Annotated in this window: 51 protein-coding genes and 1 pseudogene (2 of these 52 running past the window's edge); 24 read left to right on the top strand and 28 right to left on the bottom strand. The window is 70.9% G+C overall.

The genetic code is table 11. The features are described from left to right. Both ACIRA5_RS36360 and ACIRA5_RS36365 read right to left on the bottom strand, forming a co-directional pair. Positions 1-479, bottom strand: the 5' portion of a protein-coding gene (locus tag ACIRA5_RS36360; RefSeq protein WP_403698292.1) for a DUF4232 domain-containing protein. Its footprint begins 241 nt before the window's first position; only the first 479 of its 720 coding nucleotides appear in the window; its start codon is at positions 477-479; its stop codon lies off the left edge, out of view. 225 nt (positions 480-704) lie between these two features. Further along, positions 705-2,096, bottom strand: coding sequence for a serine/threonine-protein kinase (locus ACIRA5_RS36365; protein ID WP_403698294.1), 1,392 nt, complete (start codon positions 2,094-2,096; stop codon positions 705-707). Positions 2,097-2,676: 580 nt separating this feature from the next. Between ACIRA5_RS36365 and ACIRA5_RS36370 the strand changes: the two genes are divergently transcribed. Both ACIRA5_RS36370 and ACIRA5_RS36375 read left to right on the top strand, forming a co-directional pair. Continuing rightward, positions 2,677-3,228, top strand: coding sequence for an RNA polymerase sigma factor (locus tag ACIRA5_RS36370; RefSeq protein ID WP_054231249.1), 552 nt, complete (start codon positions 2,677-2,679; stop codon positions 3,226-3,228). Between the two features lie 264 nt (positions 3,229-3,492). Beyond that, the gene (locus ACIRA5_RS36375) at positions 3,493-4,431 is read left to right on the top strand and encodes a hydrolase (RefSeq protein WP_403698296.1); all 939 of its coding nucleotides are present in this window, start codon (positions 3,493-3,495) and stop codon (positions 4,429-4,431) included. 91 nt (positions 4,432-4,522) lie between these two features. Here ACIRA5_RS36375 and ACIRA5_RS36380 read toward each other — a convergent pair whose 3' ends face one another. The 4 genes from ACIRA5_RS36380 to ACIRA5_RS36395 form a co-directional block, all read right to left on the bottom strand. Beyond that, positions 4,523-5,872, bottom strand: coding sequence for a jacalin-like lectin (locus tag ACIRA5_RS36380; protein ID WP_403698298.1), 1,350 nt, complete (start codon positions 5,870-5,872; stop codon positions 4,523-4,525). A gap of 43 nt (positions 5,873-5,915) precedes the next feature. Beyond that, positions 5,916-7,289, bottom strand: coding sequence for a glycoside hydrolase family 43 protein (locus ACIRA5_RS36385; protein ID WP_403698300.1), 1,374 nt, complete (start codon positions 7,287-7,289; stop codon positions 5,916-5,918). A gap of 77 nt (positions 7,290-7,366) precedes the next feature. Further along, complete coding sequence (locus ACIRA5_RS36390; RefSeq protein ID WP_403698501.1) at positions 7,367-8,707, bottom strand: glycoside hydrolase family 43 protein; 1,341 nt, start codon at positions 8,705-8,707, stop codon at positions 7,367-7,369. Between the two features lie 161 nt (positions 8,708-8,868). Then, positions 8,869-11,418 carry a beta-L-arabinofuranosidase domain-containing protein gene (locus ACIRA5_RS36395; protein WP_403698302.1) on the bottom strand — a complete coding sequence of 850 codons (2,550 nt, stop codon included), beginning with the start codon at positions 11,416-11,418 and terminating at the stop codon, positions 8,869-8,871. Positions 11,419-11,655: 237 nt separating this feature from the next. On the opposite strand from ACIRA5_RS36395, the gene ACIRA5_RS36400 reads away from it, so the two are divergent. Beyond that, complete coding sequence (locus ACIRA5_RS36400; RefSeq protein WP_403698304.1) at positions 11,656-12,168, top strand: hypothetical protein; 513 nt, start codon at positions 11,656-11,658, stop codon at positions 12,166-12,168. 168 nt (positions 12,169-12,336) lie between these two features. Here ACIRA5_RS36400 and ACIRA5_RS36405 read toward each other — a convergent pair whose 3' ends face one another. From ACIRA5_RS36405 to egtA, 7 genes are all read right to left on the bottom strand, one after another. Next, complete coding sequence (locus ACIRA5_RS36405) at positions 12,337-12,552, bottom strand: dodecin (protein ID WP_352047419.1); 216 nt, start codon at positions 12,550-12,552, stop codon at positions 12,337-12,339. A gap of 214 nt (positions 12,553-12,766) precedes the next feature. After that, the gene (locus ACIRA5_RS36410; RefSeq protein WP_403698306.1) at positions 12,767-13,090 is read right to left on the bottom strand and encodes a hypothetical protein; all 324 of its coding nucleotides are present in this window, start codon (positions 13,088-13,090) and stop codon (positions 12,767-12,769) included. Next, positions 13,087-13,245, bottom strand: coding sequence for a hypothetical protein (locus ACIRA5_RS36415; RefSeq protein WP_403698308.1), 159 nt, complete (start codon positions 13,243-13,245; stop codon positions 13,087-13,089). The genes ACIRA5_RS36410 and ACIRA5_RS36415 overlap by 4 nt, the downstream gene beginning before the upstream one ends. A gap of 143 nt (positions 13,246-13,388) precedes the next feature. Further along, complete coding sequence (gene egtD, locus ACIRA5_RS36420; RefSeq protein WP_403698310.1) at positions 13,389-14,351, bottom strand: L-histidine N(alpha)-methyltransferase; 963 nt, start codon at positions 14,349-14,351, stop codon at positions 13,389-13,391. Further along, complete coding sequence (egtC, locus tag ACIRA5_RS36425; protein WP_095851160.1) at positions 14,348-15,157, bottom strand: ergothioneine biosynthesis protein EgtC; 810 nt, start codon at positions 15,155-15,157, stop codon at positions 14,348-14,350. The genes egtD and egtC overlap by 4 nt, the downstream gene beginning before the upstream one ends. Then, positions 15,157-16,479, bottom strand: coding sequence for an ergothioneine biosynthesis protein EgtB (gene egtB / locus ACIRA5_RS36430; RefSeq protein WP_403698312.1), 1,323 nt, complete (start codon positions 16,477-16,479; stop codon positions 15,157-15,159). Before egtB ends, egtC begins: the two co-directional genes overlap by 1 nt. Next, on the bottom strand, positions 16,476-17,819 hold the full coding sequence (gene egtA, locus ACIRA5_RS36435; RefSeq protein WP_403698314.1) for an ergothioneine biosynthesis glutamate--cysteine ligase EgtA: 1,344 nt from the start codon (positions 17,817-17,819) through the stop codon (positions 16,476-16,478). Before egtA ends, egtB begins: the two co-directional genes overlap by 4 nt. Positions 17,820-18,145: 326 nt before the next feature. On the opposite strand from egtA, the gene ACIRA5_RS36440 reads away from it, so the two are divergent. Further along, positions 18,146-19,045 carry a TIGR02452 family protein gene (locus tag ACIRA5_RS36440; protein ID WP_403698316.1) on the top strand — a complete coding sequence of 300 codons (900 nt, stop codon included), beginning with the start codon at positions 18,146-18,148 and terminating at the stop codon, positions 19,043-19,045. On the opposite strand, the gene ACIRA5_RS36445 is transcribed toward ACIRA5_RS36440, so the two are convergent. The 5 genes from ACIRA5_RS36445 to ACIRA5_RS36465 all read right to left on the bottom strand — a co-directional run bounded on the left by ACIRA5_RS36445 (position 18,999) and on the right by ACIRA5_RS36465 (position 23,513). Next, positions 18,999-19,454: a type II toxin-antitoxin system PemK/MazF family toxin gene (locus ACIRA5_RS36445; protein WP_403698318.1), complete on the bottom strand. Its 456-nt coding sequence runs from the start codon at positions 19,452-19,454 to the stop codon at positions 18,999-19,001. The genes ACIRA5_RS36440 and ACIRA5_RS36445 overlap by 47 nt on opposite strands. Positions 19,455-19,480: 26 nt before the next feature. Then, positions 19,481-20,083 carry a LysR substrate-binding domain-containing protein gene (locus tag ACIRA5_RS36450; RefSeq protein WP_403698320.1) on the bottom strand — a complete coding sequence of 201 codons (603 nt, stop codon included), beginning with the start codon at positions 20,081-20,083 and terminating at the stop codon, positions 19,481-19,483. 45 nt (positions 20,084-20,128) lie between these two features. Continuing rightward, the gene (locus ACIRA5_RS36455) at positions 20,129-21,616 is read right to left on the bottom strand and encodes a flotillin family protein (protein ID WP_403698322.1); all 1,488 of its coding nucleotides are present in this window, start codon (positions 21,614-21,616) and stop codon (positions 20,129-20,131) included. Positions 21,617-21,761: 145 nt separating this feature from the next. After that, entirely contained in the window at positions 21,762-21,980 is a 219-nt protein-coding gene (locus ACIRA5_RS36460) for a hypothetical protein (protein ID WP_095857581.1), read from the bottom strand. Between the two features lie 108 nt (positions 21,981-22,088). Further along, a complete protein-coding gene (locus ACIRA5_RS36465; protein ID WP_403698323.1) occupies positions 22,089-23,513 on the bottom strand; it encodes an amidase in 1,425 nt (474 codons plus the stop codon). Between the two features lie 170 nt (positions 23,514-23,683). Here ACIRA5_RS36465 and ACIRA5_RS36470 point away from each other — a divergent pair, with 170 nt between their 5' ends. From ACIRA5_RS36470 to ACIRA5_RS36480, 3 genes are all read left to right on the top strand, one after another. Further along, positions 23,684-24,718, top strand: a complete 1,035-nt coding sequence (locus ACIRA5_RS36470) for a LacI family DNA-binding transcriptional regulator (protein WP_403698324.1) — start codon at positions 23,684-23,686, stop codon at positions 24,716-24,718. Positions 24,719-24,816: 98 nt separating this feature from the next. After that, positions 24,817-25,995, top strand: a complete 1,179-nt coding sequence (locus tag ACIRA5_RS36475) for a 4-hydroxybenzoate 3-monooxygenase (protein WP_403698325.1) — start codon at positions 24,817-24,819, stop codon at positions 25,993-25,995. Between the two features lie 37 nt (positions 25,996-26,032). Continuing rightward, on the top strand, positions 26,033-27,469 hold the full coding sequence (locus tag ACIRA5_RS36480) for a benzaldehyde dehydrogenase (RefSeq protein ID WP_403698327.1): 1,437 nt from the start codon (positions 26,033-26,035) through the stop codon (positions 27,467-27,469). A gap of 43 nt (positions 27,470-27,512) precedes the next feature. Here ACIRA5_RS36480 and trxA read toward each other — a convergent pair whose 3' ends face one another. Beyond that, on the bottom strand, positions 27,513-27,899 hold the full coding sequence (gene trxA, locus ACIRA5_RS36485) for a thioredoxin (protein WP_054231635.1): 387 nt from the start codon (positions 27,897-27,899) through the stop codon (positions 27,513-27,515). Positions 27,900-28,034: 135 nt separating this feature from the next. On the opposite strand from trxA, the gene ACIRA5_RS36490 reads away from it, so the two are divergent. Then, positions 28,035-29,468: a dihydrolipoyl dehydrogenase family protein gene (locus ACIRA5_RS36490; RefSeq protein ID WP_403698329.1), complete on the top strand. Its 1,434-nt coding sequence runs from the start codon at positions 28,035-28,037 to the stop codon at positions 29,466-29,468. 730 nt (positions 29,469-30,198) lie between these two features. Here the strand turns inward: ACIRA5_RS36490 and ACIRA5_RS36495 are convergent. Further along, on the bottom strand, positions 30,199-30,855 hold the full coding sequence (locus ACIRA5_RS36495) for a peptide deformylase (protein ID WP_403698331.1): 657 nt from the start codon (positions 30,853-30,855) through the stop codon (positions 30,199-30,201). Positions 30,856-31,133: 278 nt separating this feature from the next. Here ACIRA5_RS36495 and ACIRA5_RS36500 point away from each other — a divergent pair, with 278 nt between their 5' ends. The 5 genes from ACIRA5_RS36500 to ACIRA5_RS36520 all read left to right on the top strand — a co-directional run bounded on the left by ACIRA5_RS36500 (position 31,134) and on the right by ACIRA5_RS36520 (position 36,664). Beyond that, positions 31,134-32,540 carry a PepSY-associated TM helix domain-containing protein gene (locus ACIRA5_RS36500; RefSeq protein WP_403698332.1) on the top strand — a complete coding sequence of 469 codons (1,407 nt, stop codon included), beginning with the start codon at positions 31,134-31,136 and terminating at the stop codon, positions 32,538-32,540. A 31-nt stretch (positions 32,541-32,571) separates the two neighbouring features. Then, complete coding sequence (locus ACIRA5_RS36505; protein WP_403698334.1) at positions 32,572-33,039, top strand: BlaI/MecI/CopY family transcriptional regulator; 468 nt, start codon at positions 32,572-32,574, stop codon at positions 33,037-33,039. A gap of 6 nt (positions 33,040-33,045) precedes the next feature. After that, entirely contained in the window at positions 33,046-33,996 is a 951-nt protein-coding gene (locus ACIRA5_RS36510) for a M56 family metallopeptidase (RefSeq protein ID WP_403698336.1), read from the top strand. A 236-nt stretch (positions 33,997-34,232) separates the two neighbouring features. Next, positions 34,233-35,648, top strand: coding sequence for a hemolysin family protein (locus ACIRA5_RS36515; protein WP_403698338.1), 1,416 nt, complete (start codon positions 34,233-34,235; stop codon positions 35,646-35,648). Next, on the top strand, positions 35,645-36,664 hold the full coding sequence (locus ACIRA5_RS36520) for a hemolysin family protein (protein ID WP_403698339.1): 1,020 nt from the start codon (positions 35,645-35,647) through the stop codon (positions 36,662-36,664). The genes ACIRA5_RS36515 and ACIRA5_RS36520 overlap by 4 nt, the downstream gene beginning before the upstream one ends. Before the next feature lie 172 nt (positions 36,665-36,836). Here ACIRA5_RS36520 and ACIRA5_RS36525 read toward each other — a convergent pair whose 3' ends face one another. The 3 genes from ACIRA5_RS36525 to ACIRA5_RS36535 all read right to left on the bottom strand — a co-directional run bounded on the left by ACIRA5_RS36525 (position 36,837) and on the right by ACIRA5_RS36535 (position 38,204). Further along, positions 36,837-37,184 carry a tetratricopeptide repeat protein gene (locus ACIRA5_RS36525; RefSeq protein WP_403698341.1) on the bottom strand — a complete coding sequence of 116 codons (348 nt, stop codon included), beginning with the start codon at positions 37,182-37,184 and terminating at the stop codon, positions 36,837-36,839. Positions 37,185-37,254: 70 nt separating this feature from the next. Continuing rightward, positions 37,255-37,695 (bottom strand): MarR family winged helix-turn-helix transcriptional regulator, encoded by a 441-nt coding sequence (locus ACIRA5_RS36530; protein ID WP_403698343.1) that lies wholly within the window; start codon positions 37,693-37,695, stop codon positions 37,255-37,257. 2 nt (positions 37,696-37,697) lie between these two features. Beyond that, positions 37,698-38,204 (bottom strand): MarR family winged helix-turn-helix transcriptional regulator, encoded by a 507-nt coding sequence (locus tag ACIRA5_RS36535; protein ID WP_403698344.1) that lies wholly within the window; start codon positions 38,202-38,204, stop codon positions 37,698-37,700. Positions 38,205-38,402: 198 nt separating this feature from the next. Here ACIRA5_RS36535 and ACIRA5_RS36540 point away from each other — a divergent pair, with 198 nt between their 5' ends. Next, positions 38,403-39,368 (top strand): pirin family protein, encoded by a 966-nt coding sequence (locus tag ACIRA5_RS36540; RefSeq protein ID WP_403698346.1) that lies wholly within the window; start codon positions 38,403-38,405, stop codon positions 39,366-39,368. A gap of 392 nt (positions 39,369-39,760) precedes the next feature. On the opposite strand, the gene ACIRA5_RS36545 is transcribed toward ACIRA5_RS36540, so the two are convergent. Beyond that, complete coding sequence (locus tag ACIRA5_RS36545; RefSeq protein ID WP_403698348.1) at positions 39,761-39,985, bottom strand: hypothetical protein; 225 nt, start codon at positions 39,983-39,985, stop codon at positions 39,761-39,763. 490 nt (positions 39,986-40,475) lie between these two features. Then, positions 40,476-40,694 carry a hypothetical protein gene (locus ACIRA5_RS36550; RefSeq protein WP_403698350.1) on the bottom strand — a complete coding sequence of 73 codons (219 nt, stop codon included), beginning with the start codon at positions 40,692-40,694 and terminating at the stop codon, positions 40,476-40,478. A gap of 24 nt (positions 40,695-40,718) precedes the next feature. On the opposite strand from ACIRA5_RS36550, the gene ACIRA5_RS36555 reads away from it, so the two are divergent. The 3 genes from ACIRA5_RS36555 (at position 40,719) to ACIRA5_RS36565 (ending at position 44,155) form a co-directional block, all read left to right on the top strand. Next, positions 40,719-40,985, top strand: a complete 267-nt coding sequence (locus ACIRA5_RS36555; RefSeq protein ID WP_403698352.1) for a hypothetical protein — start codon at positions 40,719-40,721, stop codon at positions 40,983-40,985. Positions 40,986-41,726: 741 nt separating this feature from the next. Next, positions 41,727-42,899, top strand: coding sequence for a cupin domain-containing protein (locus ACIRA5_RS36560; RefSeq protein WP_403698354.1), 1,173 nt, complete (start codon positions 41,727-41,729; stop codon positions 42,897-42,899). After that, positions 42,896-44,155, top strand: a complete 1,260-nt coding sequence (locus ACIRA5_RS36565) for a flavin-dependent oxidoreductase (RefSeq protein WP_403698356.1) — start codon at positions 42,896-42,898, stop codon at positions 44,153-44,155. Before ACIRA5_RS36560 ends, ACIRA5_RS36565 begins: the two co-directional genes overlap by 4 nt. A 211-nt stretch (positions 44,156-44,366) precedes the next feature. On the opposite strand, the gene ACIRA5_RS36570 is transcribed toward ACIRA5_RS36565, so the two are convergent. Continuing rightward, the gene (locus ACIRA5_RS36570; RefSeq protein WP_403698358.1) at positions 44,367-45,257 is read right to left on the bottom strand and encodes a fumarylacetoacetate hydrolase family protein; all 891 of its coding nucleotides are present in this window, start codon (positions 45,255-45,257) and stop codon (positions 44,367-44,369) included. 81 nt (positions 45,258-45,338) lie between these two features. On the opposite strand from ACIRA5_RS36570, the gene ACIRA5_RS36575 reads away from it, so the two are divergent. From ACIRA5_RS36575 to ACIRA5_RS36605, 7 genes and pseudogenes are all read left to right on the top strand, one after another. After that, complete coding sequence (locus ACIRA5_RS36575) at positions 45,339-46,115, top strand: GntR family transcriptional regulator (RefSeq protein ID WP_403698360.1); 777 nt, start codon at positions 45,339-45,341, stop codon at positions 46,113-46,115. Between the two features lie 120 nt (positions 46,116-46,235). After that, positions 46,236-48,557, top strand: a complete 2,322-nt coding sequence (locus ACIRA5_RS36580) for an ATP-binding protein (protein WP_403698362.1) — start codon at positions 46,236-46,238, stop codon at positions 48,555-48,557. A gap of 94 nt (positions 48,558-48,651) precedes the next feature. Next, a complete protein-coding gene (locus ACIRA5_RS36585) occupies positions 48,652-50,115 on the top strand; it encodes an aldehyde dehydrogenase family protein (RefSeq protein WP_403698364.1) in 1,464 nt (487 codons plus the stop codon). Between the two features lie 28 nt (positions 50,116-50,143). Continuing rightward, positions 50,144-51,250, top strand: a complete 1,107-nt coding sequence (locus ACIRA5_RS36590) for an NAD(P)-dependent alcohol dehydrogenase (RefSeq protein ID WP_403698366.1) — start codon at positions 50,144-50,146, stop codon at positions 51,248-51,250. A gap of 176 nt (positions 51,251-51,426) precedes the next feature. Continuing rightward, positions 51,427-51,825: pseudogene (locus tag ACIRA5_RS36595) on the top strand (nuclear transport factor 2 family protein); the annotation flags it as partial. Positions 51,826-51,871: 46 nt separating this feature from the next. Beyond that, positions 51,872-52,819 (top strand): hypothetical protein, encoded by a 948-nt coding sequence (locus tag ACIRA5_RS36600; protein ID WP_403698368.1) that lies wholly within the window; start codon positions 51,872-51,874, stop codon positions 52,817-52,819. Between the two features lie 103 nt (positions 52,820-52,922). Then, complete coding sequence (locus tag ACIRA5_RS36605; RefSeq protein WP_403698370.1) at positions 52,923-53,771, top strand: alpha/beta fold hydrolase; 849 nt, start codon at positions 52,923-52,925, stop codon at positions 53,769-53,771. Positions 53,772-53,901: 130 nt separating this feature from the next. Here ACIRA5_RS36605 and ACIRA5_RS36610 read toward each other — a convergent pair whose 3' ends face one another. Further along, entirely contained in the window at positions 53,902-56,070 is a 2,169-nt protein-coding gene (locus tag ACIRA5_RS36610) for a SpoIIE family protein phosphatase (protein ID WP_403698372.1), read from the bottom strand. Positions 56,071-56,207: 137 nt separating this feature from the next. Next, a protein-coding gene (locus ACIRA5_RS36615; RefSeq protein WP_403698374.1) for an FAD-dependent oxidoreductase crosses the window boundary here: on the bottom strand, positions 56,208-56,262 show its final stretch. Its footprint extends 1,211 nt past the window's final position; 55 of the gene's 1,266 nt are visible here — the last part of the coding sequence; its start codon lies off the right edge, out of view; its stop codon occupies positions 56,208-56,210.

Below are 56,262 nucleotides of genomic sequence, written 5' to 3' on the forward strand. Positions count from 1 at the left end.
TTCGGGTCGGGCCCGAGCTGCTTGCCCGACGCGTCGACGAACGCCGCCCCGGGGAAGCCGCGCACGGTGCAGGTGCGATGGGAGGTGTTGGTGAGGACGACGGGGAAGTTCTCCTGACCGGCGCCCGGATTGTTGGCGCCGACCGTCGCGCGCAGCTCCGAGGTGTGGCATCGGGTACCGCCCGACGAGCCGCTCCCGGTCGAGGACGAGTTCGAGCTCGACGACGAGTTCGACGCCGCTGCCGAGGGTGTGCGGGAATTGGTCGGGTCGGCGCCCGTACCGGTGGTGTCCGTGGTCTTGTCGCCGGAGGCCGGCTCGGCCGTGCCGGAGAGCTTCTGCGGAGGACTGGCGGCGCCGTGGTCGGTGCCGCAGGCCGTGAGCAGGCCGAGCAGCGCGACACCCGCGACCAGCGCTGCCCTGTGGGTGGGGGAGGACGGACGGCGGACGGGAACCGCGTCGCCGGGCCGGAAGGTCGCCATGTCAACACTCCTTGGAATTCACCGCACGCGTCCTGACTCGGCGTGCGAACGGCGCTCTGTGCTCCGTCACCAGTGTCCGATGCTCGGGCACGCGAAAAAGTTCGCGGACCGGCCACGCGATGTCCGCGGATCCCGGAACGGGGACCGTGATCCGGGCCTCGCGGGCCTCGGTGCCGCTCGTCGGCCTCCCGCTCGTCAGCCTCCGGCTCGTCGGCTTCCCGCTCGTCAGTCTCCGGCCCGTAGGGAGCCGAGTACGCGGTCGGTCGTCGCGGTGCTGCCGGCGGCCTGGCGGATCTGGACGTACAGCTGTGGCTGCTGGTTCCCGCCCGCCGAGGTGAGCCCCGCCTCCGTGAGTGAGCCATGGCTGCCCGGACAGGCGTTCCAGGTGCGGATCAGCCCGTGCCAGCGCGTGCCCGAATAGGTGCGGCTGCCCTCGTAGTGGCAGTCGGTGTGGGCGATCGCCCCGACCCTGCCGCGCACGTCGCCGTGTTCGCTCAGGCCGACGAACACCCCGTCCACGCCCGAGCGCAGGTTCTGCCACTTCGCCAGGTCGTCCGCGACGGCGAGACCCGGTTCGTGCGTGTCCGACAGGCCCACGGTCCGCGGATTCCACCCGGAGTCGCGCAGTTGGCGGCCCCACCCGCCCGGAACCTCGACCGAGACCTGTCCGGAGGCGTCCTCGACCGTCATGGACGGGGCGTCGGACCGGCGGGTCACGTACGCGGTGGTCGCACCGGCCGCGCCGATCACGACCGCGGCGGCCACGGCCACCAGCACGGTCCGCCGACGGCGCCGGGGCAGACGGACCGCCCCCATCGACACCTGTTCGGCCAGCCGTTCCAACTCCACGGCCAGGCTCAGCGCCGTGGGCCAGCGCCGCTCGCGGTCGGGTTCCATGGCGCGCAGCAGCGCCCGCTGCACGTCCGGGGCCAGATCCGTACGCAGCCGCTCGGGTCGTACGACCTTGCCGGGCGGCCCGGGGACCGACCCTGTGACCAGGTGGTAGCCCAGGGCTCCGAGGCTGTACACATCGGCCCGCGCGTCGATACCCGAACCGGGCTGGGCCTGCTCGGGCGGGGTGTAGCCCGCGGAACCGGCCGCCATCGTCAGTCCGGAGGCCTGCGCCAGGCTCTTGGCGAGCCCGAGGTCGGCGAGCAGGACACGGTCGGCGCCGCCGGAGGAGGTGCGCAGCAGTACGTTGGACGGCTTGATGTCGCGGTGCACGATCCCGGCCTCGTGCAGCGCGGCCGCGGCCCGTGCCGCGAGGGCTGTCAGGCGCAGTGCCTCGGCGATGGGCAGCGGAGCGGCCTCGAGCCGGTCGTCGAGGGTGCCTCCGTCGGCGTACTCCATGACGAAGTAGGGTCTGCCGTCGGGTAGTTCACCGATGTCGTAGACCTGGACGACCCGGTTCGAGTCGGCCTTGCGCAGCAGCCGGGCCTCGGCGAGGAAACGTTCGCGGACGTCGAGATGGTCGGCCCAGTTGTCGGACAGTACCTTCAGGGCGACGACGGCCTCGAGCACCTCGTCGTGGGCCAGCCACACCACACCGAAGCCACCCGCGCCAAGACGCCGGTCCAGACGGTAGCGACCGATCCGATCGAGGGGATCCCTCAGCATGGACAACCCGCCGCAAAGCCCGTGAGCCGGTGGGTTCGACCACGGTCGAGAGGGCCTGGCATCTGTTCACCAGCGGGCATTTGCTCTCCAGGGCGGGGCGGATGCCACGAGCGCGGCGCTGTGGCCGCTGTCCCTAGAGGGGTTGCTGCTCCTGGCAACGGTCGGGCTCTTGAAGCCTACCGGTCACGTCAGCGGCCGAGCACGCGGGACGGGGGGAGGACCGGAGAGGCATGGTAAGGCCAATTTCTTCTTGGTGGGTGTTCTGTTGGGGGTCGCGTTCTCGCGGTCCTGTCGAGACTGTGTGTCGTCGCGGAGGACGCACCGGCGGGCGGGCGAGGCCGGCCGGCGGTGAGCGCGTCCTCGATCTGGAGGGGCGGGTACCCACGGGCCGTACTGAGACAGGCTCGCACCCCCCTCCCCGGCGGAACCGGGGAGGGGCGTGGCCTCCGGGCTGGCCGATGGAGCGGGACTCCGATGGAGCAGGACGGAGAGAGCCCCAGCCCACTGGGGCGCGCCGAACGACGTCGAGTGCGTGCAACTATGGTGCCTGGCCTCTGATCGACACCGAGGGGAGCACCCAGTGCAGGACGCGGCGGCGACCGAGGAGCTCGCGCTGCGCGCGGCCTCGGGTGATCCGGCAGCCCTTGACCTGCTGCTCCAGGGGATTCGGCCGGAGGTCGTGCGGCGCTGCGGGCGCTTCCTGCCCTGCCGCGAGGACGCCGAGGAGGCCGCGCAGGACGTCCTCCTCCAGGTGGCGCGGAAGATCACCTCATTCGAGGGGCGCAGCCGGTTCAGCACCTGGCTCTATACGGTCGTCGCCAACTGCGCCCGTCAGAAATACCGCGAGCTGAAGCGGCGGGCCGCCGAGCAGCCGGACGTCATCGACGCCTCGCAGCACGTCGACCCACGCACCACGAGCGTGATCGCCGGGTCCCGCATCGACCTCCTGGAGGCGTTGGAGCGCCTGGAGCGCGAACACCCGCATCTGGTCGCGCCGTTGGTCTACCGGGACATCTGCCAGCTGGAGTACGCCGAGGTCGCCGAGCGTGTCGGCATTCCGCTCGGCACGCTCAAGTCCCGGCTGCACGAGGCGCGCAGGCAGGTCAGGCCCTGGCTGGTCGACGCGTCCTGACGGATCGGCGGCCATCTGTGGCGGCCGACCACCGCACGAGCGGCCGACCACCGCGCGAGCCGTCAACTGGCCTGAATCCCCTGCCGGTTGTGGCGCAAGGTAAGAGGTTGATGATAAGTCGCGGCAGGGTCTGCCGACGACCTTGATCATGTCGGTACTGTCCACCGTTGTGTCGAACGGCAGCCGTTCAACGGCCGTTCTACGCGCGCAGATCGGCGCCCCGCACCGCCTCTTCCCCCGCCCCCACCCATGGAGGAATGCCGGATGCTCACCCCCACCAGGCCCCGCCACAGACTCGCCGTCGCGCTCACCGCGCTCGGCGTGCTGCTCACGGGAGCCGCGCTCCAGACGGCCACTGCCGCCCCCGCACACGCGGCCACCACCCATCGCGTCCTGTTCGACAACGGCCACGCCGAGACGGCGGGCAACGCCGACTGGATCATCTCCACCAGCCAGCCGAACCCGCTGAGCGAGGACTCCTCGCCGTCCTCCGAGACCGACTGGACCGGCGCGCTCTCCTCGTGGGGCGTGGCCCTGCAGAAGACCGGCGACTACGGCCTGGACACGCTGCCTTCGGGCTCCAAGCTGACGTACGGCGGTACCTCGGCCACCGACCTGTCGAACTTCGACACGCTGGTGCTGCCCGAGCCCAACACGCTCTTCACCACGGCCGAGAAGACCGCGATCATGACGTTCGTGAAGAACGGCGGCGGTCTGTTCATGATCTCCGACCACACCGGGGCCGACCGCAACAACGACGGCTACGACGCGGTGAAGATCCTCAACGACCTGATGACCAACAACAGCGTCGACTCCACCGACCCGTTCGGCTTCTCCATCGACTCGCTGAACATCAGCTCGGGCTACCCCGCGGCGATCAGCGACAGCACCAACGCCGTCCTGCACGGCTCGTTCGGCACCGTCACCAAGAGCCTCATCGCCAACGGTACGACGGCCACGCTGAAGCCCGCCGACAACTCGGCGGTCAAGGGCCTGCTGTACCGCTCCGGTTACTCGGGCAACACCGGGGCCTTCTTCGCCACCAGTACCTTCGGTAGCGGCAAGGTCGCTTTCTGGGGCGACAGTTCGCCGATCGACGACGGAACCGGCCAGTCCGGCAACACGCTGTACGACGGCTGGAACGACACCGGCGCCACCAACGCCGCCCTCGCCCTGAACGCCACCGAGTGGCTTTCCTCGTGAGTGAGCCGAGCCTCGCGACCAGCAAGTGAGCAAGTGAGCCCGTGGCCCCTGGTGTGCGCACACCAGGGGCCACGGGCTCGGTCGTGTCCGGTCAGCGCTGGGTGTAGATGAAGCCGATCTTGTCGACCTCGTCGCCCGTGCGGCCGTGGAACCCGGCGATCTGCCAGCCCGACGGCGCCGTGCGGGTCACGCAGTCCGAGGTCGTCGTACCGCCGGCCAGGCTGTTGCCGAGGTTGGTGGTGAACTTGGCGGAGAAGACCCGGGTGTTGCCGTCCTTCACGCCCTGGCACAGCTGCGCCGAGGTGACGTACTCGCCGCTGCCGAGTGTGAGCGACGACGCGGTGCCGCCCGTGCCGCCGTGGGCCAGCGTCGTGCCATTGCTCAGCGTCAGGCCCATCTGGTCGACGCGCGAGCCGCTGCGCAGGGTGAGGGCGGTCGCCCTGGCCCCGGCCGGCACGCTGTCGATGTCGTTGAAGTAGTCGCCGTGCGGGCCGCCGAACTGGTCGCTCAGCTGGAAGGCGGTGTTGCGCGACCAGGCGAACTTGGCGGTGATCGGGTCGTGGTCGGAGAGCATCAGCCCGTCCGAGGTCAGGAAGCTCGCGTGCTCGTTGTTGTAGCTCGTGGCGTTGAGCGTGACCAGCTTGCTGCCGCGGTACAGGATCTTGTCGACGACCTCGCAGGTGTTGGGCACGGTGGCGCCGGTCTGGTCGCAGACCAGCGCGTCGCTGCCCTTGGCGGGCGGGGTGCCGCCCCGGATGAGCTTGACCCAGGCGTCGGTCAGGCCGTTGGCCGCGCCGAACTCGGCGATCGTGTCGCCGGTGCGCGTGTAACGGGTGTTGGTGTCACCCATGACGACCACGGCGTTGCCCTTGGAGTGGCTCTGGATGAAGGCCGTGAGCTGGTTGAGGTTGTCCGCCCGCGAGGCCAGGTCGCCGTCGTTTGTGCCCGCGTTGGTGTGCAGGTTGTAGAAGTCGACGTAGACGCCCTCCGCCAGCCGCTCCCGCATGAACGTGAAGCCCTTGGGGGTCAGGCAGTCGCCCGAGTCGATCTGGCAGGAGTTCCAGTGCACACGCTCGAAGTCGTCGGTGTCGTAGGAGATCTTCGACAGGGTGTTGAGCCCGCTGCCGATCCCGGCGCCACCGCTGGTGGGCGTGCGGTAGACGTGCGTGGTGTCGCCCGCGTAGAGATAGGCGTGGTAGTTGAAGTCCTCCTCCACGTGGACGATGTCGTACGGGCCGAGCCGCTGGCCTATCGCCGTGGTGCTGGTGTCGCGCGGGGTCGAGGCGCTGGAGAGGCTCTCGGGGAGTCCGGCGACGTTGTAGCTGAGCACGTTGAAGGTGCCCGAGTCGGCGGCCGCCGCGGCGGGCGCGGTCGCCGTGAGTCCGCCGAGGGCCGCGGCTGCCGCGGCCAGGGTGGCGAGGACTCTTCGGAGAGGTGACATGGGGGTGTCTCCTGGGAGCTGGGTGCTGAGGGATGACGGGGCGTCAGTAGCCGACCGAGAACGTGGCGTCGGCCTTTTCGGTGCTGGTGGAGATGGGATCGATGCGCAGGACGTAGTTTGCGTGGCGGATGTGACGGTCCGGATAGTTGAAGGAGCGGAAAGATGACCAGGAGGTGTCGGCCAGGCCCGCGGTCCGGTAGAACGTGGCGTCCTGCGCGAACGTCGTCGTGCTGTCGTTGACGTCCAGTTGCAGCTGGTAGTTGTAGTGCCTCAGATAGCGCGTGGGATAGCTGACGGACTGGAAGGACACCCCGGAGCTGTCGGCGAGCCCCGGCACGAGCTTCCACTCCGCGTCGGTGTACGGGTCGAACGGGTAGGCGTCGATCCGGCCGACGTAGTTGGCGTGGCGGACGTAACGGTCCGGGTAGTTGTAGGACTTGATGCGGTTCCAGCCCGGCTTGCCGTACGCCGCCACGAGGTTGTCGTACTCGGTGGTGGTGATCGGCTGGATCGTGCCGTGCTTGGAGTTGACCGGCTGGGTGTAGAGCCGCTGGTCGACCGCGGTCCAGGTGCCCGTGGCCAGGTCGCCGGTCTGCCAGGCGTAGAAGACACCGTTGGGGGTGTAGGTGTCTCCCCAGAGGTACCAGGTGCTCGACGTCTGGGACTTCACGAGGATCGGGGCCTCGGTGCCGCCGTGCGCGACGGGTGTGCTGAACACGGTGAAGCTGCCCGGGTCCAGGGAGGTCGACTTGGCGCCGACCAGCGTCTGGTCCTTCTTGAAGTACAGGTAGTTGACCCCGCCGACGCCCACGGCCAGGTCGCCGTCGATGATGTCGTAGCCGGGGTCGAAGAAGACCTGCGCCGTCGACGCGGTCACGAAGTCGGTGGTGTAGTTCACCATGATGACGTTGTGGCCCGTGGAGTTGACGGCCGAGTAGATGATCCCGTACTGGCCGCGTCCCGCGTCCCAATACGCCTCCGGAGCCCAGCTGTGAGTGGCCATGTCGTGCAGCTTCAGCCGCCGGTAGCCGGTGAAGGAGCGCAGGTCGGCGGAGTCCCAGACATGAATGTACTGGCTCTGCAGGCTCCAGTCGGTGCCCTTGAGGTCGGTGGCGAGCACGACGAACGTGCCGTCCTGCTTGCGCAGGATGAACGGGTCGCGCAGGCCGCCGGTGCCCCCGGTCGGGGTCACGACCGGGTTGTTCTGGTTCAGCGGCATCCACTGGAGCGAGTCGGTGCTGACGGCGAGGTGGAGGCCGTAGTCGTCACCGAGGCCGTTCGGGGACTCGGTGAAGTAGCCCATCACGTACGCGGACCCGGTCGCGGCGCGGGCGGACGGGGCGCCGACCGCGAAGGAGGCGGTGAGGGCGGCCATCGCCCCCAGTACGGTGCGGCGGGACGGCTGAAGGGGGCTCATCAGGTTCATCTCCCTCTCTTCCTCGGCTGTGGATGTGGATATGGCTGTGGATGCTGATGAGGCTGCGGCTGCGGCGCTCATGCCCAGGCCGTCCCGGGTACGAAGGAGCTGTCCTGGCGGAAGAGGTCGGTGCCGTCCGACACGTCCACACGGAGCTGGTAGTTGTAGTGGCGCAGGTAGTAGCCCGGGTAGTTGTACGACTCGAAGCGGACGGCGCCGTCGGGGGTGCCGGTGCGCAGGACGAACGTGGCGTCCTTGGCGAACGTCGACGTACCGTCGGCCGCGTCGAACCGGGCCCGGAAGTCCCAGTGGCGCAGGTAGTTGCCGGCCGCGTCCCGGAAGGAGTAGGCGTTCGCGTCGGCGAGGCCCGGCACCACGGTGAAGGCGGACGCCTGCTTCTCGGCGGTGGTGCTGGAGCTGCTGACCACGGGCAGGTTGAGCAGCGCGGACTGCTCCTGCCAGTAGCGGGTGGAGTAGTTGCCCGACCGGAAGGAACGGGTCACGCCCGTGGCCAGGTCGACACCGCCGGACACCGTCTCCTTGATCACGGTGAAGTGGCGGGCCGTTCCGGAGATGCCCGGCAGCTTCTTCGGGGCGGTCCAGGTCGCGAAGGTGTCGTAGCTGTCGCTGTAGTAGTAACTGCCGTCGCCGTAGCCGTCGAAGAAGATCCGCCAGGCGCCGTTGTCGAGCTGGATCACCGAGGGGCCCTCACGGGTGCCGCCCCAGCCGGCCCAGTCGCCGGTGCGGCTGATGGTGTACGGCCCGGTCAGGCTGGAGGCGGTGGCGTACTCGATGTACTTCGTCGTCTCGTTCTTCGGGAACGCGTGGTAGGTGGAGCCGATCTTCACGATGAACGTGTCGATGTGGTTGGCGCCGATGCCGGACAGAGGCACGGGTGAACTCCAGGCGGTGAGCGCGGAGTTGGCGGCCTTCATCACATACGGCGTGAAGGTCCACTCGTCGTCGGTGGTCGAGCACGACACGATGACGTTCACGCTGCCGTCGCTGTCGACGAACCACTCGGGCGCCCAGGCGCGGGACAGACCGGTGATCGGGACCGTGTAGTCGTACAGGAAGGTCCAGTTGGCCCGGTCGGAGCTGCGGGCGAAGCCGATGGTGGTGCTGACGTCCTGCCAGGTGTGTGTGGTGTAGGTGATGTAGTAGTAGCCGTCGGTGTGCTTGAACACGCTGGCGTCGCGGATGCGATTGCTGGGCGGGGTGTAGGCGGAGGACTTGACGAGCCGGAAGTCGGTGGCGTCGTCCGACTGGTACACGTTCACGGTGCCGTCGTCGCTGTTGAGGAACGGGACGATGGTGTAGCGGGTGGCCGAGCCGTGGGCGGGGGCTGCCGCGGCGGCCGAGCCGAGCAGGCCGGGCAGTTCGCCCAGCACGAGTGCGGTCGCGGGTATCGCGACCATCGCGCGCAGCAGACTGCGGCGGGACGGGTCGAGCGGCGTCGAGGACGCGTTCCGGTCGGGGGTGATCACTTTTGCGGCTCTCCTTGTTTCTGTTGATCCGGGTGAGGGCGCGGCGGCTCCGCGTCCTCACCCGTCCTGCGCACACGTCGAGGCGGCGTCGCCTAGGCCTGGGCCAGGGCGGCGACTTCCTCGGCCGTGAGGGTCTTGCCGTACACACGGAAGTCGTCGACCGCACCCCTGAAGAAGGGGTCGGCGTACTGCGACCGGCCGAGGTACCCGGCACGGATGTGGTTGCCGAAGTAGCGTGGGTCCACCGTGACCTGGGCGTTGCGCCCGGCCTCCTGCCCGTCCACGTACAGGACGGCGGTCCCGGCGCCGTACGTCACCGCCACATGCACCCAGCGGTCGGTGGGCAGCGGCGCGGCGTCGATGCGTTGCTCGGCGCCCGCGCCCCCGGCGGTGATGGCGTAGCGGAGGGTGCCGTCTCCGCTGAGCGGGGTGAGGAACATGTTGGCCGTGACGCCGGTGCCGAGATCGAACACCCGGCTCCAGACGCTGGGTTGGCCGTCCAGCCGCACCCAGGTGGCCAGTGTGTAGACGGCGGCGCCCGCGAGGAGGTCGTCGGCCAGGCGTACGTACCCGTCCACGCCGTCGAACGCCACCGCTCCACCGTCGGCGCCGGCCGTCGTCCAGGTGGCACCGCCGACGAGCTGGGCCGACTTCCCGTTCCCCGTGGCGTCGGCGGCCGAGCTCCCGGAGGTCTCGTCGAAACGGTGCCAGGCGGCGAACTCCGGCGGCGGGGGCGGCGGTGCACCGGTCTGCCAGTACACGGAGTAGTGCTGGTGGTGCACCCGGGAGATCGGCAGCAGTGAGACGTCCTCGCCGTCGGCGCGGGCAGTGAACCGCAGCGGCTCCTGCGACTCCTGCCGCAGGGATCCGGTGTCCAGGCGCGGCAGCCACGGCGTCGCCCGGTCCCCGTACGCCCCGGCCAGGACCACCGGGCCGTGCAGTACCGCCTGTACGTCGCGGTCGTCGGGCGTGGGCTCGATGACCGTGCGCATGGGCAGCGACACCTCGACCCGGTCCCCGGCGCGCCACTCCCGGTCGAGGGTCAGCCAGCTGCCGGGCTCCGGACGGTCGGGCAGGGCGCGGCCGTTGAGCGTCGCGCGGGCGTCCGCGGCCCAGGACGGGATGCGGACGAGCAACTGATGCGCGGCCCGTCCGGCGGTGACGGTCAGCAGGGTCGACGACCGGTCGGGGAAGGAGGTGGTCTGCCGCCAAGTGATGTTCCGTTCCCGCCAGTTGACCTGCGACGGTATGAAAAGGTTCACCAGCAGCCGGTGCCGGTCGTGCGAGTAGACCGTGTCGGCGAACTTCGCCTGCGTCTCCATGCCGGTGCCGTGGTCGCAGGAGAAGTTGTCGTAGTCGGTCGAGTACGCGTCCGGGTCGGTGCCCATGAAGGACGGCTGCTGCTTGACGGCGCCGGGGCCCAGGCCCGTGTAGTAGATGTTGAAGCCGTGCGTCGAGTCAGGGTCCTGCTCACCGAGCATCTGGTTGAACAGGGTGCGCTCGTAGTAGTCGAGCAGATCGGTGCGCCGGGGTGTGCGGAAGTGCAGCAGGCGGGTCAGCTTCAGCATGTTGTAGCTGTTGCAGTTCTCGCAGGTGTTGTTGGACAACTGGCCCGCGATGACGTCCGGTTCGTGAAAGCCCTCGCCGTTGCTGTTCCCGCCGATCACGTAGGTGTGGTGGGCGGTGACGATCTGCCAGAAGTTCTCGGCGATCGTGCGGTAGCGGTCGGGCAGACCTTCCTCCCACAGGCGCAGGGCGCCGACCATCTTGGGGATCTGGGTGTTGGCGTGCAGCCCCGCGAGCTTGTCCTCGTTCCTGGCCAGCGGGTCGAAGACGCGGGCGTGCGTGAAGCGTTCGGCGACGGCCAGCCACTTGGCGTCGCCGGTGAGCGCGTGCAGATCGGCGAGCACGTCGTTCATGCCGCCGAACTCCGTCTCCAGCACCCGCTGCATCTGCTCGTACGACAACGGCTCGGTGCGCCGGTCGACCCACTCGGCCTGGCGCAGCGCGACGTCGAGGGCCTGTCCGCTGCCGGTCAGCCGGTGCTGTTCGACCAGTCCGGCCATGATCTTGTGGATGGTGTAGTACGGCGCCCATACACCGGTCCCGGATTCGAGGCGGTCGAAGAAGTTCTCCGGGAACGCGGACAGATAGCCCGCGCCGAAGCCGGCGGCGGGGGAGGCGGCCTGGCACTCGGCGAGCGCCGCGACGAGCCGGTGACCCTTGTCGCGCAGGGCCCGCTCCCCGGTGTTGGCGTAGGCGAGGGCGAGCCCGGAGAGCAGATGGCCGGTCGAATGGCCGCGCAGCTCGACGCTCGGGCCCTCCCAGCCGCCGCACGGCCGAGCGGTGCTGGGCAGGCCGACGTTCGTACGGAAGGTGTGGAGCAGCCGGTCGATGTCCACGAAGCGCAGATAGGCGGAGTTGCGCTGCTGGTTGGCCCGGAAGGCGCTGTCCAGGAGGGTCACCGAGCCGAGGGGGAACGGCTCGACGGGTGTGGTGGCGTCGTGGGCGACCGGGGCGCCCGAGGTGTGGGTCCCGGTCGAGGCGCGGGCGGTGCCGCCGCCGGCCGCGGCCAGGGTCAGGGCGGCCGTGGACGTGCCGGTGACGGCGAGGAAGTGACGTCTGGCGAGTGGGGGGTTCACAACGACCTCCGCATGCCGGAGAACCGGGCGGTGGTGTCCCTTCACCGCCCCGCTCTCGTTCGAAATACCGAATGTTGTGCGACATGCTGTGCAACATGCAGTGCGAGGCATCACGGTAAGGGCTTGCTGGGTGATGTGAATAGTGCTTGTGGTGAAGGAAGTTGGCGCGAAGGAGCCACAGGTTCACAGGGGCGGGCGGAGGCTGTGGTGTGCCGGGTGTCGGCGGCCCTGTTTAGGGTGGTCCGCGTGACGGAGAAGACCAGGGAGAAGACCAGCAGACCGCTCGCCGTGTTCGACCTCGACGGCACGCTCGCGGACAGCGCGCACCGGCAGCGGTTTCTGGAGCGCAAGCCGCGGGACTGGGACGCGTTCTTCGCGGCCGCGCCGCAGGATCCGCCGCTCGCGGAGGGGGTGGCCCTGGCGTTGCGCAGCACGGAGGAGTGCGAGGTGGTCTATCTGACCGGCCGTCCCGAGCGCTGCCGCCGTGACACCGTCGAGTGGCTTGCCGCGCAGGGACTGCCCGAGGGACGCGTCTGGATGCGACGCAACGACGACCGCAGGCCCGCCCGCCACACCAAACTGGACGTCCTGCGCCGGCTCGCGCGCGAGCGCGAGATCCACGTCCTGGTCGACGACGACGAACTCGTCTGCGACGAGGCGGAACGGTCCGGCTTCAGGGTCGTCCGGGCCCGCTGGGCCACGGCGTCCGCGGCGCTGAAGGACGCGCAGGAGCGGGAGGGACGGACCTAGGGGTCCGTCGGGGGAATCGAGGGGGCGCTCAGAAGCTGCCCCACGGTGGGCGGGCGGAGCGGGGTGGAGTGGGCCGGGGCTTCGGCGCGCGGTGGCGCCACCGTTGTGGGGCCTCGCACGCCGGTCAGGGCGGCCAGGGGCCTCCCGGGCTTCGGATGGCCCCGGGGCTCAGGCGCCGTCCTCCAGGCGGAAGCCGACCTTCAGGCCGACCTGGTAGTACTCGACCTCCCCGTCCACGATCTGCCCCCTGACCTGGGTGATCTCGAACCAGTCCAGGTTGCGCAGGGTCTGCGAGGCCCGGGAGATCCCGTTGCGAATGGCCTGGTCGACGCCCTCGTGGGAGGTGCCGACGATCTCGGTGACCCGATACGTGTGGTCGGACATGCGGGTGCTCCTCTCCGCCGTGGCGGGTGCGCCACGCGTCACTCCACGGTGCCTCACGGCGCGGCGGTGCGCGAGATGTCGGGGCACCGTGGGTGACCCAGGTGTATGGCCCTGTGAGGTCGGGGACGTGTCGTTCCTGCTCCGAGCGGCAGGGGCGGGCGTAAGCCCATGAGTCGAGCGGGGTGCGGTTGAAGCGCTCGGCCTTGCCACGGGTCTACGGCCGGTAGGGCCGGGCGCGCTTGTGTGAGATCCCGGCAGAAGCCAGGTTCACCACGCTGTCGGCCGTCGCGACGGCAACGGTCGGCGGGGCCGCCTGCCCCACGACCTGTCTGGCAGACCGGTGGGAACCCAGGCCGGTGCGCCGCCGCAGGCCGTGGCCGGCGACGTCGAGCGCCTCGCGCGGCCTGCCGAGCGGGCCGGCGTCCCGCGTCGCCTGGGTACAGATCGCGGTCAGCTCGGCCTCGTGCTCGGCGCGGTAGCCGGCCGGGTGGAAGCGCGGCGCCCAGCACGGGACGCGCGACGGGTGCCGCTCCGTCATGCCAGGGCCCGCTTCGGGCGGATGGCGAGGGCGCGGCGGACGGCCATCCGGCGCTCCGCCTCGGCGACGACGGCGCACAGCCGCTCCGTCCCGGCGGCCGGCACGGAGCGGCCGGCCTCGGCGAGGGCGTCGACCTTGCGGGCCCGGCCGTCCACGATCTCCTCGCACTCGACCTGGCGAACGGCAGCGAGGCCGTCAGCCCGGCGGGCGAGAAAGCACCGTCAACTGGTCATCCACACCAGGCCAGAAGGCCCTCACCCGGGTGGCCCACCGTCGAGGCGGGCCACCCGGGCTGGTGTCAGCGGACCACGCTCAGCGACAGGGCGAAACGGCCCTCCTGGTCCGTCCACCAGTGGGCCAGATCGAGCCCGGCGGCGGCGAGTTCGCGACGTACCCCCTCCTCGCGGAACTTCGCCGAGATCTCGGTGCGCAGTTCCTCGCCGTCGGCGAATTCGACCGCGAGGTCGAGCGCGGGGATCTTCACCGTCTGTTCGGTCAGCGACCGCAGCCGCATCTCGATCCACTCGCGCTTGTCGTCCCAGAGGGCGACATGGGCGAACGCGTCGGGGTCGAAATCGGCGCCGAGCTCGCGGTTGACGACGTGCAGCACGTTCTTGTTGAACTCCGCCGTCACCCCCGCCGCGTCGTCGTACGCGGCGACCAGAACGGACTCGTCCTTGACGAGGTCCGTACCGAGCAGCAGCGTGTCGCCGGGGGAGAGCAGCGCCCGTACGGACGTCAGGAACGTCGCCCGTTCGGCGGGCAGCAGATTGCCGATGGTGCCGCCGAGGAACGCCACCAGCCGCGGCCCCGGTGTTCCCGGCAGCGCGAGGCCACCCGTGAAGTCGGCGATCAGCGCGTGCACGCCGAGCCCCGGATGCTCGGCGATCAGCGCCTGCCCGGCCTGGGTGAGGGCGCTCTCGCTGACGTCGACCGGCACGTACGTGTGCAGCCCCGGCAGCGCGTCGAGCAGATGGCGGGTCTTCTCGGACGAACCGGACCCCAGCTCGACGAGGGTGCGCGCACCGGTCGTCGCGGCGATCTCGGGGGCCCGGGCGATGAGGATCTCGCGCTCCGCCCGGGTGGGGTAGTACTCGGGCAGTTCGGTGATCTGGTCGAACAGCTCGCTGCCGTGAGCGTCGTAGAACCACTTCGGCGGCAGGGTCTTGGGGGTGTGGGTGAGGCCGTGCAGGACGTCGGCGCGCAGCGCGGCGTCCGTGGCGTCCTCGGGCAGGGTGCGGGTGAGAAGGAACGGGCTCACGTGCTGGGCTCCTTGGTGCGTGCGGATGCCAAGGGGTCGTGCGCGCCTTCCTGCGCGTGCGGGTCCTTGAGCGGGGTGAGCAGGACGTCGGTGCGGCTCGCCGCGAGCAGCGTGCGGTCCGGCACCTCCTGCCAGTGGGGGTCGTCGTCGTACGGCTCGGACGCCACGACGGTGCGGCGGCCGGGCTCGGCGAGGTACCAGAGGGTGTCGCCCCAGGCCGTCGCGGTGATCGTGTCGCCGCTTGTGAGCAGCAGGTTGAGCCGGGATCCGGGGGCCGCCTCGGCGACCTCCAGGACGGTGTCGGCCAGCGCCTGGCCCTCGTTGTCACCGGAGCGCAGCCGGTGCAGGAGCAGCGCCCAGACGAGCGCGGAGTCGCAGCGGGCCTCCAGGGACAGCAGTTCGGCCGGGGGCAGGCTTGTCACCAGCGGGGCGAGGGAGCCCGGCCAGCCCCGTACGGCGCCGTTGTGGCTGAACAGCCAGCGGTCCGCGGCGAACGGCGCCGCCGCGGCCTCCCCGTCGGCTCCCGCCACGGTGGCGTCCCGTACGGCGCCGAGCAGCGCCGTGCTCCTGACGACCCGGGCCAGGTCCGCGAAGGACTGGTCGCCCCAGATCGGCCCGGGGCGCCGGTATCGCGCGGGCACCGGATCCCCTTCGGCGTACCAGCCCACCCCGAAACCATCGGCGTTGACCGTCCCGTGCCGCTGTCGGCGCGGCGCCCACGACTGCCGGAACAGACTGTGCGGGGGTTCCACGAGGAGTCGGCCGAGCGGTTCCGGCGGTCCCAGGTAGGCCAGGTGACGGCACATCAGGCGTTCCCGTCGCGGGCCGTGCGGAACCCGGAGAAGATCTGACGCCGGATCGGGTAGTCCCAGTTGCGGAACGTCCCCCGGCAGGCCACCTGGTCCACGGCGAACGAGCCACCGCGCAGCACCTTGTACTCCGGACCGAAGAACACCTCCGAGTACTCCTTGTACGGGAACGCCGCGAACCCGGGATAGGGGTGCAGGTCGCTCGACGTCCACTCCCACACGTCACCGATCAATTGCCGTACGCCGAGCGGTGACGCCCCCGCCGGATAGCTGCCCGCCGGGGCCGGACGCAGATGGCGCTGGCCGAGGTTGGCGTGCTCGGGGGTGGGGTCGGCGTCGCCCCACGGGTAGCGCGTGGAGCGGTCGGCCGCCGGGTCGTGGCGGGCCGCCTTCTCCCACTCGGCCTCGGTGGGCAGCCGGCGCCCCGCCCAGCGGGCGTACGCGTCGGCCTCGTACCAGCTGACGTGCAGCACGGGTTCGTCGGGCGGTACGACCTCGGTGACGCCGAAGTGACGCCGCAGCCACTGTCCGCCCTCGCGGCGCCAGAACATCGGCGCCTCGATGCCGTGCGAGCGGATGTGGGACCAGCCCGCCGGGCTCCACCAGCGTTCGGTGTCGTAGCCGCCGTCCTCGATGAAGGCCTGGTAGGCGGCGTTCGTCACGGGAGTGGTGTCGATGAAGAAGGGCGGGACCTCGCGTCGGTGGGCGGGGCGCTCGTTGTCCAGGGCCCACGGCTCGGTGGACGTGCCCATCGTGAACGGGCCGCCGGGGACCAGGACTTCGGCGGGTCCCGTGAACGGCGGCCCGGCAGCAGGGTCCGGCGCCTTGAGGGCGGCGGGTCCCTTGCGGAGCTGATGGGTGATCAGCATCGTCTCGTCGTGCTGCTGTTCATGCTGGGCGATCATCCCGAACGCGAAGCCCGCCTCGGTCAGCGGCGTGCCCCGGAACGCGGTGCTCTCCAGGACGTCCAGCGCCCGTCCGCGTACCTCGGCGGCGTACTGACGGGCCTCGGCGGGCGGCAGCAGCGGCAGCGAGGGCCGCTCGGCGCGCGGATGCTCGAACGCGTCGTACAGCCCGTCTATCTCGGGCCGCATCGCGTCCCGCCCGGCGACCGCGCGCAGCAGCCACAGCTCCTCCTGGTTGCCGATGTGTGCCAGGTCCCAGACCAGTGGGGACATCAACGGCGAGTGCTGCGCGGTCAGTTCGGGCTCCTCCACGCAGGAGGTCAGGAGCGCGGTGCGGTCGCGGGCCGTGGTCAGCGCGTCGAGCGCGCGCTCCCGGAGTGACTCCGGATCCGTGGGTGTTGAGGGGGCGGTCATGTGCGGATGTCCTTCCCGTCGAGCTGACCGTGGGACCGGCCGTGGTGACCGTCGGCCTGATCATGGCTCTGACCATGGAATCGGCTGTGGAAGCGGTTCAGCAGATCGTCGGCGGGGCAGCGGCCCCGGGACACATAGCGGTCCGTGAACTCCGCGACGGCCTCCTGCACCTCGGCGGTGGCGCCCAGGCGCGGCAACGCCTCGGCGGCGGCCGCGAAACAGGTGACGGCGGCCTCACGCAACTCGGGGTCGGTCAGGCCGTACCGCGCGGCGTCGTTCCACAGCGGGTTGCACGGAGCGGGCCGCGCCTCGGCGCGTTCCGCGAGGGGTTTGACGGTCCGGTAGGCGACCTCCGCGGCCTCCGGGTCGTCGAACAGCGCCGCCGTCACCGCCAGCGGCACGATCCACCCGTCGTCGCCGGGCTGCGCGTCGATCATGCGCAGTTCCAGATGGCCGCGCGGGCGGACCGGCGGGAACAGCGTCGTCAGGTGGTAGTCGAGATCCGCCCGGTCGGGCGGTGTCTCGGACCTGGTCCACGCCCGGAAGGTCAGACCCTCCGGTACCTCCCAGGGGCCGTCCGGCGCCCGGACGCACATCACCGGCGCGTCCAGGACGTGCCGGGCCCAGGCGGCGCGCGGGTCGCCGCCCAGCGGGGGCGCGGCGGACCGTCCCGGGTCCATGGCCGCCCACAGGGACTGCCGCGTGGAGCGCCAGCCCGTGTACCGGCCACCGGCCACCGGCGAATGCGCGAACGCGGCCACCAGGACCGCGCCCAGCTGGTGCGCCAGCCACCAGCGGCGCCCGTGCCCCAGCGGGCCGGGCTCCTCGTATCCGGCGTCCAGGCACACCTGGACGGAGGCGGAGGAGCACATCATGGCCCGCCCCTCCGGGCCGGCCCGGTCGAGGTACTGCTCCATGGCGTCGTAGCGCGGCTCATGGAGAAAGCGGCTCGGGGGGTTCCAGGGATCGTGGCCGTACCCGCTGAGGCCGAGATCCGCCTCGCGCAGTACCGCGCGTACCGCGTCGAGGTCGGCCGAGACGGACCCGATGCACTCCATCAGGGAGGCGGCGGGAAGGGAGCTCAGCTCCAGCTGTCCGCCGGGTTCGACGGTGAGCGCCGAACGCAGGGGCAGGGTCCGCAGTGCGGCGTACGCCGCTTGGAGTCGTTCGGGTGATGCCGGGAGCTGCGGTTGCCGCAGCTCGTGGACGAGCCATTCCACTTCGACACCGAGGGTACGAGGCGGTCCGGTCTTGAAGCAGATGCCTCGGACCAGCGCCTCCACCTCGGCCTCGGTGACGGCGGAGCGGCGCTCCGTACAGTCACTCACCGAATCGGACATGTCGGGATCCTCCTGAGATTCCACCATGCCGCCGGCCCGACTTCTGTCGCGCCGGACCGGCATCGCTCGTCCCACCCAAGACCCTCTTGGCGGTTCGCACAAGGGTGCAAATCGTCGCTCGCGGGTTCCGGAGGCGCTGTTTGCCGGGCCGCGAGACGCTGTTTACGAGGCTGGGAAATTCCGTTGCGCCGTAGGACCAGCATCGCTCACGATGCGTTCATGGGCACGACGGGGGAATCGGCCGGGGAATCCGCCTGGGAAATGCCGGGGGGAGCGACGGGGGAGATCGCGAGGTGCGTCCTCGTGGCGCGTACGGGGGTCGCGCCATGAGTGCGCGCCTGCGCGCGCTCGCGCAGCAGACGCAGGAGATCGTCGCGGCGGGCGGGTACCGCGCGTCCGACGGACGCGCGGTGTCGATCGCCGCGGCCGTCGAGGCCGCGCGGACGGGAACGCGCATGCACGGCCCCGGACCGGTCGGGGCACCGGCCGCCGGCCCCGCGCGCGCACCGCGCGAGAGCACGCTGTTCGCGGTGACGGGCGAGAGCACTCTGGAGGCCGCCCGACGGCTCGTGCGCAAGGACGCAGGGCGCCCGCCCGGCCCGGTCGCCGTCCTGAACTTCGCCTCGGCGCGCAACCCGGGCGGAGGCTTCCTGAACGGCGCACAGGCCCAGGAGGAGGCCCTGTGCCGGGCCTCCGCGCTGTACACGTGTCTGCTGCGGGCCCGGGAGTTCTACGACCACCACCGCGCCCACCGGGATCCGTTCTACACGGACCGTGTCATCCACTCACCCGCCGTGCCCGTCTTCCGCGACGACCGCGGAGCTCTGCTCGACGAGCCGTACATGGCCGGATTCCTGACCGCCGCGGCCCCCAACGCCGGAGTCGTCCTGCGTACGTCCCCGGAGCGCGCGCCCGAGCTGGGACCCGCGCTGGCCGTACGCGCCGAGCGCGTCCTGGAGACCGCCGCGGCCCACGGCTACCGCCGGCTGGTGCTGGGCGCGTGGGGCTGCGGCGTCTTCCGGAACGATCCGGCGCAGGTGGCGGGCGCGTTCCACGACCTGCTGGTCACGGGCCGCTTCGAGGGTGCTTTCGACCAGGTCGTGTTCGGCGTCCTGGACCGCACGGGAGATCAGGCGACGCGAGGCTCCTTCGAGCAGACGTTCGCCCAGGTACGGGCCCTCAACGCCAGCCGTACCGCTCCTGCAAGCGGCGCACGACCGAATTGAACCGCATCCGGTCCAGCGCACAGGCCTCCCGCCGCATCCCGTCCTCGTGCAGCCGCAGCACCCGGTCCACATCCACCCACGAGTCCCGCCCCGACCGGTCCCAGGGCCCGCTCCCGATCGGCACCCACTCCCGGTCTCCGTCGTGCCGCTTGCTCGACAGCTGGACGGCGAGCAGCGTGCCGGTGTCCTCGCGGGCGACGACGAGCACCGGACGGTCCTTGCCCCGCCCGTCGTTCTCCTCGAACGGCACCCATGTCCAGACGATCTCGCCGGGATCGGGGTCGCCGTCGTGCGCGGGCGCGTACTCCGTCCGCACCCGTCCCACCTCGCGGGGTTCGGCCTCGGTGGTCGCGGAAGGGCCGTAGCGGCCGGGAACGTCTTCGGTGGTGTCATCGGTAAAGGCAGTCACGCGGCTCACGTTAGAGCCTGCCCTGCTCAACCCGCCGAGCGGGTGGCCGAGATGGCGGACTGCCAGGTCCGGGCCGCGTGTTGGAGGCGGTCGCGGACCCGTACGACGTCCGGGTGGGCGTCGGCGCCGGGGCGTTGGACGAGGAAGAGGGTGTGGAGGGGCGGTTCGACCGGCTCGTGGAGCAGTGCGAGGCGTCCGTCGGCGAGGTGCTCCTCGCACAGGGAGCGGGGCAGCATGCTGTAGCCGGCGCCCGCGGTGACCGCGGAGACGACGGCGTACAGGTTGGGCACGGTGACCGCGGCCCGGGCCGCGAGCTGTTCGCCGAAGACGGTGCGCCAGTACCGGCGCACGAGGGGCAGATCCTCGGCGTAGGTGACCAGGGGAACGTCCCGGACCGCGGTGCAGATGTCCTCGGCCGACGGGTGCTCCTCGACGCGCCGCGCCCAGCTCGGAGCGGCGACCAGGAGGTACTCCTCGTCCGCCAGAGCGGCCGACCCCGATGCTCGACGGCCACCAGGCCTGGCTCGACGGTCTGGTCGGTGCCGCGGCGAAGTAGGCCGAAGGGGCCGAGCAGCCGGGGCGGAAGGCCGAATCGCCCACGCAGAGCGGGCGACGAGGGACTGGAACACCCTCGTCGCCCCGCCGGGATCAGTCCCCGGCGTTCTCCTTCGGCGTCACAGCTTGCCGTCCCCCTCCACCGGCACCTTCTCCGTGCGCGGCGCTACGGCCCCGTTGCTCCCCGTACCGTTGCCGGCCGTCCCGTCCTGGTTCATCGACGAGAGCAGCTGACGGGCGAGGCCGAGGCCCGTGCCGCCCATGGTGAGCGCCTTGGCGAACATGTCCGACATACCGTCGGCGCCGTTGAGCAGCACCATGTGGTCGACGTTCCCGAACGCGCTGGCGCCCGCCTGGACGATCTCCGGCCAGTTCTCGGCGAGCTGCTGGGCAACCACCGCCTCCTGGTTCTCGGCGAGGGCCGCGGCCCTCGCCTTGATGGTCTCCGCCTCCGCGAGACCCTGCGCCCGGGTCGCCTCGGCCGCCGCGAGACCCTTGGCCTGAGCCGCTGCGGCCTCGGCCTCACCCGTGGCCCTGGTCGCCGTCGCGGCGGCCGCACCCCGGGCCTTCGTCGCCTCGGCCTCCGCGTTGGCGGCCGTCTTGACCCGGTTCGCCTCCGCCGCGGCCGCGAGCTCGGTCTCCTTGGCCTTGGCCTGAGCCGCCGAGATACGCGCGTCACGCTCGGCCTCGGCGCGGGCCCGCGTCTCGTACGCCTGGGCGTCCGCCGGCTTGCGGACGTCCGCCTGGAGCTGCTGCTCACGACGGAGGGCGTCGAGCTCGGCGATCCGGGTCTCCTGCACGACGACGTCCTGCCGGGCCGCGGCGTCCGCGAGCGGTCCGGCCTGCCGCGCCTTCGCCGCCGCCTTGTCGCGCTCGGCCTGGTAGCCGGCCTGGAGGATCTCGCTGTCCCGGGTCGCCTCCGACATCCGGGCCGCGGCCTTCTGTTCGGCCTCGGTGGCGAGACGGTTCGCCTCCGCCTGCGCGATGCGCGCGTCCCGCTGTACGGCGGCGGCGTGCGGCATCGCGAGGTTCTTGATGTACCCGGTCGGGTCCTCGATCTCGTGGATCTGCAGCGAGTCGACGATCAGACCGAGCTTCTCCATCTCCGTACCGCACGCGGCCCGGGTCTGGCCGGTCAGCTTCTCCCGGTCGCGGATCATGTCCTCGACGGTCAACCCGCCGACGATGGACCGCAGATGACCGGCGAACACGTTGTGCACCCGCTCCGACATCATCTTCTGCTGGTCGAGGAAGCGACGCCCCGCGTTGGCGATCGACACGAAGTCGTCGCCCACCTTGAAGATGACCACACCCCGCACCTTCAGCGGAATGCCCTGGGTGGTCACGCAGTCCACGTGCAGCTCGGTCTCGTTGAGGTCGAGCGAGATCTTCCGTACCGCCTGCACACCCGGCAGCACCAGCGTGCCGCGCCCCGTCACGATGCGGAATCCCATGCCCTCTTCAAGGCCTTCGGTCCGATGCTTCGAACCGGAGATGATCAGTGCTTCGTTGGGCTCCGCGACACGCCACATGAGCTTGAAGACCACAACGATGAAGATCAGTGCGAGGACAACAGCCCCCGCCACGACGCCGACAACCATCGGCATACGCCCCCTTTGGATGGTGCCCTATCGGCACCGAACGAAGGGAGTGTGCTCCTGTGCTCGACCGGGGTACAGACGCTGACGGATCCTTGTTGCAATCTTGACGCACACCGCTCTCACCTGGGACGGAGCGGGCACAGACGAGCCGTCAACTGTCGTACGCGGCCGATACGTACACCGTGCGCGGCGGCAGGTACTCGACCACCATCACCACCGTGCCCCGCTCGATGCGCTCCTTCGCCGCGGCCGGGTACGCGAGGAAATGCTCGGCGCCGCCGCGGACCCGGACGATCACCTCACCGACGAGCCCGGGTCCGACCGTGCCGGTCACCCGCCCCATCAACCCGACCATCGACGCATCGTCCATGGGGCCAGCGTACGGCCCACATCCCCTGGTCAGGGTCTTCGCGGCGAACTCGCTCACCGGCACGCGTCCCGAACTCGCCCACCGGCACGTGCAGTCGACTCGACTCGTCTACACCGCGGGGGAGTCCGCGGGCGCCCCGTGCGGCGGCCAGTGTTCGTGCCAGCGCTGGTCGGCCTCCAACTGGGCGGCCAGGGAGACGAGCAGCGGTTCGCTGTTCGCCGGACCGAGGAGCTGGGCGCCGACCGGCAGGCCGCCGTCGACGAACCCCGCGGGGACGTTCACCCCCGGCCAGCCCAGGATGTTCCACGGCCAGGCGTAGGGGCAGGCGGCGATCATGGCCCGGTCGGTGCCCAGGCCGTTCAGGTCCATCATCGAGCCGATGCGCGGCGGGGGAGCGGCCGTGGTCGGCGCGAGCAGGACGTCGTACGTGTCGAAGAGCGCGCCGATCCGCCGGTGCAGGGACGCCTCGGCGCGCCGGGCCACGCGCAGGGGTGCGCCGCCGAGCAGTCGGCCGAGCCGGGCCGCGCCCAGGGTCCGCCGGTCGAGGAGGTGCGGGTGGGGCAGGTCGCGCACCCGTTCGGCGATCCCGGCCGTCGCGCGCGGGATGAAGGTCAGCCCGATCTGCCCGTACCGGGGCTCGGCCTCCTCCACCGTGTGGCCGAGCGCCGCGAGCCGCTCCGCGAGCGCGAGCACCCGCGCCCGTACGACGGGGTCCAGGCGCGCGGGCAGCGCCGTGAACGGCGGTTTCAGCGACAGCGCGATCCGCAGCCGGCCCGGCTCGCGGCCCGCCGCCTCGGACACCCGCAGCGCGGGCGGGCGGTGCAGATCGCCGTCGTGGTTGCCGCTCGCCGCGTCCAGGAGCAGGGCCGCGTCCGCGACCGTACGGGCGAGGGTGCCGTTGACCGTGATGCCCTGGAAGGACTCCGCGCGCGGCCAGGTCGAGATCCGGCCGCGCTGCGGCTTGATGCCGATGAGGTGGGTCCAGGAGGCCGGGATGCGGACCGAGCCCGCGCCGTCCGAGCCCAGCGCGGCCGGGACGAGGCCCGCCGCGACCGCCGCCGCCGAGCCGCCGGACGAGCCGCCCGGGGTGTGCTCGGCGTGCCAGGGGTTGCGGGTGGCGCCGAAGGCGGGCCCCTCGGTGAACGGCCACTGGCCGAGCTCGCAGGTGTTGGTCTTGCCGATGACGATCGCGCCGGCCGCGCGCAGCCGCCGTACCGCCTCCCCGTCCTCGGCCTCGGGCGGGAACACACCCCGGCAGCCGAACGCGGTCGGCTCGCCCGCCACGTCCATGTCGTCCTTCACCGCCACCGGCACGCCGAGCAGCGGCCTGCGCACTCCGGCGGCGAGTTCCCTGTCCGCCGCGTCGGCCTCGGCGAGCGCCGCTTCGGCGCGCACCACCCGGAAGGCGTTCAGGGAGTGCTGCGTCGCCTCGATACGGGTCAGCGCCCGCTCGACCAGCTCGCGTGCGCTCACCTCCCCGTGGGCGAGGGCGCGCGCACACTCCGCCAGACCTGCGGCACGGTCGTGAGTCATACCTGACCACCTCCGGAGCACGTCGTCTACCGCACGGTAACCGCACCACGGGCCATCCCGCACGAGATGCGGAAGTTCCCTCGCGGAAGCGGGTGTTCCGGCACGACGGGCCCACGAGGTTCCCCCGGCGCGAAGGAGCGACCGGGGTTTCTGCAAGGATGCGAGACGTCATGGTGCAGATACCGAAGCAGCCCGTCCCGCCGACGCCCGCGCAACGACCCGTGCCGACGAGTGCCGATGTGGCACGCCTGGCGGGCGTCTCCCGGGCCACCGTCTCGTACGTACTGAACAACACCAGCGCCGTCCGGATCAGCGAACCCACCCGCCGCCGCGTCCACGAGGCGGCCAAGGAACTCGGCTACGTTCCGCACGCCGCCGCCCGCTCCCTGCGCGCCGGACACAGCCGTATGGTCCTGATGCCCACGCCGAGCGTGCCCGTGGGACCGCTCTACAGTCAGTTCCTCAACGAACTTCAGTGGGCGCTGGGCCGTCTGGATTACACGGTCGTGCAGTACGGCAGTGTCGGCCTGCACGGCGACGAGGCCGCCCGCGCCTGGGCGGAGCTGCGACCGGTCGCCGTGCTGGTGCCCGGCAGCGACCTCGGCCCGCAGGGAGTGGCCGTCCTCAAGCGATCCGGCGCCCGGGCCGTCGTCACGCTCGGCCCCGAGCGCGTCGAGGGCGCGCACGCGCTGCTCATGGACCACGACAAGGTCGGCCACAGCGCGGGCGTCCACCTGCTGGCCCGCGGCCGCCGCCGGATCGGCGTCGTGGTGCCCGAGGAACCCGGCCTGGAGATCTTCTCCCAGTCCCGGCTCGACGGCGTACGCCGGTCTCTGACCGGCACCGACGCCACGGCGACCGCGCTGCCGCTCGCGTACGAGGAGGGGGCCGCCGCCCGGCTGGCGGTGCGCTGGCGCTCGCTGGGCCTGGACGCCGTGTTCGCGTACAACGACGAGTACGCCATGCTGCTGATGCGCGCCCTCCAGGAGGAGGGCGTCGGCATCCCGGACGAGACGGCCGTCATCGGCGCCGACGACCTCATGCTCGGGCGACTGCTGCGGCCCCGCCTCAGCACCGTCCACATCGAACTGCCGTCCGGGCGCGACCTCGCGGAACTGGTCGACCGGGTGGTGCGCGAACCGGGCGCGGCGCCCGAGAGCCACGAGGTACTGGGCGCGCGGGTGGTGCACCGCGACTCGACCTGAGAGAGGCTGTAGCTGGTCCCCGGCCGCATCCGACCCGTTCGGACCGGATGCGACCCGTTCGGACCGGATGTGGGCTGATCAGGTACGGGAGGCGCGCCATGCGGACCACGGTCGGCATCATCGGCGGCGGCCCCGCCGGGCTTCTGCTGGCCCGGCTGCTGCACCGCGAGGGCATCGACTGCGCCGTGCTGGAGAGCAGGTCGCGCGCCCACGTCGAGCACCGCCAGCGCGCCGGGATGCTGGAGCAGGGCACGGTCGACGCCCTGCGCGCGTGCGCAGCCGCCGACCGGCTGGACGCCGAGGGCCTGATCCACCACGGCATCGAGCTGCGCTTCGACCGCGAGCGCCACCACATCGACTTTCCCGCCCTCACCGGTGGCCGTACCGTCACGATCTATGCCCAGACGGAGATCGTGAGGGACCTGATCGCCCTCCAACTTGCCGCCGGGCCACCGCTGTTGTTCGAGGCCGAGGCCCTGGCGGTCGAGCGCCCGGAGAGCGACGCGCCGGTCGTGCGCTTTGTGCACGAAGGCCGTGAACAGGCCCTGAGCTGTGCCTACGTGGTGGGCTGCGACGGCTACCACGGCATCTCCCGGAACGCCTTTCCCGCCGACCGGAGCCGCACGTACGCGCACGACTACCCGTACTCCTGGCTCGGGATCCTCGCCGATGTGCCGCCCTCGGGCGAGGAGTTGATCTACGCGCGCGGTGCCGGCGGCTTCGCTCTGCACAGCATGCGCTCGCCGACCGTCTCCCGGCTGTACTTACAGGTCCCGAACGGTACCGACGTCGCCGACTGGCCCGACGAGCGCGTCTGGGACGAACTCGCCGCGCGCTTCGCGGTCGACGGCGACTGGCGCCTGGGACGCGGCCCCGTCTCCTCCAAGTCGGTCACGCCGATGCGGAGTTACGTCCACGAGCCGATGAGTCACGGCCGGCTCTTCCTCGCGGGGGACGCCGCGCACATCGTGCCGCCGACCGGGGCCAAGGGGCTCAACCTCGCCGTCTCCGACGTACGGGTGCTGGCCCGCGGACTCATCGAGTCGCATCGCACGGGATCGAGCCAACTTCTCGACCACTACTCGGACTTGTGCCTCGAGCGGGTATGGCAGGCCACCCGCTTCTCGTACGACATGACTAGGATGTTGCACGCTCAACCAAATGGGGATGTCTTCGACCACCGGATTCAGCTCGCCCGGCTGCGCCGGATCACGGCATCCCGCCACGCGGCCGCCGAACTGGCCGCGAACTACACGGGACTGCCGCTGGGACCATGAGTCCCGGCGGTGAACAGTGAACGATCGGAGAGCCGACATGCCGCTGCTCGACCCCAAGACCTGGCAGTCCCGCACCCTGGCGGGCGGTGAGTACGCCGTCACCGAACCCGCCACCGGCGAGACGCTGGCCACGGTCACGCTCGCCGCCGCCGAGGATGTCGCCACGGTCGCGCGGGACGCCCGAGCCGCCCAGGCGGAGTGGGCGAAGGCACCGCACTTCGTGCGTGCGGCCGTGCTGCGCAGGGCCGGTGACCTGTTCGCCGCCCACGCCGACGAACTGCGCGAATGGATCGTGCGCGAGTCCGGCTCGATCCCGGGCAAGGCCGACTTCGAACTGCACGTCGCGGCCCAGGAGTGCTACGAGGCCGCCGCCCTGGCCTCCCGCCCCGGCGGTCAGATCCTCCCCTCCGAGGCGCCGCGTCTGTCCTACACCCGACGTGTCCCGGTCGGTGTGGTGGGCGTGATCTCCCCGTTCAACGCCCCGCTGATCCTCTCGATCCGCTCGGTGGCCCCGGCGCTCGCGCTCGGCAACGCCGTCGTCCTGAAGCCGGACCCGCGCACCGCCGTCTGCGGCGGACTCGCGCTCGCCGCCGTCTTCGCCGAGGCGGGGCTCCCGGAGGGCCTGCTGCACGTTGTGCCCGGCGGTCCGGAAGCGGGCCGGGCGCTGGTCGCCGACCCGAACGTACCCGTGATCTCCTTCACCGGCTCGACCGCCGCCGGACGCGCGGTGGGCGAGGCGGCGGGCCGCCTCCTCAAGCGCGCCCACCTGGAGTTGGGCGGCAACTCGGCGCTGATCGTCCTGGAGGACGCCGACATCGACGCGGTGATCTCCACGGCCGCGTGGGGCTCGTTCTTCCACCAGGGCCAGATCTGCATGACGACGGGCCGCCACCTCGTCCACGCCTCCCTCTACGAGGAGTACGTCGAGCGGCTCGCCGCCAAGGCCGACTCGCTCGCCGTCGGCGACCCGCACCGTGAGCAGGTGCACCTCGGGCCCATCATCGACAGCGCCCAACTTGCCAAGATCCAGGGGCTGGTGGAGTCCAGTGCGGCGCGCGGCGCGAAGCTCGCGGCCGGCGGCACGCACGAGGGGCTCTTCTACCGTCCGACGGTCCTCACGGGAGTCGACGACACGACGCCCGCGTACGCCGAGGAGGTCTTCGGCCCGGTAGCGCCCGTACGATCGTTCGCGGACGCCGACGAGGCCGCGGCCCTCGCCGCCGCCGGACCCTACGGCCTCTCCCTGGGCATCGTCACCCGGGACATCGCGCGCGGCCTGGACCTGGCCGAGCGCATCCCGACCGGGATCGCCCACATCAACGACCAGACCGTCAACGACGAGGCCGTCGCCCCCTTCGGCGGGATCGCCGCCTCCGGCACCGGCGCCCGCTTCGGCGGTGAGGCCAACCTGGAGGCCTTCACCGACGTGCGCTGGACGACGGTGCGAGGAGATGTGGCGCCGTACCCGTTCTGACGGAAGGGTTGTGCGGGGCTTACTCGGCTGCGGCCCGGTGGACCTACTCGCCCTGCGGAGCCTGCTTGGCCTGCTGCTCCGCGATGGACTTGCGGACCTCGTCCATGTCCAGCTTCCGGGCCTGTCCGATGACGTCCGTCAAGGCGGCCTCGGGCAGTGCCCCGGGCTGGGCGAAGATCGCGACCTGGTCGCGGACGATCATCAGCGTCGGGATCGACTGGATGTCGAAGGCGGCGGCCAGCTCGGGCTGGGCCTCCGTGTCGACCTTCGCGAACACCAGGTCGGGGTTGGCCTCCGCGGCCTTCTCGTAGACCGGGGCGAACTGACGGCACGGCCCGCACCAGGAGGCCCAGAAGTCGATCAGGACGAACTCGTTGTCCGTGACCGTCTGGTCGAAGTTCTCCTTGGTCAGCTCCATCGTGCTGCTCATGGCGTGACTACCTCTTCCTGATGTCGGGCCTCGGGCCTCTGGGCGAAGCCGGTGTGCACAACGCCACTCCTGAGCGGCGTATTCCGCGCACGTACCCGTGTGGCCTCCGGGCACGCCAACAACCAGACTGGGCCCATGACGGAAACGGAATCCATCGTGTACGACGTCGTGGTGCTCGGGGCCGGGCCCGTGGGGGAGAACGTCGCCGACCGCGCCCGCGCGGCCGGCCTCTCCACCGCGGTCGTGGAGAGCGAACTGGTCGGCGGTGAGTGCTCGTACTGGGCCTGCATGCCCAGCAAGGCTCTCCTGCGCCCGGTCATCGCCCGCGCCGATGCCCGCCACGTGCCCGGCCTCAGCCAGGCGGTGCAGGGCCCCCTCGACGTCCCCGCGGTCCTCGCCCACCGCGACTACTACACCTCCCACTGGAAGGACGACGGACAGGTCGGCTGGCTGGACGGCGTCGGCGCCGTCCTGTACCGCGGACACGGGCGCCTCGCCGGGCCGCGCAAGGTGACCGTCGACGGGCCGGACGGCGAGCGGCAGGTGCTCACGGCCCGGCACGCAGTCGCCGTCTGCACCGGCACCCGCGCCCTGCTCCCCGACCTGCCGGGGCTCGACCAGGTCCGGCCCTGGACCAGCCGTGAGGCCACCAGCGCGCACGAGGTGCCGGGCCGGCTCATCGTGGTGGGGGGCGGTGTCGTCGCCGTCGAGATGGCCACGGCCTGGCAGGCGTTCGGCTCCCAGGTCACCGTCCTCGTCCGCGGCAAGGGACTGCTGCCCCGCATGGAGCCCTTCGCCGGTGAGCTGGTCGCCGAGTCGCTGAAGGAGGCGGGCGTGGACGTCCGCACCGGTACCTCGGTGACCGCGGTGACGCGCGAGGGCTCCACCGTGGTGGCCGTCACCGACACCGGCGACCGCATCGAGGCCGACGAGATCCTCTTCGCCACCGGGCGTGTGCCCCGCACCGAAGACCTCGGCCTCGACACGATCGGCCTCGAGCCGGGCTCCTGGCTCGACGTCGACGACAGCCTGCGGGTCACCGGCAGCGACTGGCTGTACGCGGTCGGCGACGTGAACCACCGCGCGCTCCTCACCCACCAGGGCAAGTACCAGGCCCGGATCGCGGGCGCCGCCATCGCCGCCCGTGCCGCCGGGGTGCCCCTCCTGGAGACCGATCCCTGGGGCGCGCACTCGGCGACCGCCGACCACGGGGCCGTACCCCAGGTCGTCTTCACCAACCCGGAGGCCGCGGCCGTCGGCCTCTCCCTCGCCGAGGCCGAGCGCGCGGGCCTGCGCGTCCGCGCCGTCGACGTCGACATGTCCTCCGTGGCGGGCGCGGGCCTGTACGCGGACGGCTACCGCGGCAAGGCCCGCATGGTCGTCGACATCAACCGCGAGATCCTGGTGGGCCTCACCTTGGTCGGCCCCGGCGTGGGTGAACTGATCCACTCGGCGACGATCGCCATCGCCGGCGAGGTCCCGATCAGCCGCCTGTGGCACGCGGTCCCGTCGTACCCGACGGTGAGCGAGGTGTGGCTGCGGCTGCTGGAGATGTACCGGGACGCGTAGCCGCCGCCGGTCGTTCGGGTACGGCCGCCTGAGATCGGCGCGCCGGCACCGGCCGTTGGCACGTCGGCGGCTTGGGCACCGAGGGCGTGGGCCCCGGCCCTCCGGGACCGACCGGCCGCGTTCACCCGTTCGGCGCCCGCCACTTGGGTTCTGGCGGCACTTGGGTTCCGGCGGCGACCTTGGGGTTCGTGGCTTCAGGGTTCGGTCGACCTGGGTTCGACCGCGTCGGGGCGCGGCGTCCGGGATTGAAGGGTTGGGCCCGGTCGTTGGGGCGGCCGGGGCATGGCGGAGGTTCGGGTCCCCGGCGGTTTCGGGTTCGGCCGGCTGAGGTTGACCGGCTGGGTCGGCCGTTCGGGGCTCGGCCCCCGGACATGGAGCCTTGGGAGCCAGGGATGGATGGGCCGACGGTGGCCGTCCGAGCCTCGGCGGCTCCAGGCCCGCGCCGTCCGAGGCGGCGCCGCTGGGGCCGACGGGTCCGGCCACTCGGGCTGCGGACCGATACCGCTCGGGCTCCGGACCGGTTCGGGCCCGGGCTTTCCGGGTCCGGCCGCCGACGTCCCGACCGGCGGTTTCAGCCGGGCCGGCCGCGGCACCGCGCCTGGCGTCGGCCCCGGAGAGCGTCCCGGCTCAGGCAGGTCGGTCGCGCCCGGACCGTCGGAGCCGCCCACACGGCCGCACCCCTCACTCCCGTCGCGACACCCTTCGCCCCAGGGCTCCGCGGCGCGCATCCTCAGTCGGGCAGGGCGAAGCCCAGTGCGGCGGCGGCCTCCGCAGGCGTCGGCTGCGTCCAGCGCTCCGCCATCACCTGGTTGGAAGACAGCGAGCGCAACTCGGCACGGTCGAGGTAAAGCATGCCGTCCAGGTGATCCGTCTCGTGCTGGACGATCCGCGCGGGCCACCCCGTGAACACCTCGTCGATCGCCCGGCCCCGCTCGTCCAGAGCCGTCAGCCGCACCTCGGCGTGCCGGGCCACCACGGCCTGCCACCCCGGCATGCTCAGACACCCCTCGAAGAACGCGGCCCGTCCCGCGCCCACCCCCTCGTACGACGGGTTCACCAGCACCCGGAACGGCTGCGGCACCCGCCCGCGCACCCCCCGCACCTCCTCGGGGACCGGCGCCGGATCCTCGATGACCGCGATCCGCAGGGGCACGCCGACCTGCGGTGCCGCGAGACCGACGCCCGGCGCCGCGTGCATGGTGGCGCGCAGCGCGGCGACGAAGCGGGTCAGGAGCCCCGGGTCGAGCTGGCCGGCGAAGGGCTCGGCGGGGCGGCGCAGCACCGGGTCCCCGGCGGCGACGATGGGCAACGGGCCTTCATGGTCGAGGAGTTCCTCGACCAGCTCGCTCAGGGGGCGGGAGGCGCTGGGGTCACGTTCGGATGCCATCGCGCCAGGATGCCAAGACCGATCGCGCCAAGCGAGGCGGCGCCAGGGGTGGCTGCCGGATCCCCGCACGCCCGTACGTGTGACTCAGGCCACACGGCGCCCCGGGAACTCGACGCCTCCGCGCCCCGACTTCTGGACCACCGCGGACCACCAAGGACCACTCCGGGCCGGGAGTCCAACTCCCCGGCCCACGACCCGAGTCCATCCCCGTCCCGTCCCTACTCCTGTCCCCGCTTCTGCCCGCATTCCCCTCACCGTCCGACCGGAGAAGCCCACCCATGTCCACCGCTCCCACGACCACGACGGACGAGTCCCCCAAACCCGTCGCCCCGGCCCCCACCCGAAGGGCGGCCCTGCGCCCCCTGATCCTGCGCCTGCACTTCTACGCGGGCATACTCGTCGCCCCGTTCCTGCTGGTCGCGGCCCTGACCGGCTTCCTGTACGCCGCCTCGTACCAGGCCGAGAAGATCGTGTACGCGCATGAGCTGACCGTCCCGGTCGGCAACGACAAGCTGCCGCTGTCCCAGCAGGTGGCCGCCGCCCGCAAGGCACACCCGCAGGGCGCGGTCTCCGCCGTACGACCGTCGCCGCGGGCGGACGCGACGACCAGGGTGCTGCTCTCGGGCGTCCCCGGCGTCGGCGAGGGGCACACGCTCGCGGTGTTCGTCGACCCGTACACCGCGAAGGTGCGCGGCTCGCTGGAGCAGTACGGCGCCACCGGCGCGCTCCCGCTGCGCACCTGGATCGACGAACTCCACCGTGACCTGCACCTCGGCGAGAACGGACGGCTCTACAGCGAACTCGCCGCGAGCTGGCTGTGGGTCATCGCGGCCGGTGGGCTGGTGCTGTGGTTCGGCCGGCGGCGAGCCCAGCGCAAGGTGCGGGGCACGTCCGGGCGCCGTCGCACCCTCGGGCTGCACGGCACCGTCGGTGTGTGGGCGGCGGCCGGGTTCTTCTTCCTGTCGGCGACCGGACTCACCTGGTCGACCTACGCCGGCGCCCACATCGACGAACTCAGGACCTCGCTCGGCCAGGCGACCCCCTCGGTGTCCGCGTCGGTGGCGGCCGGCGGTGAGCACGCGGGCCACACCGGCACGGGGTCCGGCGGCACCACGGCCTCGACCACGCCCCAGGACCTCGACAAGATCCTCACGGCCGCTCGCGCGGAGGGTCTCGGTGACCCCGTCGAGATCGTCGTACCCGCCGACGCCTCCACGGCGTACGTGGTCAAGCAGGTCCAGCGCAGCTGGCCCGAGAAGCAGGACTCCGTCGCCGTGGACCCGACGACGGGCAAGGTCACCGACGAACTCCACTTCGCCGACTACCCGTTGCTCGCCAAACTGACGCGCTGGGGCATCGACGCCCACAGCGGCGTCCTCTTCGGCCTGGTCAATCAGATCGCCCTGATGGCCCTCGCGCTCTGCCTGGTCCTGCTGATCGTGTGGGGCTACCGCATGTGGTGGCTGCGCGGCCGTGCCTCCGCGTTCGGCCGCCCCATCCCGCGCGGGGCCTGGCAGCAGGTCCCGCCGCAGGTTCTCGTCCCGCTCATGGCGGCCGTCGCCGTGCTCGGTTACTTCGTTCCGCTCCTCGGCATCCCGCTCGCGGTGTTCGTCGCCGTGGACGTCGTGCTCGGCGAGATGGCGTACCGCCGTGGCAAGCGCACCCAGGGAGGCCAGGTAGCGTGATCGGGTAAGGGAACGCCGGAGGGAGACGGACATGGCGCAGCGCGACCGCGAGGACCCGCACCGGCCTTCCAGGCGCCGCGGGCAGGGCGAGTTGGAGAGCCAGGTGCTCGGTGCGCTGCGCGAGGCGGAGGCTCCGGTGACCGCCGCCTGGGTGCAGGAACGACTCGGCGGCGACCTCGCCTATACCACCGTCGTCACCATCCTGACCCGGCTGCTCGCCAAAGACGCGGTGGCCCGCGAACGACGCGGACGCTCCTTCGTGTGGCGGCCCACCGCCGACGTCGCGGGCCTGGCCGCTCTCAAGATGCGCCGGCTTCTCGACGGCGAGAGCGACCGCGAGGCCGTCCTCGCCAGCTTCGTCACCGCGCTGCCGCCGGACGACGAACAGGTCCTGCGCGCGCTCCTGGAGACGGCCCACGCGACGGACGGGGCGGATGCGACGGGCAGGACCGATGTGGTGGGTGGGGCCGACGGGGTGCCCGACCGTACGGAAGACTGACGTCTCATGGGGGTCTTCGTCTTTCTGCCGCTCGTCCTTCCACTCAGTGCCTGGCCGGTGGCACGCCTCGCCGAACTGCGTCTGCATCCGCGTACGGCCACCCGGCTGCTGACGGTGGTCGCCACCGTCATGGCTCTGTGCAGCACACTCTGCCTGGCCCTGCTGATGGTCGTCGGGACCGCGCAGCTACCCGGCAACCCGCTCCCGGACGGCTGGTCCGACGCGGAGGTCCGCGCCGCCGTCCCGCACGACGAGATCGCGGGCAAGGCGGCGATCCCGGCCCTGGTCCTGGTCCTCGCGGTCTGCGCGCGCACCCTGTGGCGCCACCACCGGGTCGCCCAGCGCGCGCGGCGGGCACTCGCCGCACTGCCCAGCCGAACCGTGGTCGTACTCCCCGAGGTGAAGCCCTACGCCTACGCGCTCCCCGGCGGACGCCGCGACCGCGTGGTGGTCACCACGGCCCTGCTGCGCGGCCTCACCTCGCCCGAGCGCCGTGCCCTGTTCGCGCACGAGCGGGCCCACCTGGAGGCCGCTCACCACCGCCACCTGCTCGCCGTACGACTCGCGGCGCGCGCCAATCCGTTCCTGCGGCCGCTGCGTACGACCGTCGTCTACACCACGGAGCGGTGGGCGGACGAGGACGCGGCCCGGTCGGTGGGCAACCGCACGGTGGTGGCGCGGGCGATCGGCAAGGCGGCCCTGCTGTCGGGCGGGGGCCCGGCGCCGGCGTTCGCCACGTTCACCGGCTTCGCCGGATTCGCGTCCGCGGGTCCTGTGCCGCGCCGGGTCGCCGCCCTGCTGCGCCCCGCGCCGGCGGCCCGCAGCTGGCCGTCCGTGTTCACGTCCGTGGGGCTGGCCGCGTGGGGCGCCGCGGTCGGCACCCTCGTCTCCGCGATGTCGTCGGCGAACTCGGCCGTGACGATGGTCCTGATCCTGCACGCGGCCACGCCGCTCTAGACCGGCCACCACTCCTCCGTTGTTCCGCCATCACACCCCTCCAGGGGTTTCTACAGCCGCGTAGAAAGAACATGGGTGGCATGGGAACTCGTTTGCGAACAGAATCGTTTCCCAGGGACACACCGACTCCAGAGGAGCGCTTCCTTGTCCGCCAGACCGACGGACCCCCCGGGACACAGTCCCGAACCACCCCGCCTGATTTCTCTTGATCGCGGCACACAGCGGGGCGGTGTTCGATGAGTGCCGCACTCGGCCTGCTGGCCGTCCTCGTCCTGACCGCCGGCACCGGCTACTTCGTCGCCCAGGAGTTCGCGTACGTCGCCGCCGACCGCCTCGCGCTCGCGCGGGAAGCGGCAGCGGGCGACCGACAGGCCACGCGCGCCCTGAAGGTGCTGGAGCGGCTGTCCTTCATGCTGTCGGGCGCCCAGCTCGGCATCACCGTGACCGGTCTGGTCGTCGGTTTCCTCGCCGAGCCGTCCGTGTCCGCCCTGCTCGAGCCCGTCCTCACCGGGATCGGCATCCCGGACGGCGCGGTCACCGGCATCTCGGTGGTGCTGGCCTTCGTGTGCGCGACCGTGCTCCAGATGGTGCTGGGCGAACTGGCTCCCAAGAACCTGGCCCTGGCCGTCCCGGAGCGCCTCGCGAAGGCCCTGGCGGGCTCCACGCTCGCGTATCTGAAGGTCGTCGGCCCGGTCGTACGGCTTTTCGACGGCGCCGCCGACAAGCTGCTGCGCAAGGTCGGCATCGAGCCCGTCGAGGAGCTCCACCACGGCGCGACCCTCGAAGAACTCGGCCATCTCATCGGAGAGTCGCACCAGCACGGGCAGCTGCCGCGCGAGACCGCCGATCTCCTCGACCACGCCCTGGAGTTCTCCGACCGCACCCTCGACGAGGTGATGGTGCCGCGCGCCGACGCCGTCTTCGTCCGCAAGGACGCGACGGCCACGGAGGCCGTCCAGCTGATCGCCGAACACGGACACTCGAACTACCCCGTCCTCGGTGACCACCCGGACGACATCACCGCCGTCGTGGGCGTACGCGAGCTGATGCGGCTGCCCGCCGACCGGCTCACCCGCACGACGGCCGGCGCGCTCGGCCGCAGACCGCTGCTGCTGCCCGACACCCTGCCGCTGCCCGAGGCCGTGGCACAGATGCGGGCCTACGACGACGAGTTCGCCGTGGTCCTCGACGAGCACGGGGGCGTGGCGGGCGTCGTCACCTACGAGGACATCGCCGAGGAACTCGTCGGCGACATCGCGGACGAGACCGACACCGTCAAGGAGATCGCGGTCGCCGACGGCGAGGGCTGGCTCGTCGACGCCGGCCGCCGGCTGGACGAGGTGGCCGAGGCGACCGGCATCGACCTGCCCGAGGAGGACGACTACGACACGGTGGCGGGGCTGATCGTCGACCGCCTCGGCCGCTTCCCCGCCCTCGCGGACCGCGTCATCGTCGAACTGTCCGACGGAGGCCGCGTCTCGATCGACGTGCAGGCCCTGGACCGCCACGTACCGGAACGGGTCCGCCTGGAACGCCTGCCGACGACGGACCGTACGGACCGTACGGATGGCGTGGACGGTACGGGCGGTGTGGGCGGCACGGGCCGTGTCCACCGCATCCACCGTGTGGACAGTGCGGAGGAACAGGCATGAGTTTCTCGATGGCGCTCTTCGTGACCGTACTGCTGCTGATCGGCAGCGGGTTCTTCGTGGCCGCCGAGTTCGCGTTGGTCGCCGCCAAGCGGCACCGGCTGGAACAGGCCGCGGCGGCCGGGCAACGCGGTGCCAGGGCAGCACTGGCCGGAATGCGCGAGCTGTCACTGATGCTCGCGGGCGCCCAACTGGGCATCACCGTGTGCACGCTGGGCCTGGGCTCGGTGTCCAAGCCCGCGATCTCGCACGCACTCGACCCGTTGCTCCACAAGGCGGGCCTGCCCAGCGGTCTGAGCTACGGCGTGTCCTTCGCGCTCGCGATGTTCGTCGTCGTCTTCCTGCACATGGTGGTCGGCGAGATGGCCCCCAAGTCCTGGGCCATCGCGCACCCCGAGCGTTCCGCCATGCTGCTCACACCGCCCTTCCGGGCCCTGACCCGGGCGGTGCGTCCGTTGATCGTGGGGCTGAACAAGGTGAGCAACGCGCTGGTCCGGCTCTGCCGGGTCACTCCGCGCGACGAGCTGGCCTCGGTCCACAACCGTGAGCAACTCACCCACCTCGTCGAGGAGTCGGAGCGGCTCGGGCTGATCAGCAAGGAGGACTCCGAGCTGATCACCAGCTCTCTGACCGCACCGCAGCACCCGGTCGGCGACCTCCAGATCCCGGCCGAGCGGATCACCTCGGTCCCCGCCGACGCGGCGATCGACGCCGTGCTGGGCGTCGCCGGGGACAGCGACCGCACCCGCCTGCTGGTCCGCGACGGTGTCACGGTCCTCGGCTCGGTCCACGCCCGTGACGCCCTGGTCGCCCGCGCGCAGGGCCGGGCCGCGGTCGCCCGCGACCTGGCCCGCCCCGTCCCGCAGCTGTCACCGCACGACACGGTCGCCCACGCCGTCGAACAGCTGCGCCTGCACCGCGCCTCCCTCGCCGTCGTACGCGACGACACGGGGCGGCTGACCGGCCTGGTCAGCCTGGATGACCTGCTGGCACGGCTGATGGAGCCGCGCGCGGCGTGACAGGGCGGAGGCCGGGTGCCGTGGCTGTGGCCGGTCACCTCGATGACCGGCCACGGCGCTCCGGCACCCGGCCTCTTCGTCCTGCTCCCGGGGACGTTCACGCCCTCGGGCGACGTTCATGCCCTGGGGAGACGTTCACCTCCTCAGCGGGCGGTCGCACCCCCAGGGGCGGTCACACCTGCTCGAAGTCACCCGCGAGCGCGGAGGCGATGCGCAGGTGCGACTCGGCCTCGTCGTGACGCCCCTGGCGCTGGAGCGTGCGCCCCAGCATCAGCCGGGCGTACTGCTCCACCGGGTCACGCTCGACGAGCGCGCGCAGCTCGGTCTCAGCGCGGCGCAGTTGGGCCGAGTGGTAGTACGCGCGGGCCAGCAGCAGCCGCGGTCCGGTCTGCTCCGGCACCTCGTCCACAAGGCCGCCCAGAACGCGCGCCGCACCGGCGTAGTCCTTGGCGTCGAAGAACAGTTGCGCCCGCTCCCAGCGCTCCGCGGCCGTCCCCTGGTCGTAGTACTTCGTGTTCACTGCTGACCTCCTTCGCGTGCCAGAACCCCACCCGACGGTTGAATATTCCACTACCTCGGCCCCGTGGGCGTCATCCGCCGGCCAGCTCCGCGTTGGCCCGCTCCGTCACCAGGGTCAGCACGCGCCCTACCGTCGCCAGGTCCTCGGCCGGTATGCCCGCGTACAGCCGGGCCGCGATCTCGTTCCCGGCCGTGCGGATCTCTTCGAACACCTCACGGCCGTGCTCGGTGATCGACACCAGCGGGGCGTCCGTCTCCGCCAGGAGCTTCAGGGCCGTCATCTCCGCGATGGTCTCCTCGGCCACCGACTCCTCGATCTTCAGTGCCTCGGTCAGCCGGCCCACGAGCCGGTCGCGCTCGACGGTGCCGCCCTGGTCCGAGACGGCCCGCAGCGCCACCGACTGGTTGAAGGTGCTTCCGATACGGACCAGCGCGGCCTCCAGGGCCGCTCGGCTCGCGTAGTGGGCCAGTCCTACGACCTGGCCGCCGACCGGGGGAGTGGGAATGCTCATGGCTACTCCTCGTCAGGATGTGAAGGGAGATGTGTGTCGAGAGATGCATCGACCGGCGCATCGAGCGATACGTCGAGCAGGGTCGCCAGCTCGCGGCTGAACGCCTTCGTGCGCTCGCCGCCGAGTCCGCCGAGCGGTTCGAGAAGCTGCTCCAGCAGCCCCTGGACCACCCCGATCGCGCGCCGTGCGACCTCGCGTCCGTCCTCCGTGAGTGACAGCCGGATCGCACGCGGATCGGCGGGGTCCCGCGTCCGGTCGACGACACCGGCCGCCTCCAGGGCGCGGGCCAGCTTCGATACGTAGAGCGGTTCGAGTCCGGTGTGATCGGCGAGCTGGCGCTGGCTCGGCCGCCGCCCGGCCCTGTGCATCCCGTACAGCGACGCGACCAGCGAGTACTGGGCGTGAGTCAGACCCAGCGGCGCGACCGCCCGATCGACGGCCACGCGCCACTTGGTGGACAGGCGCCAGACGAGAAAGCCGGGGGTCGCGTGCTCGGATGTCGAACTCATGAGAAAAACTATACATGGCTACTATGTCCATGGCTACTATTTCGCGCTGTCCCGGGCCAACGCCCCATCGACCTCCGCCCGTAGCCCTGGGACCGCACCGACTCCGGCCCGAGTACCCCCGTCCGGGGGAGCCCGGGGGAGCCCAGGTGAGGGAGGACGGCCTGACGGACGGTGCCCGACGGGGCTAGGTTGTGGCCCATGAGCAATCTTGATCGCGAGGCAGTTCCCGCGCTGTGCGGTGGCCGCGGTTTCGTGGTGGCCGAGCCGGTGCGTGAACTCCTCAGTCCCCGTCGGGTCAAGCTCGGCGAGTCCACCGAAGTCCGCCGCCTGCTGCCCAACTTGGGCCGCCGCATGATCGGCGCGTGGTGCTTCGTCGATCACTACGGGCCCGACGACATCGCCGACGAGCCCGGTATGCAGGTCCCGCCGCACCCGCACATGGGACTCCAGACCGTCAGCTGGCTCCACGAGGGCGAGGTGCTGCACCGCGACTCCACGGGCAGCCTGCAGACGATCCGCCCGCGTGAACTGGGCCTCATGACGTCCGGAAGGGCCATCAGCCACTCCGAGGAGAGCCCGAAGTCGCACGCCCGCTTCCTGCACGGCGCGCAACTGTGGGTTGCCCTCCCCGACAGCCACCGCCACACCGACCCGCACTTCGAGCACCACGCCGAGCTGCCGCTCGTCACGGCCGCCGGCCTCAAGGCCACGCTCATCCTGGGCACCGTCGACGGCACGACCTCGCCCGGCACGACGTACACCCCGATCGTCGGTGCCGACCTGTCCCTCGCGAGCGGTGCCGACGTACGACTGCCACTGGAGCCCGACTTCGAGTACGCCGTCCTGTCCATGTCCGGCGAGGCGCACGTCGACGGCGTACCGATGGTCCCGGGCTCCATGCTCTACCTCGGCTGCGGTCGCACCGAACTCCCCCTGCGCGCCGAGTCGGACGCGTCCCTCATGCTCCTGGGCGGCGAGCCGTTCGAGGAGGAGCTGATCATGTGGTGGAACTTCATCGGACGGTCCAACGAGGACATCGCACAAGCCCGTTCGGACTGGATGACGGGCTCCCGGTTCGGTGAGGTGGTGGGGTACGACGGGGCTCCCCTGCCCGCTCCTGAACTCCCGCCCGTATCACTGAAACCACGCGGAAGGGTGCGCTGACCAGGGGTTCCAGCTCTAGTGCACGCCTCTCGCGGGACACGGCTGCCCCCGCTCGGCACTTGGCTTTTCCCGAGGGGCGATCGCTCCTCGGGAACACGTCGACGGACAACGCCACGTTCTCATGTCTGGCCATCTGTAGGCGGGTTTAGTCAGCCTCATGCTGACCCAATGCTGACTTTCCTGACGGGGCGTCAGCAGTATTGCGTTGGAGTTGCAGCTGTTGAAGCGCCCGCCCCGGAGCTGCCGCTCGCGTGTTGGCCAGGCCGATGCTGACTTTGGTGAGTTGCGCTGGCGCGAGGCGCTGCCAAGCGCCTGGGCAACGAAGGTGAGGAAGTCCGTGACGAGGGGGGCTTTGTGGGAATCCCCCAATGCCCCGGCGTGCCGCTGCTGCCCTACTCGCCCCTTGGGCGGACCGCCATGGGCAGGGTGTGGCTGTCATCGCCGACACCGGCGCCCTTGTGACCGGGCTCGGCGACCGCTTCGTCGTCCACGAAACCGATGTCCAGGCCCTCCGCCTCGTGCAGTGAGCCGTACAGATCACGCGTGAGCCGCTCCTGCCGCAGCGCGTCCCCGCCGGTTGGCACCACAAGGTGCCATCGACGCCCCCCGTCCTGCATTCGCCACTCCTTGCTGTCGGGCCGTTACGTGTGATGACTCTGGCATGAAGATGCCCCTGGCAATGACTCAACGGCCAGCCTCAGGGGCAGCATCCGGCCAGCCGTGAGCAACTGGCGTGCCGGTCAGCTGGGTAACAGTGCCGTGAGGTGTCGGCGCTTCCGGGGCAGCTCTGGCAGCAGACGCATCGCCATGATGGATCCGTCCGCACGGAGCGAAACAGGACCCGCCCACTCGTCCTGGCCCCGCAAAGCCCGCCACTTGGACCGCAGCGCGTACGCCTCGCGCCGGTACTGTTCCACGCGGCCGTCGCGCAGGTGGTCGAAGAGGCTTGTCTCGAGGCCCGAGAACGCCTCGACCCGGGTGCCGTTCAGCCGGAAGACGTGGTCGTGCCGACGAAGGTGAAGCCGCCGATCTCATGATCGATGGCCTGCACGATTCCCGTACCGGCATGGGTGAAGCCTTCGAAGTGACGGCGTCCCTGTCGCTCCGTCAGGTACCGGCGGTGGGTTGCCCGCCGCCCGTGAAGCCCATCAGGCCGGCTGCTCCTGCCCGGACGAGGGCGGTACGGAACCACGTGTAGTGGTCGGGCAACACCTGGAAGCCGCTCACGCGTTGTTCGTCCTCGTCGTCTTCGCCCGGTATGCGGACGTCGGGATAGATGTTCCGGTCGTCGAGGGCGTGGTCCGCGTCGGGGGCATCCGGAGGCACCGATAGCGAGCCACCGCCCGGGGAATGCAGCAAGTGGACGGTGATGCCGCCCTGCCGTTCTCGCTGGGGCACCGCACCGCGCTGGAGACATTCAAGGCGCCTGGTCTGCAGTGGACAGCGGTGAGCCGTGCGGGAGACTTCGCCCCGGACACGTCGCCCACCGGCGAATACACCCTCACCGAGGTCGGCGACCTGACCACTCGAATCACTCATGCTGACCACGCCCGGGCGCTGGTCGACTTGGCGGAGCGGTCCGGCTTGCGCGGAGAGCATCTCGAGGTGGCCCCGTAATCTCCCGGCGCGGCGGGATCCGTTGCTGGCAGGGAGGGGCAACGGTGACCCACCGCAACGCGCCCCCCTGCGAGGTCCCGGCCGACGTGAAGGAGCTTTCCGCTTACATCGCGGACGGTAAGCCCGCGCCGTTCATGGACCAGTACTGGCCGAACCCCAAGGTCCAGCAGACTCACCTCACCGGTGTTCAGGACCTCTTCTCCGGTCGCGCCAACCCCGAGGACGCGCTCGCGAAGATGGACAAGGACTACGCCTCGGGCAGCTGCCCCGCCCGTCCCGGCATACCAACCGACGAGCTTCCGTCGGCAAGCAACTCGACTCAGCGAATGTGCGACGCGAGTTCCGCAAGGCCAGCAAGGGTGTCGCAGGGATCGTCACGCAGCTCTCGGCTGTTTCCTTGGCCTGGCCGAGGCCGCAGAGGACGGTGTCGACGCCGAGAAACTGTACACCCCACCCCCTACCGCCTGCAGTTGACCGAGATCCGCATCGCATGACACGTCGCGGCCCACGAAGGTTCGGCATGCCGAAGTCAAGTGTATACAGTTCATCGCGATCACTCGGATCCACCTCGAGGGGGTCATGGCTCGAAGGGGCGGAAAATGGCACCTGAATGCGCTGCTGGAGGCGGCTTGAGGTCGAGACAGGTCGATGGTCGGCGTCTGAGGCAATTGACCTGTCGCGCTTCTCGTGCATACAGTCGCTCAAGGAAATAGTTGGCCAACCAACGGAGGCGAGCCGACCGTGGCAAGTGAAACGGAACCCGATGCCCTGAGTCCGAGTGACGTCGACACCGCCGAGGTGGCGTTCGACGAGCTCTGCGGGGCGCTGGCCGCTCGAGACCTCAAGGGTCTGTGGAGCAGGCCGCCGTTGCAGCCGGAGCCGAGGCCGATGACACGGGCCCATCTGTGGCGTTGGGACACGGTCGCCCCGCTGGCCAGGCAGGCGGGCAAGGTGCTCGATCTCGACAGTGGTGACGGACAGCGGCGGGCTCTGCAGTTCTGCAATCCCGGCCTGAAGGCCGGCACCACCGAGGCGCTGTTCGGGGCCTACCAGTATCTGGAGGCGGGCGAGACGGCGCCGGCCCACCGCCATTCCCCGGCGGCGGTCCGTTTCATGATGACCGGCTCGAGTGTCTACACCACGGTCGACGGGGACGCCTGCTGGATGGAGCCCGGCGACCTTGTGCTCACGCCGAACTGGGCCTGGCACGACCACAGCAATAAGAGCAACCAGCCGGCGATCTGGCTGGACGTGATCGACGTGGTCCTGGTCGCGACGCTGGAATCGGTGTTCTTCGAGGAGCATCCGGTGGGGATGCAGGAGCTGACCGGCCATGGCGTCTCGGAGCGCCGGTTCGCTGGCCCGGGTCTGCGGGGCGAGTCGGGGCCCGCCCACACGAAGCCGTACTCGCCGCTGATGCGCTACCCGTATGCGCAGACTGACGCCGCACTGGGGGCGCTCCACGAGCAGGACGGCGGGCAGAGCGTGACGGTGGAGTACACGAATCCGCTCACTGGCGGCCCCGCCATCCCGACCATCACCTGCCAGATGACGCGCATCTATCCCGGCGGTCTGACGGCGCCGCGCCGTCAGACCGGCGGCCAGATCCACACGGTGTTCCGCGGCCGCGGGCGCTCGGTGATCGGCGGGACCGAGTTCGAGTGGGGTCCCGGGGACGTCTTCGTCGTCCCGTCATGGGTCCCGGTCGAACACGAGGTGTCCGAGACGGCGGACCTCTTCATCGGCAGTGACAGGGCCGTACTGGAGGCCCTGCACCTCTACCGCGAGGAAGAGCTGGCCGAGCGGCAGGAGGTGATGGGCGCGTTCACGCCGAATACCGGAGGGGAGACTCCCGACCCGTCACTGCGCGTCGGCGCTCGGGCCGAGTCCCGCCTGGAAGGAGCGAACGGATGAAGGTGGCGATCGCCGGCGGTGGCATCGGCGGACTGACCACGGCGCTGATGTTGCACGGCGCCGGCTTCGATGTGACCGTCTACGAAGCGGTCCCCGAGCCGCGCCCGCTCGGCGTGGGCATCAACCTGCTGCCCCACGCCGTGAGCGAGCTGCGGCGGCTCGGGATCCTCGAGAGGCTGCTCCCACTGGGAGTCGCGACGGAGGAGCTTGCCTACGCCAACCGGCACGGCCAGTTCGTTTGGCGCGAACCCCGCGGACTCGCGGCCGGCTACCCGGTGCCGCAGCTCTCGATCCACCGGGGCAAGCTCCAGATGGCTCTGCTGGAGATCGCCCGGCAGCGTCTGGGCGAGGGCGCGGTGAAGACGGGCCGCAAGGTCACCGGCTTCGTGCCAGACAAGGGTGGTGCGGTCAGGTTCCACATGGAAGACAGCGGGACCGGTCGCTCGTACGACGAGAGGGCCGATGTACTGGTCGGGGCCGACGGCATCCACTCAGCCATCCGTGCCCAGCTGCATCCCGGGGACGGGACGCCCCGCTGGAGCGGTGAGCTCATGTGGCGCGGGACCACGATGGCGCCCCCCTTCCTCACCGGCAGGTCCATGACGCTGATCGGCACCCGTGGGTGCAAGGTCGTGGCCTATCCGCTCTCGGCGCCCGACGCGCACGGCAACGCGCTGATCAACTGGATCGCCGTACTCAACAACACCGCGCAGGGGTTGCCCGGCGCCGAGGACTGGAACCGCCCCGGGCGGCTGGAGGACTTCCTCCCCGAGTTCGCGGAGTGGTCGTTCCCGTGGCTGGACGTGGTGGAGCTGATGCGGGGTTCGGAGGGCACCTTCGTGTACCCGATGATCGACCGGGATCCGTTGCCCAATTGGACGTCGGGACGGACGACCCTGCTCGGAGACGCGGCCCACGCCATGTATCCGGTGGGATCGAACGGTGCATCCCAGGCGATCCTTGACGCCCGTGCGCTGACCCGCGCCCTGCTCGAAGAGGCCGACCCGAGCGTTGCGCTGGCGCGCTACGAGCAGGAGCGTCTGCCGGCCACGGCCGCCGTTGTCGCGGCCAATCGCAGGCAGGGAGCGGCCAGGATCCTCGATCTGGCCGAGGAGCGTGCTCCCGGCGGATTCGACGACGTCAGCGACGTGTTCGAACCCGGCGAGCGGGAAGCCATCGCTGCCGAGTACCAGCAGGTCGCAGGGTTCGCCGCGGCAGGCGTTGGCGCAGGCGGTGCCGGCGGCCCTCGGGGGTAGTGAGAACGGCCGGGGGAGTCTGCAGCGCGTCGGCGTAGGCGGGTCCTCCGGATACGGCGACAGCCCCCGTCCGCACCGTGCGATCGAGTCGCTCGGAGTGGACGGGGGCCGTTGCCGTTTGGTCTTTCACGCAGCGGCAAAAGCCGCGCGGCCGGGCGAACATCATCCTGTTCGCCCGGCCGCGTGAACCGCAGCCGAAGTCGGCCCGCCTTCAGCCGGCCGCCGAGATGACGGGGATCGTCAGCGTCGGCAGGTGGGAGACGGTCAGCGAGAGTTCGTCGCCTGGCGTCACCGGGCCGACCCCGTCGGGAGTGCCGCTGGCGATGATGTCGCCCGGTTCCAGCGTCATCGCGGCGGAGTACACCTCGATCAGGCGCGGCACGTCGTAGATCAGGTCGGCGACCCGGCCCGCCTGGCGGACCTTCCCGTTGAGGCTGAGCTCGATCTCCAGCTTCGCGGGGTCGGGGATCTCGTCCACCGTGACGATCGCCGGCCCCAGTGGCGTGAACGTGTCGAAGCTCTTACGGAACGGCCGGTCCTCCTGGCCGCGCAGGGTGACGTCCACGAGCGGGACGTATCCGAATACGTGGGCAAGCGCATCCGAGCGCGATACCCGTCGGGCGCGCCGGCCCATGACCACGCCCAGTTCGCCCTCGTAGTCGACGCGGCGTCCCGGGGCCGGATGCTCGATCGAACCGTCGGGTCCGACGATGGAGGAGGGGGCCTTGAGGAAGCCGACGTACGTCTCGATCGTCCCTGCGGTGCCGCTGGTGAACGCCCCCGCGGCGATCATTTCGTCCCGGTGGGGTCCGTGGTTGACGGGTGCGGCCACGATCTTGGTGGGCCGTGGCTGGGGCGCACGGAAGACGACGCCGGAGCGTGTGACGCCTGCGGTGGTCGCGGCGTCGCGGACTTCGGACTCCAGCTTCTCCCAGTCCTCGATCAGTGCGTTCATGCGATCCATGGGACGGACCGAGCCGTCGAGCGCGCTCGTCACGTCCACGATCGTGTCGTCGAGGCCCCATACACCCAGCCGGTAGTCGTCGAACAGGCTCAGCTTCATCGTGCTCCGCTCACCCGAGTTGATCGGGACCGTTCCCATGACTGCATACAGTTCATGGCGCTTCTTAGGGATTTTCCAGTGAATTTTCAGTAGTAGTGGCGCTACTGTATACTCTGCAAAGTGACTGATGGAACCCTGAATGGCCCTGCACGCGCGGGTACGTGGCTCGACGGCCTGACTCCGATCCCGCGCGAGGCGGGAGACCATGCCGCCAACGCGGCCCATGCCTACCTGCGCGCGCTGGTGCTGAACGGGACCGTCCCGCCGCACGCCGAGCTCAACCAGGTCGAGCTCGCGGAGCGCCTCGGCATCAGCCGCACCCCGGTGCGCGAGGCCGTACGCATGCTCCAGGAGGAAGGGCTGGTCGAGGCCGAGCCGTACAAGCGGGCGCGGGTCATCGGCTTCGAGGCGGCACAGTTCGAGTTCGTCTATGTGCAGCGGATCATGCTGGAGGGGCTTGCCGTCCGACTCACGGTGCCGTCGATGAGTGATGCGGATCGGCGCAACGTCCAGGGGCTGGTCGCCGAGCTGGCCCGCATGGCCGATGACGCCGGCCAGACTCCGGAATGGAACGACACGCACAACCGCTTCCACCTGGCACTGGTGACCGGAGCAGGGCCGCAGCTGCGGCGCAGCATCGAGGGCAACATGCAGCGCGCCGAGCACTACCGCCTGCAGTATCAGTACAGGGGTCCACGAGCGTCGCTTCGCCACCTCGGCGAGCACGAGCGCATCGCGGAGTTGTGTCAGGTGCGCGACGCGGCCGGTGCGGCGAACGAGCTCGCAGCCCACTTGGCGCGGACTGCGCTGTCAATGATCGGAGAACTCGCACCGCGCTACGACCCGGCCGCGGTGCGCGAGGCTCTGCGGCTGTTCCACGTGTCGGACATGACCTGACCTCTTGACGTATGAGGCTGTTCCACCGACGGTGTTTGGGCGGCCAAGCAATGGCCCGCGGCGGCCGGTCCCGGCGGTGGACGCAGCACGGATGCCGTTGAGTGATTGGATCTGGGCCGCATGATCGACCGAACATCCCCCGCAGGCGCGGGCAACCTGCCCGCCGCAGTCACGAGCTTCGTCGGCCGTCGTCAGGAGATCGGCGAGGTCCGCAAGCTCCTCGGGGCTGCCCGGCTGGTGACATTGACCGGAGTGGGCGGGGTCGGCAAGACGCGGTTGGCGATCGAGACCGGCGCCGAGGCGAGCAGCGCGTTCGCCGACGGCGTCTGGCTGGTCGACCTCGCACCCGTGCGCCAGCCGGAGCTGGTCGCGCAGGCCATTGTGACCTCGCTCGGGATTCCCGACCAGTCCACCCGGCCACCCGCCGAGCAACTCGTCGACCACCTAGCCCGGCGCCAGGCCCTGATCCTGCTGGACAACTGCGAGCATCTCGTCGACGCCTGCGCCGTGCTCACCGACCGGCTCCTGCGCGGCTGCGCACGGGTGAGGGTGCTCGCCACCAGCAGGCAGGTCCTGGGCATCGTAGGAGAACACGTCTACCAGGTGCCGCCGCTGTCGGTCCCCGAACCGGCCGACGCGCCTCCGGCAGAGGCCCTCGACCGGTACGAGTCCGTGCGCCTGTTGACGGACCGCGCGACGGCGATCAGGCCGGGCTTCGCGGTTTCCAACACCAACCATGCGGCGGTGGTGCGGCTCTGCGCCCGCCTCGACGGCATCCCGCTGGCGATCGAACTTGCCGCCTCTAGGCTGCGCTCACTGCCGCTGAGCGAGGTCGCCGACCGGCTGGAGGACCGCTTCGCCCTGCTCACCGGCGGCAGCCCCGCCGCACTTCCCCGGCAGCGCACCCTGCGCGCGCTGATCGACTGGAGCCACGAGCTCTGCTCGGCCGAAGAGAGACGGCTCTGGGCCCGCCTCTCCGTGTTCGCGGGTGGCTTCGACCTCGCCGCCGCCGAAGGCGTGTGCGCCGACGACCGGCTGCCACGCACGCAGATCATGGACCTTGTCGACCATCTGGTCGCGCAGTCGGTCGTACAGGCCGTGGAACACGACGGCCAAGTCCGCTACCGGATGCTCGAAACGATCCGCGAGTACGGCTGGGACCGGCTGGCGGCCTCCGGTGAGGACAAGGCGCTGCGCACCCGTCACCAGGAGTTCTTCGGTGACCTGGCTGACCGCATCGCCGCCACCTGGTACGGGCCCGGCCAGGAGGAGGGCCTGGCAAGACTCCGCGCGGACCACCGCAACCTGGCGGCGGCCCTGGAGTGGTCCATCAGCAACGGCCCGGCGAAACAGGCCCTGTCCCTGGTCGCGGCGCTGCGCCACCACTGGTGCGCCGACGGCTTCCTGAGCGAGGGCCGACGCTGGCTCGACCGGATACTCGACCTGCCTGGGCCACCACAGCCCGAGCGGACCACCGCACTGTGGGTGGCCGGCTGGGTCATGCTCCAGCAGGGCGACTACGACGGAGCCGAGGCCCGGCTGGCGGAATGCGAGAAGCTGGCCGCGGAACTCGGCGACGAGATGGCTCCGTACATGGCGCTCAGCCTGCGGGGAACCGCGGCGCTATTTCGCGGCCATCTGTCCGAGGCGCTCGACTGCTTCGAGGCCGCATCGGCCGGCCTCACCGGGATGGGACACACCGGCGGAACCCTCTTCACGGACTTCCAAGCCGCCATCGCGCACGCCCACGCCGGTGGCCAACGGGCGGCGGAGAAGGGCGAGCGCGCGATCGCCCTCAGCGAGGAGCTCGGCGAGCGCTGGACCCGCTCGTACGCGCTGTACGCCCTGGGCCTGCACGCCTGGGCCCACGGGGAGCTGGACTCGGCGAACGGGCTGGCCCGCGCCGGGCTGCAGATCCAGCGCGGGTTCAACGACCACGTCGGCACCGCCGTACTGATCGAACTACTCGCCTGGATCGCCGCGTCCAAGAAGGAGTTCGACCGCGCCGCCCGACTGCTCGGCGCGATCGGCTCGATCTGGCGCGCCATCGGCACCTCCCTGTCCGCCTTCGGTCCCCACTTGGACCACCACCACGCCCGCTGCGAGCGCCAGGTGCTGCATGCCCTGCGCGCCGAGGTCTGGGAGGCCGCGCTCACCGAGGGCGGGCGCATGGACCACGACCGGGCCATCGCCTACGCGCTCGACGGCCCCACCGCGACGCGGCCCGTCGTCGCACCCGCTGCGGCGGGCGAGGTGCTCACCCGGCGCGAGCACGAGGTGGCCGCCCTCGTGGCGGAGGGCCTGAGCAACCGGCAGATTGCCGAGTCGCTCGTACTGTCGCCCCGCACCGTCGACGGGCACGTCGAACGCATCCTGGCCAAGCTCGGGTTCGCCTCTCGCGCACAGGTGGCCGCCTGGGTGGCCGCCTCGGGTACCAGGTAGAACTACGGGTATAGCGGGTCGGGTGGTTCTGCCCGTGTCCATGGACCCCCTCTCTGGGTGACGCTCTGCGGCACACCAGGACGAGGAGGTCTTCATGGTGACGATGCAGCAGGCGCAGCCCCGAGTCGAGGTAGCACCGGGCAGCCTGTTCATTGACGGCCAGTGGGAACCGGCGACGGCGGGCGTCACCCGGGAACTGCTGGACCCGGCGACCGGCCAGGTCGCCACGACGGTCGCGGAAGCGGACGAGGCCGACGCCGCACGCGCGGTCGCCGCGGCCCACCGGGCCTTCGAGGAAGGGCCCTGGCCCCGCATGAGCCCGCGCGAGCGCGGCCGGATCCTGTTGCGCGCCGCCGACCTGCTGCGCCGGCGGGCCGAGGAGTTCGCCGAACTCGAGTCGTACGACGTCGGCAAGCCCCTCACCTTCACCCGGCGGGTGGACGTGCCGATGACGGTCGACACCTTCGAGTACTACGGCAGCCTCGTCGTCGGCATCGAGGGCGCCACGCGGACCACGGCCGCGCCCACGCTGGCCTACACCCGCCGTGAGCCGATCGGCGTGGTCGCCGCGATCACCCCCTTCAACTTCCCGCTCGTGCTGTCCAGTAAGAAGATCGCCGCCGCCCTGGCCGCCGGGAACACGGTCGTGCACAAGCCGGCCACGGAGACCCCGCTGACCGCGCTGCGGTTGGCGGAGGTGCTGCAGGACGCCGGCCTGCCGGACGGCGTGTTCAACGTCGTCACCGGGGACGTGGCGGCCGGCCGGGCACTGGTGCGCGACCCCCGGGTGGGCAAGGTGGCGTTCACCGGCTCCACCGCGGCAGGCAAGCAGGTCATCCGCGACGGGGCCGACACCATGACCAAGGTGACCGTCGAACTCGGCGGCAAGAGCGCGAACGTCGTCTTCGCCGACGCCGATCTCCAGGCCGCCGTGACCACCGCGGTGAAGGCCTTCACCTTCAACACCGGCCAGTTCTGCATGGCGGGCACCCGGCTGCTCGTCGAGCGGTCGGTGTACGAGGACGTGGTGAAGGGCGTGGCCGCCGGCCTCGCGCACGTGAAGATCGGCGACCCGTTCGCCGAGGACACCGTGATCGGGCCCATGGCCGGGCCCAACCACAAGGCCAAGGTCCTGTCCTACGTGGACTGCGCCCGGCTGGCGGGCGTCCGCGTCATCGGCGGCGACCACCCGGACGGACCCGGCTTCTATGTGGCACCCACCGTGCTCGCCGACGTCGACCAGAACTCGGCCTACGTCCAAGAGGAGATCTTCGGTCCGGTGCTGACGGTCCAGCCCTTCGACACCGAAGAGGAGGCCGTCCGGCTCGCCAACGGCACCCCGTACGGCCTCGCCGCCGGCCTCCAGACCCGCGACGTCTCCCGCGTCCACCGGGTCGCCGAGGCTCTGCAGGCGGGAACCGTGTGGGTCAACACCTGGGCCGCGATGGACCTTTCCATGCCGATCGGCGGCTACAAGCAGTCCGGGTACGGCCGCGAGAACGGCCCGGAGGGACTCGACGAGTACCTGCAGACCAAGTCGGTCGTCGTCGCCCTGTAGCCACCGGCCACGGAAAGGAAGGCACATCATGAGCACCGTCACAACAGCCGCTGTGGTCGAGCAGCCCGGGGCACCGTTCACCCTCACCGAGGTCGTCCTCGACGAACCGCGCGCCGACGAGGTTCTCGTACGGATGGTCGCCACGGGCCTGTGCCACAGCGACCTGGGCGCACAGGCCGGCAAGATCCCGTTCAAGCTGCCCGGCATCCTCGGCCACGAGGGCGCCGGAATCGTCGAGCGGGTCGGATCGTCGGTCACCAAGGTCAAGCCCGGCGACAAGGTGTTGCTCAGTTTCACGTCCTGCGGGCACTGCGCCGGCTGCCGCAACGGCCATCCCGCCCTGTGCGACACCTGGGTGCCGAATAACGTCGTCAAAGGCACGCGGGCCGACGGCAGTTCCACGGTTCAGCGCGACGGCGCGCCGATCGGTGGCCACTTCTTCGGCCAGTCCTCCTTCTCCCGGATCGCGCTCGCCGACGAGCGCAGCGTGGTGAAGGTGGACGCGGAAGCCGATCTCACGATGCTCGCCCCACTTGGCTGCGGGGTACAGACCGGCGTGGGCGCCGTCTGGAACGTGCTGGCACCCAAGCCCGGCGCGAGCCTGGCGGTGTTCGGCGCCGGCGCGGTCGGTCTGTCCGCGATCATGGCCGCGAGCCTGCTCCCGCTCGGTGACATCATCGCCGTCGACCGGGTGCCGGAGCGGCTGGAGCTCGCCCGCGGGCTCGGTGCCCGGCACACCGTCAACACCGTCGAGGTCGATCTCGCGACCGCGCTCGCGGAGATCACCGGCGGCCGCGGCGTCGACAACGCGGTGGACACCACCGGCCATCCCGCCGTCCTCCGTACCGCCGTCGACTCGCTCGCCGTGGGCGGGAGTTGTGCGGTGATCGGCGTGGCCGCCCCGGGCACCGAAGTGTCGCTGGAGATCCACGGCCTGCTGACGGGTAAGCGGATCCTCGGCGTGACGCTGGGCGACGGCGAACCACAGACCCTGCTGCCGCGCCTGGCCGCGCTGCACCAGCAGGGCAGACTGCCGCTGGAACGCCTCGTCCGGCACTACAAGCTGGAAGACCTCAACACGGCGGCGCACGACATGCACACCGGCATGACCGTCAAGCCCGTAGTGCTCTTCTGATTCCTCCGTGCCGCAATGGCCTCTGCAGACAGCAGCGGCACCACCCCGATCGGCGGCTCTGGCCGACGACAACGCGTACGCCGCCATGCGAGCGCTTCGGTGCGCACGAAAAGAGCGGCATCAATCACCGCAGGCCGAGATGACGCCTGCGTACGAAGCCCTTCAGGAGCACCACCATGACCGATGACAAGCTGCAGCGGCTCGTGGACCGCAGCGAGATCTCCGAGACCGTCATCCGCTATTTCAGGGCGCTCGACCTGCACGACTGGCCGACGATGCGCGCCACCCTGACCGACACCCTCGACCTCGACTTCTCGGAGCTGTTCGGGGACCCACGCGAGGTCGTCGCCTCCGACGACTTCGTCGGGGCCGCGCCCCATCGCCTGGGCGGCTTCCGTGCCACCCAGCACATCAGCCCCAACCACGTGATCACGATCGACGGCGACAGCGCCGAAATGACGGCCTACATGTACGCCTGGCACGTGGTCGAGGGGCCCGACGGCACGGAGCACACGTACACCCTCCGTGGCTCGTACGACATCACCATGCGCCGCACCAAGGACGGCTGGCGGATGGGCCGACTGCGCATGCACGTGTGGCACGAAACGGGTCCTTCCAGAGGTGGGCGACCTTCGAAGTCCTCGGCATCCAGGGGCGTTCTGGATCGCTCTCGTCCTCGCCGGCGTGATCTGGTTCGTACTCGAACACCGTCCCGTCGGCCGCTACATGTACGCCACCGGCAGCAACGCCGAGGCCGCGAGACTGGCGGGCGTCCGCACCAACCGCGTCATCTTCGGCACGATCGTCTGCACCGCGCTGATCGCCACGATCGCCGGCATCGTCGTCACCTCGCGCATCGCCACCGGCTCACCGACGATTGGACCGCCTTACCTGCTCCCCGCCTTCGCGGCCGCTTTCCTCGGCTCCACCCAGATCCGACAAGGCCGCTTCAACGTCCTCGGCACCCTCATCGCCGTCTACGCCCTGGCCACCGGAGTGAAGGGGCTCCAACTGGCCGGTGCCCCCTTCTGGTTGCCTGATCTGTTCAACGGCATCGCCCTGCTCGTGGCGGTCGCCCTGTCGGTACGACGGCGGCAGCTGACCAGCCGACCCGCGCAGGATGCACCGACGGCCAAGGTCCGTCCGCCGCTGACCCTGCGAGAGGCGGCCCGCCCTCGTCTCGAGCAACTGCGCGACAGCCTGGACGAGAGCGTGTGGCTCACCGAGCCCGCACTCGACGGCGGCATTGCGAAAGTGGTTGAAGCGGCCGAGAGCCGCCGGCCGCTGCGGATCGTCCGACGGCCCGGCGATCTCCGCCAGGCGGACGCACCGGACGTCGAGGCCCTCCAGGGAAGCGACACCGCCTCCGAAGTGGTGGTCGTGGAGGACGAAGACATGATCACCGTCGCCGCCCCAGTGATCGCCCAGGGCGGTCGTGTCCTGGCCGCGGTCTCGGCCTGCGCCCCCCGTGCGCGCGCCGACGACCGCCCCCTGCAGCAGATGCGCGACGGCGTCACCGGCACCGCACGACAGGTCGCCGCGCAGTTGAACGAACAGCGACCCAGCTGACCAGGACAGATCCATTGCTCGGGCACCGGCACCGGCCGACGGCGTCCGTCCGCCCGGCCGGTGCCGAGCCATGTGGCGCAATCAGCTCAGAAGAAGGGCGCTCATGTCCATAGGTTCCACACCGCTGCTCTTCCTGCACGGTTACTGGCACGGTTCCTGGTGCTGGAGCGAGGTCCTCACGCATGTGACCAGCTCCGGCCGCCCGTCCGTCGCGGTGGACATGGCGGGACATGGGCTGCGGGCCCGTTGGCCCGCATGCCTCACCAGACGCCCCTTCGCGCCAGAGGCGCTGACCACCGAGGTGTCTCCGGCGGCGGACATCGACCTGGACCAGGCGGGTGAGCTGCTCGTGTCCCAGATTGAGCAGATCGGCCACGGCGGCCCGGTCACCGTGGTGGCCCACAGCATGGGCGGCACCGTACTGACGCGGGCGGCTCAGCTCGTGCCCGAACTCGTAGCGCACGCCGTGTATTTGACCGCCTTCATGCCAGGTTCGGGCACGACGGCGGCCACCTACCTCCGCCTGCACGAGAACGCGGGCTCTTTGGTGGGGCCGGCCCTCCGCGCTGACCCTGCCGTGGTCGGCGCACTGCGGTTCGATCTCGCCTCGGACGACGGCGCCTACCGTCAGCAACTACGCGACACCTTCTACGGCGATGTCGATCCCGCCGTCGCCGACGCCGCCCTCGGGCTGCTCACGCCCGACGCCCCGGCCGGGATAGCGCTCGGCGCCACCACCCTCACCCGCGACGGTTGGGGCTCGGTGCCGCGCACCTACGTCACCTGCGCACAGGACCGAGCGCTCCTTCCGGCGCTGCAGCGGAGGTTCATCGACGACGCGGACGCTGCCTTCCCGGACAACCCGACCGCCGTGGTGGCCCTCGACGCTTCCCACTCGCCGTTTCTGTCCATGCCCCGTGAGGTGGCCGACATTATCGTGAAGGTGGGCTGACGGGCGGCCACCGGCGCGCGGGTGGGGTTTCGCACGACGACGCCGGGTGCGGCAGCCGCTCGGTCGCCGAGAGATCACGCAGGCGGTCCATCGACATTTTCATCCGAGATCACGAGCCTTGGCCACAGCGCTAGGCAGCGCCGGGCTGCGCCAGGGGCGGTCGCGGGGGGTTCTCCGGGATGTCCTGCTCGGTCCAGATGCATTTACCGTCCTGGAGGTAGCGGGCGCCCCAGCGCTGGGCGAGGGCAGCGACGAGCTGCAGGCCGCGGCCGCCCTCGTCGGTGTAGGCGGCGTTACGGATGCGCGGGGTGCTGAGGCTGCCGTCGTAGACCTCGCAGATCAGGCAACGGCTACGCAACAGGCGGAGCCGAACAGGCCCTCGGGCATGCCGGACCACATTGCCGACCAGCTCGCTGACCAGCAGCTCGGTGGTGATCGTCAGATCCTCCAGACCCCAGTCGGCCAGTCGTTCTCGGACGTGTTCGCGGGCGTGTCCGGCCGCTCGCGGATCGTGGGCGAGGTCGTACGTGGCGACGTTTTCGGCGGAGGTGCCCCTGACGTGGGTGATGAGCAGGGCCGCGTCGTCGTTGGTCTGCTCGCGGTCTGGCAGCAGCGCGGCCGTGACCATGTCGCACAGGTCCTCAAGGGACCCGACGTCGCGTGGGTGCGGTGCCCCGAAATACGCGGTTCCGGCCAGCAGCTCGCGGAGCTGGGCCAGTCCCTGCTCGGCGTCACGGGTGGCGGATTCGATCAGGCCATCAGTGCACAGGACCAGCAGGCTTTCGTTGGGCAGGTGCACCTCGCGCGTCAGGAACGGTGGCTCCGCAGCGCCCAAAGGTGGGTCGGTGGCCAGGTCCAGACTCAGGACCGTGCCGTCGGGATGGACGATCACCGGCGGCGGATGCCCGGCCAGCGAGTACGCACAGGTCCGTGAGACCGGGTCGAAGACGGCGTACAGGCAGGTGGCGTAGAAGTCTTCACCAAGGTCGCTGACCAGGTCGTTGAGGTGACCGAGCAGTTCGTCCGGGGACATGTCCAAGAAGGCCATGGTGCGCACCGCGGTGCGCAGGCGGCCCATGGTGACCGCCTCGGTGATGCCGTGTCCCATCACATCACCGATCACCAGGGCGACCCGGTCACCAGACAGGGGGATCAGGTCGTACCAGTCACCGCCTACCTCTTCACCACGGCCCGCGGGAAGGTAGCGGGCGGCCGCATGGGCGGCCGGCAGGCGGGGCAGCTCACGCGGCAGCAGTCCGCGCTGCAGCTCCTGTGCGCGGGCGTGCTCCAGGTCGTACAACCGGGCCCGCTCCAGTGCCTGGCCGACCAGACCGCTCAGCGCGGTCAGCAGGGCACGCTCCGTGTCACTGAACGACCGCGGATTGCTGAAGCCCAGCACGCACATGCCGATGGGGCGGCCAGACGCCTTGAGCGGCAGGAAAGCCAACGCGTTCTTCGGCGTTGCCGCCCAGAAGTTCTCCATCGAGGGATAGCGGCGGAGCCCCTCGGCCTTCGATTCCACGAACCGGGGGGTACGAGTCTCCAGTACGTCGGAAGCAATGGGGTTTGCGGTGAGCGGAAGGCCGCTGACCTTGCGCAGGAAATCCTCGGGGTATCCCACGGCGCCGACCGGATACTGCTGCCCGTGTTCGAGCACATAGACCAGCAGCCCGTCGGCGCCGAACGGTGGCAGGACGTGCCGTGCGACGGCTTCCAGGACGTCCCGGGAGGTGACGGCCTCGGCGAGCGCCGCGGTCAGCTCACCCATACGGAGCGTCCGCCCGGCCCCGGCCACGGTGCTGGAGCCAGACGGCGTGCCTGGCAGACCCTCCAGGCGTGCCGCGATCCATTCCGCGACCGCGTGCAGGACCGCCTGCTGCAGGTCGTCCGGCTCGCCGGGCCGGGCGATGAACACGGACAGTGCACCGACCGGTCCATCTGCGCCTGGCAAGGGCATCGCGGCGGTGCCCGACGCACCGATGTCCAAGCTGTCGCCGGTCACCCAGACGAAGGCTCGATCCTGCACAGCACGTGCGGGCGCCGCGTCCTGGTCCTCGCGCAGCTCGCTCCACGCCTCCACGGCGTCGCGGGTGAGCCCTACGCCCACCGCCGGCTGCAGCAGGCCGCTCGCGCGTTCACACAGGTGCACCAGGGCGCCGATCCCGTCCAGACACGTCCTCGCCTGGTGGAGAGCCGGCGCCAGCGTCCGCCCCTGAGCGTGGGCGACCCAGACGATGCTCGCAGCCACCTCCTCCTGCTCGGCCGCAGGAAGGTTTCCGATCGCGCGGATGGCGTCCATGTGAACCACCGGGTGCTTCATTCATGTTTGGGCCAACATGAATAACGGTAGACCCAAGCTTCGAATCCCGGTTCCGACTGGGACTGCGCGCGGCCCGGTGCAATGCGCAAGGGGCCGCGCGCCGCGTTGCGGGGTGCTCAGACCTGTACCGAGTCCAGCGGAATCGCCTGATACATCTCCGGCTCCTGGTCG

This window comes from Streptomyces sp. NPDC096311 (genome assembly GCF_044763085.1).
In the GTDB taxonomy this organism is placed as follows: Bacteria; Actinomycetota; Actinomycetes; order Streptomycetales; family Streptomycetaceae; genus Streptomyces.

Excerpts from the sequence above, each read along its gene's own strand:
- ACIRA5_RS36610 (WP_403698372.1), bottom strand. The coding sequence starts at position 56,070 with ATGGACGCCATCCGCGCGATCGGAAACCTTCCTGCGGCCGAGCAGGAG.
- ACIRA5_RS36455 (WP_403698322.1), bottom strand. The coding sequence starts at position 21,616 with ATGCCGATGGTTGTCGGCGTCGTGGCGGGGGCTGTTGTCCTCGCACTG.
- ACIRA5_RS36520 (WP_403698339.1), top strand. The coding sequence starts at position 35,645 with ATGAGTTTCTCGATGGCGCTCTTCGTGACCGTACTGCTGCTGATCGGC.
- ACIRA5_RS36535 (WP_403698344.1), bottom strand. The coding sequence starts at position 38,204 with ATGAGTTCGACATCCGAGCACGCGACCCCCGGCTTTCTCGTCTGGCGC.
- ACIRA5_RS36515 (WP_403698338.1), top strand. The coding sequence starts at position 34,233 with ATGAGTGCCGCACTCGGCCTGCTGGCCGTCCTCGTCCTGACCGCCGGC.
- ACIRA5_RS36405 (WP_352047419.1), bottom strand. The coding sequence starts at position 12,552 with ATGTCCGACCACACGTATCGGGTCACCGAGATCGTCGGCACCTCCCAC.
- ACIRA5_RS36440 (WP_403698316.1), top strand. The coding sequence starts at position 18,146 with ATGAGTGCGCGCCTGCGCGCGCTCGCGCAGCAGACGCAGGAGATCGTC.
- ACIRA5_RS36495 (WP_403698331.1), bottom strand. The coding sequence starts at position 30,855 with ATGGCATCCGAACGTGACCCCAGCGCCTCCCGCCCCCTGAGCGAGCTG.
- ACIRA5_RS36555 (WP_403698352.1), top strand. The coding sequence starts at position 40,719 with ATGCAGCAAGTGGACGGTGATGCCGCCCTGCCGTTCTCGCTGGGGCAC.
- ACIRA5_RS36500 (WP_403698332.1), top strand. The coding sequence starts at position 31,134 with ATGTCCACCGCTCCCACGACCACGACGGACGAGTCCCCCAAACCCGTC.
- ACIRA5_RS36580 (WP_403698362.1), top strand. The coding sequence starts at position 46,236 with ATGATCGACCGAACATCCCCCGCAGGCGCGGGCAACCTGCCCGCCGCA.
- ACIRA5_RS36385 (WP_403698300.1), bottom strand. The coding sequence starts at position 7,289 with ATGAGCCCCCTTCAGCCGTCCCGCCGCACCGTACTGGGGGCGATGGCC.
- ACIRA5_RS36490 (WP_403698329.1), top strand. The coding sequence starts at position 28,035 with ATGACGGAAACGGAATCCATCGTGTACGACGTCGTGGTGCTCGGGGCC.
- ACIRA5_RS36570 (WP_403698358.1), bottom strand. The coding sequence starts at position 45,257 with ATGGGAACGGTCCCGATCAACTCGGGTGAGCGGAGCACGATGAAGCTG.
- egtB (WP_403698312.1), bottom strand. The coding sequence starts at position 16,479 with ATGACCGCCCCCTCAACACCCACGGATCCGGAGTCACTCCGGGAGCGC.
- ACIRA5_RS36390 (WP_403698501.1), bottom strand. The coding sequence starts at position 8,707 with ATGGTCGCGATACCCGCGACCGCACTCGTGCTGGGCGAACTGCCCGGC.
- ACIRA5_RS36375 (WP_403698296.1), top strand. The coding sequence starts at position 3,493 with ATGCTCACCCCCACCAGGCCCCGCCACAGACTCGCCGTCGCGCTCACC.
- ACIRA5_RS36465 (WP_403698323.1), bottom strand. The coding sequence starts at position 23,513 with ATGACTCACGACCGTGCCGCAGGTCTGGCGGAGTGTGCGCGCGCCCTC.
- ACIRA5_RS36530 (WP_403698343.1), bottom strand. The coding sequence starts at position 37,695 with ATGAGCATTCCCACTCCCCCGGTCGGCGGCCAGGTCGTAGGACTGGCC.
- egtA (WP_403698314.1), bottom strand. The coding sequence starts at position 17,819 with ATGTCCGATTCGGTGAGTGACTGTACGGAGCGCCGCTCCGCCGTCACC.
- trxA (WP_054231635.1), bottom strand. The coding sequence starts at position 27,899 with ATGAGCAGCACGATGGAGCTGACCAAGGAGAACTTCGACCAGACGGTC.
- ACIRA5_RS36540 (WP_403698346.1), top strand. The coding sequence starts at position 38,403 with ATGAGCAATCTTGATCGCGAGGCAGTTCCCGCGCTGTGCGGTGGCCGC.
- ACIRA5_RS36460 (WP_095857581.1), bottom strand. The coding sequence starts at position 21,980 with ATGGACGATGCGTCGATGGTCGGGTTGATGGGGCGGGTGACCGGCACG.
- ACIRA5_RS36380 (WP_403698298.1), bottom strand. The coding sequence starts at position 5,872 with ATGTCACCTCTCCGAAGAGTCCTCGCCACCCTGGCCGCGGCAGCCGCG.
- ACIRA5_RS36470 (WP_403698324.1), top strand. The coding sequence starts at position 23,684 with ATGGTGCAGATACCGAAGCAGCCCGTCCCGCCGACGCCCGCGCAACGA.
- egtC (WP_095851160.1), bottom strand. The coding sequence starts at position 15,157 with ATGTGCCGTCACCTGGCCTACCTGGGACCGCCGGAACCGCTCGGCCGA.
- ACIRA5_RS36410 (WP_403698306.1), bottom strand. The coding sequence starts at position 13,090 with ATGACGGAGCGGCACCCGTCGCGCGTCCCGTGCTGGGCGCCGCGCTTC.
- ACIRA5_RS36605 (WP_403698370.1), top strand. The coding sequence starts at position 52,923 with ATGTCCATAGGTTCCACACCGCTGCTCTTCCTGCACGGTTACTGGCAC.
- ACIRA5_RS36505 (WP_403698334.1), top strand. The coding sequence starts at position 32,572 with ATGGCGCAGCGCGACCGCGAGGACCCGCACCGGCCTTCCAGGCGCCGC.
- ACIRA5_RS36545 (WP_403698348.1), bottom strand. The coding sequence starts at position 39,985 with ATGCAGGACGGGGGGCGTCGATGGCACCTTGTGGTGCCAACCGGCGGG.
- ACIRA5_RS36585 (WP_403698364.1), top strand. The coding sequence starts at position 48,652 with ATGGTGACGATGCAGCAGGCGCAGCCCCGAGTCGAGGTAGCACCGGGC.
- ACIRA5_RS36475 (WP_403698325.1), top strand. The coding sequence starts at position 24,817 with ATGCGGACCACGGTCGGCATCATCGGCGGCGGCCCCGCCGGGCTTCTG.
- ACIRA5_RS36565 (WP_403698356.1), top strand. The coding sequence starts at position 42,896 with ATGAAGGTGGCGATCGCCGGCGGTGGCATCGGCGGACTGACCACGGCG.
- ACIRA5_RS36510 (WP_403698336.1), top strand. The coding sequence starts at position 33,046 with ATGGGGGTCTTCGTCTTTCTGCCGCTCGTCCTTCCACTCAGTGCCTGG.
- ACIRA5_RS36365 (WP_403698294.1), bottom strand. The coding sequence starts at position 2,096 with ATGCTGAGGGATCCCCTCGATCGGATCGGTCGCTACCGTCTGGACCGG.
- ACIRA5_RS36590 (WP_403698366.1), top strand. The coding sequence starts at position 50,144 with ATGAGCACCGTCACAACAGCCGCTGTGGTCGAGCAGCCCGGGGCACCG.
- ACIRA5_RS36480 (WP_403698327.1), top strand. The coding sequence starts at position 26,033 with ATGCCGCTGCTCGACCCCAAGACCTGGCAGTCCCGCACCCTGGCGGGC.